This window comes from Verrucomicrobiia bacterium, assembly GCA_035765895.1.
In the GTDB taxonomy this organism is placed as follows: domain Bacteria; phylum Verrucomicrobiota; class Verrucomicrobiia; order Limisphaerales; family DSYF01; genus DSYF01.
On sequence record DASTWL010000011.1, the window covers coordinates 1 to 57,671 of the forward strand.

At 61.5% G+C, this 57,671-nt stretch carries 39 protein-coding genes, 1 tRNA gene, 1 pseudogene and 2 riboswitches (1 of these 43 running past the window's edge); of the genes and pseudogenes, 20 read left to right on the forward strand and 21 right to left on the reverse strand.

Annotated features, from left to right (window positions below):
* Positions 1–295: 295 nt before the first annotated feature.
* From VFV96_02190 to carB, 4 genes are all read right to left on the reverse strand, one after another.
* A complete protein-coding gene (locus tag VFV96_02190) occupies positions 296–1,369 on the reverse strand; it encodes an SPFH and helix-turn-helix domain-containing protein (protein HEU5069203.1) in 1,074 nt (357 codons plus the stop codon).
* 1,070 nt (positions 1,370–2,439) lie between these two features.
* Positions 2,440–3,563, reverse strand: a protein-coding gene (locus tag VFV96_02195) for an IS3 family transposase (protein ID HEU5069204.1) whose coding sequence is annotated in 2 segments (ribosomal slippage) — positions 2,440–3,314 and positions 3,314–3,563 — 1,125 coding nt in all. Because the reading frame shifts where the segments join, the coding sequence is not laid out codon by codon here.
* 66 nt (positions 3,564–3,629) lie between these two features.
* A complete protein-coding gene (locus tag VFV96_02200; protein HEU5069205.1) occupies positions 3,630–3,950 on the reverse strand; it encodes a hypothetical protein in 321 nt (106 codons plus the stop codon).
* Positions 3,951–3,959: 9 nt separating this feature from the next.
* Positions 3,960–5,465, reverse strand: a complete 1,506-nt coding sequence (carB, locus tag VFV96_02205) for a carbamoyl-phosphate synthase large subunit (GenBank protein HEU5069206.1) — start codon at positions 5,463–5,465, stop codon at positions 3,960–3,962.
* Positions 5,466–5,659: 194 nt separating this feature from the next.
* Here carB and VFV96_02210 point away from each other — a divergent pair, with 194 nt between their 5' ends.
* From VFV96_02210 to VFV96_02245, 8 genes and pseudogenes are all read left to right on the forward strand, one after another.
* The gene (locus VFV96_02210) at positions 5,660–8,308 is read left to right on the forward strand and encodes a tetratricopeptide repeat protein (protein HEU5069207.1); all 2,649 of its coding nucleotides are present in this window, start codon (positions 5,660–5,662) and stop codon (positions 8,306–8,308) included.
* A 47-nt stretch (positions 8,309–8,355) separates the two neighbouring features.
* Entirely contained in the window at positions 8,356–8,703 is a 348-nt protein-coding gene (locus VFV96_02215; GenBank protein HEU5069208.1) for an iron-sulfur cluster assembly accessory protein, read from the forward strand.
* Positions 8,704–8,803: 100 nt separating this feature from the next.
* Positions 8,804–10,189, forward strand: coding sequence for a magnesium transporter (gene mgtE, locus VFV96_02220; protein ID HEU5069209.1), 1,386 nt, complete (start codon positions 8,804–8,806; stop codon positions 10,187–10,189).
* A 63-nt stretch (positions 10,190–10,252) separates the two neighbouring features.
* Positions 10,253–10,361: riboswitch (TPP riboswitch) on the forward strand.
* A gap of 53 nt (positions 10,362–10,414) precedes the next feature.
* Positions 10,415–12,385: a phosphomethylpyrimidine synthase ThiC gene (gene thiC / locus VFV96_02225; protein ID HEU5069210.1), complete on the forward strand. Its 1,971-nt coding sequence runs from the start codon at positions 10,415–10,417 to the stop codon at positions 12,383–12,385.
* 6 nt (positions 12,386–12,391) lie between these two features.
* On the forward strand, positions 12,392–12,808 hold the full coding sequence (locus VFV96_02230) for a hypothetical protein (protein ID HEU5069211.1): 417 nt from the start codon (positions 12,392–12,394) through the stop codon (positions 12,806–12,808).
* A gap of 29 nt (positions 12,809–12,837) precedes the next feature.
* Entirely contained in the window at positions 12,838–13,470 is a 633-nt protein-coding gene (locus VFV96_02235; protein HEU5069212.1) for a hypothetical protein, read from the forward strand.
* On the forward strand, positions 13,463–13,765 hold the full coding sequence (locus VFV96_02240) for a ParA family protein (protein ID HEU5069213.1): 303 nt from the start codon (positions 13,463–13,465) through the stop codon (positions 13,763–13,765). Before VFV96_02235 ends, VFV96_02240 begins: the two co-directional genes overlap by 8 nt.
* A gap of 69 nt (positions 13,766–13,834) precedes the next feature.
* Positions 13,835–13,963, forward strand: a pseudogene (locus VFV96_02245) (DUF4256 domain-containing protein).
* Positions 13,964–14,015: 52 nt separating this feature from the next.
* Here the strand turns inward: VFV96_02245 and VFV96_02250 are convergent.
* Entirely contained in the window at positions 14,016–14,567 is a 552-nt protein-coding gene (locus tag VFV96_02250) for a TetR/AcrR family transcriptional regulator (protein ID HEU5069214.1), read from the reverse strand.
* A gap of 164 nt (positions 14,568–14,731) precedes the next feature.
* On the opposite strand from VFV96_02250, the gene VFV96_02255 reads away from it, so the two are divergent.
* Both VFV96_02255 and VFV96_02260 read left to right on the forward strand, forming a co-directional pair.
* Positions 14,732–15,487, forward strand: coding sequence for an SDR family oxidoreductase (locus VFV96_02255; GenBank protein ID HEU5069215.1), 756 nt, complete (start codon positions 14,732–14,734; stop codon positions 15,485–15,487).
* A 329-nt stretch (positions 15,488–15,816) separates the two neighbouring features.
* A complete protein-coding gene (locus tag VFV96_02260; GenBank protein HEU5069216.1) occupies positions 15,817–16,392 on the forward strand; it encodes a DUF4256 domain-containing protein in 576 nt (191 codons plus the stop codon).
* 205 nt (positions 16,393–16,597) lie between these two features.
* On the opposite strand, the gene VFV96_02265 is transcribed toward VFV96_02260, so the two are convergent.
* A complete protein-coding gene (locus tag VFV96_02265; GenBank protein HEU5069217.1) occupies positions 16,598–19,510 on the reverse strand; it encodes a ribonucleoside-diphosphate reductase subunit alpha in 2,913 nt (970 codons plus the stop codon).
* A 158-nt stretch (positions 19,511–19,668) separates the two neighbouring features.
* A complete protein-coding gene (locus VFV96_02270) occupies positions 19,669–20,835 on the reverse strand; it encodes a ribonucleotide-diphosphate reductase subunit beta (GenBank protein HEU5069218.1) in 1,167 nt (388 codons plus the stop codon).
* 164 nt (positions 20,836–20,999) lie between these two features.
* Positions 21,000–21,189, reverse strand: a riboswitch (cobalamin riboswitch).
* Between the two features lie 195 nt (positions 21,190–21,384).
* On the opposite strand from VFV96_02270, the gene VFV96_02275 reads away from it, so the two are divergent.
* The 4 genes from VFV96_02275 (at position 21,385) to VFV96_02290 (ending at position 25,496) form a co-directional block, all read left to right on the forward strand.
* Positions 21,385–22,002, forward strand: a complete 618-nt coding sequence (locus tag VFV96_02275) for a hypothetical protein (GenBank protein HEU5069219.1) — start codon at positions 21,385–21,387, stop codon at positions 22,000–22,002.
* Positions 22,002–23,099 carry a ribosome small subunit-dependent GTPase A gene (rsgA, locus tag VFV96_02280; GenBank protein HEU5069220.1) on the forward strand — a complete coding sequence of 366 codons (1,098 nt, stop codon included), beginning with the start codon at positions 22,002–22,004 and terminating at the stop codon, positions 23,097–23,099. Before VFV96_02275 ends, rsgA begins: the two co-directional genes overlap by 1 nt.
* Positions 23,100–23,237: 138 nt before the next feature.
* Positions 23,238–23,894 carry a DUF2959 domain-containing protein gene (locus VFV96_02285; GenBank protein ID HEU5069221.1) on the forward strand — a complete coding sequence of 219 codons (657 nt, stop codon included), beginning with the start codon at positions 23,238–23,240 and terminating at the stop codon, positions 23,892–23,894.
* 39 nt (positions 23,895–23,933) lie between these two features.
* Positions 23,934–25,496, forward strand: coding sequence for a helicase HerA-like domain-containing protein (locus tag VFV96_02290; GenBank protein HEU5069222.1), 1,563 nt, complete (start codon positions 23,934–23,936; stop codon positions 25,494–25,496).
* A 157-nt stretch (positions 25,497–25,653) separates the two neighbouring features.
* Here the strand turns inward: VFV96_02290 and VFV96_02295 are convergent, their stop codons facing one another.
* Both VFV96_02295 and VFV96_02300 read right to left on the reverse strand, forming a co-directional pair.
* The gene (locus tag VFV96_02295) at positions 25,654–29,391 is read right to left on the reverse strand and encodes a LamG-like jellyroll fold domain-containing protein (GenBank protein ID HEU5069223.1); all 3,738 of its coding nucleotides are present in this window, start codon (positions 29,389–29,391) and stop codon (positions 25,654–25,656) included.
* 200 nt (positions 29,392–29,591) lie between these two features.
* Positions 29,592–32,729: a DEAD/DEAH box helicase gene (locus VFV96_02300; protein ID HEU5069224.1), complete on the reverse strand. Its 3,138-nt coding sequence runs from the start codon at positions 32,727–32,729 to the stop codon at positions 29,592–29,594.
* 119 nt (positions 32,730–32,848) lie between these two features.
* Here VFV96_02300 and VFV96_02305 point away from each other — a divergent pair, with 119 nt between their 5' ends.
* Together VFV96_02305 and VFV96_02310 are read left to right on the forward strand one after the other, a co-directional pair.
* The gene (locus VFV96_02305) at positions 32,849–33,766 is read left to right on the forward strand and encodes a shikimate dehydrogenase (protein HEU5069225.1); all 918 of its coding nucleotides are present in this window, start codon (positions 32,849–32,851) and stop codon (positions 33,764–33,766) included.
* Positions 33,756–34,868, forward strand: a complete 1,113-nt coding sequence (locus VFV96_02310) for a prepilin peptidase (GenBank protein HEU5069226.1) — start codon at positions 33,756–33,758, stop codon at positions 34,866–34,868. Before VFV96_02305 ends, VFV96_02310 begins: the two co-directional genes overlap by 11 nt.
* Positions 34,869–34,887: 19 nt before the next feature.
* On the opposite strand, the gene VFV96_02315 is transcribed toward VFV96_02310, so the two are convergent.
* From VFV96_02315 to leuS, 3 genes are all read right to left on the reverse strand, one after another.
* Positions 34,888–35,832: an L-lactate dehydrogenase gene (locus VFV96_02315; GenBank protein HEU5069227.1), complete on the reverse strand. Its 945-nt coding sequence runs from the start codon at positions 35,830–35,832 to the stop codon at positions 34,888–34,890.
* A gap of 90 nt (positions 35,833–35,922) precedes the next feature.
* Positions 35,923–36,648 carry a cytidylate kinase-like family protein gene (locus tag VFV96_02320; GenBank protein ID HEU5069228.1) on the reverse strand — a complete coding sequence of 242 codons (726 nt, stop codon included), beginning with the start codon at positions 36,646–36,648 and terminating at the stop codon, positions 35,923–35,925.
* 236 nt (positions 36,649–36,884) lie between these two features.
* Positions 36,885–39,683, reverse strand: a complete 2,799-nt coding sequence (gene leuS / locus VFV96_02325) for a leucine--tRNA ligase (GenBank protein ID HEU5069229.1) — start codon at positions 39,681–39,683, stop codon at positions 36,885–36,887.
* 257 nt (positions 39,684–39,940) lie between these two features.
* On the opposite strand from leuS, the gene VFV96_02330 reads away from it, so the two are divergent.
* Positions 39,941–44,302 (forward strand): acyl-CoA dehydratase activase-related protein, encoded by a 4,362-nt coding sequence (locus tag VFV96_02330; protein ID HEU5069230.1) that lies wholly within the window; start codon positions 39,941–39,943, stop codon positions 44,300–44,302.
* 125 nt (positions 44,303–44,427) lie between these two features.
* Positions 44,428–46,521: a UvrD-helicase domain-containing protein gene (locus tag VFV96_02335; GenBank protein HEU5069231.1), complete on the forward strand. Its 2,094-nt coding sequence runs from the start codon at positions 44,428–44,430 to the stop codon at positions 46,519–46,521.
* A gap of 49 nt (positions 46,522–46,570) precedes the next feature.
* Here VFV96_02335 and VFV96_02340 read toward each other — a convergent pair whose 3' ends face one another.
* The 6 genes from VFV96_02340 to VFV96_02365 all read right to left on the reverse strand — a co-directional run bounded on the left by VFV96_02340 (position 46,571) and on the right by VFV96_02365 (position 51,855).
* Positions 46,571–48,016 (reverse strand): GAF domain-containing SpoIIE family protein phosphatase, encoded by a 1,446-nt coding sequence (locus VFV96_02340; protein HEU5069232.1) that lies wholly within the window; start codon positions 48,014–48,016, stop codon positions 46,571–46,573.
* Positions 48,013–48,513 (reverse strand): STAS domain-containing protein, encoded by a 501-nt coding sequence (locus tag VFV96_02345; protein ID HEU5069233.1) that lies wholly within the window; start codon positions 48,511–48,513, stop codon positions 48,013–48,015. The genes VFV96_02340 and VFV96_02345 overlap by 4 nt, the downstream gene beginning before the upstream one ends.
* A complete protein-coding gene (gene holA / locus VFV96_02350) occupies positions 48,510–49,682 on the reverse strand; it encodes a DNA polymerase III subunit delta (GenBank protein ID HEU5069234.1) in 1,173 nt (390 codons plus the stop codon). The genes VFV96_02345 and holA overlap by 4 nt, the downstream gene beginning before the upstream one ends.
* Before the next feature lie 2 nt (positions 49,683–49,684).
* A complete protein-coding gene (locus tag VFV96_02355; protein HEU5069235.1) occupies positions 49,685–50,095 on the reverse strand; it encodes a bifunctional nuclease family protein in 411 nt (136 codons plus the stop codon).
* 108 nt (positions 50,096–50,203) lie between these two features.
* Positions 50,204–51,076 carry an ABC-2 family transporter protein gene (locus VFV96_02360; GenBank protein HEU5069236.1) on the reverse strand — a complete coding sequence of 291 codons (873 nt, stop codon included), beginning with the start codon at positions 51,074–51,076 and terminating at the stop codon, positions 50,204–50,206.
* A gap of 2 nt (positions 51,077–51,078) precedes the next feature.
* A complete protein-coding gene (locus tag VFV96_02365; protein ID HEU5069237.1) occupies positions 51,079–51,855 on the reverse strand; it encodes an ABC-2 family transporter protein in 777 nt (258 codons plus the stop codon).
* Positions 51,856–52,045: 190 nt separating this feature from the next.
* On the opposite strand from VFV96_02365, the gene glgP reads away from it, so the two are divergent.
* Both glgP and rlmN read left to right on the forward strand, forming a co-directional pair.
* Positions 52,046–54,259, forward strand: coding sequence for an alpha-glucan family phosphorylase (gene glgP / locus VFV96_02370; GenBank protein HEU5069238.1), 2,214 nt, complete (start codon positions 52,046–52,048; stop codon positions 54,257–54,259).
* Between the two features lie 74 nt (positions 54,260–54,333).
* On the forward strand, positions 54,334–55,476 hold the full coding sequence (gene rlmN / locus VFV96_02375; GenBank protein HEU5069239.1) for a 23S rRNA (adenine(2503)-C(2))-methyltransferase RlmN: 1,143 nt from the start codon (positions 54,334–54,336) through the stop codon (positions 55,474–55,476).
* A 325-nt stretch (positions 55,477–55,801) separates the two neighbouring features.
* Here the strand turns inward: rlmN and VFV96_02380 are convergent, their stop codons facing one another.
* From VFV96_02380 to VFV96_02390, 3 genes are all read right to left on the reverse strand, one after another.
* Positions 55,802–57,136, reverse strand: a complete 1,335-nt coding sequence (locus tag VFV96_02380) for a hypothetical protein (GenBank protein ID HEU5069240.1) — start codon at positions 57,134–57,136, stop codon at positions 55,802–55,804.
* A 153-nt stretch (positions 57,137–57,289) separates the two neighbouring features.
* Positions 57,290–57,376, reverse strand: a tRNA-Leu gene (locus tag VFV96_02385).
* Positions 57,377–57,470: 94 nt separating this feature from the next.
* Positions 57,471–57,671, reverse strand: partial view of a glycoside hydrolase family 76 protein gene (locus VFV96_02390; GenBank protein ID HEU5069241.1) — the 3' end only. 2,952 nt of this gene lie beyond the right edge of the window; only the last 201 of its 3,153 coding nucleotides appear in the window; its start codon lies beyond the right edge, outside the window — the gene reads right to left on this strand; the stop codon is at positions 57,471–57,473.

The following is a 57,671-nucleotide window of genomic DNA, read 5'->3' on the forward strand; positions in this document are numbered from 1 at the left end:
GGCGTCATCGTAGCGTTTGGCTTGTGGCACCGGCGTCGCCGCAGTCGTGTGCTTGGGTTCAGCAGTCTTGAGCTTGTTCATGTGCGCTTTCTGTTAGCGCACCGCCCCCAAGGTGTCCATCAAACCGGGTGAGGCCCAGGCCTCATGACAAACGGAACATCACCAGCGTGATCTCCGAAGAAAGAGGCAATCTGAATCGAGATTCCAGTTGCGAACAAAAGCACTTTACTGCTCAGCCGGGCTTTCATCAATCATCTGTTAAAACTCATCACGCGCGGTGACATATTCTGTTACATTACGACTTCAAAAACTCATCCAGCGCTGCCTTGGTCACGCGCCAGGTCGAGCCGATTTTTTTGCCCTTGAGATCGCCTTTTTCGAGCGTCGCCAGCACGTCGGCTTCGGCAACGCCGAGAACCTGGGCGACTTCCGGAACGCCCATCAGTTCCGGAATGCCGCTGATGACGGGCGGCACGTTCGGAGCCGGGACCGCGGCGGGTGTGGTTTGGGCGGCGCCCATGGCCGCCATCATTTGCTGGCCCATCGCGAGGCCGGCGCCCAATCCCGCGGCGGTGCTGGCCATGCCCGCGCCTTCGCCGCCGCCTTTGCCCATGGCTTCGGCCATCTGGAACTTCACGTAATCGTTCAGGTTGCCAATGGCCGCCATGCTGGACCGTTTGTCGATGGCCTGCTCGACCTCCGGCGGCACGGACACGTTCTCGACGATGAAACTGCCGAGTTCGATGCCGTATTTCGCCGCGATGGCGGGGTTGATGGCCGGCAGCAGCGCCTCGCCCAATTCGGCGTAGCGCGCCGCGACGTCGAGCACGGGCACCTTCGCCGAAGCCAGTGCGTCAGTGAACACGCTGACAATGCGGGAGCGCATCGTATCGGCGAATTCATCAAGCCGGAAGTTGTCGTCCGTGCCGGCCACTTCCTTGAGGAACGTCTTCACGTCCACAACGTGGAAATCGTAGGTGCCGTAGGCGCGCGCGCGGACGATGCCGAAATCGGGATCACGCAGCATGATGGGGTTCGCGGTGCCCCACTTGTTGCCGGTGAAGAGGCGCGTGTTGACGAAATACACGTCGGCCTTGAACGGTGATTCGAGGCCGTATTTCCAGCCCTTGAGCGTGGAAAGGATCGGGATGTTGTCGGTGACCAGCGTGTGCTTGCCGGGGCCGAACGTGTCGCCGAACTGGCCAAGATAGATGAACTGCGCCGTCTGGCTTTCGCGGACGATGAGCTGCGCGCCGCGCTTGATTTCCTTGTCCTCGTCGGGGAAGCGCCACGAGATGGTGTCGCGCGAGTCGTCCTGCCACTGGATGATTTCCAGGAACTGCGTTTTGAGATAATCCATCAGGCCCATGATGATTTCCTTCGGTTGTGCGGTTGAACGTTGGCGGAATCATCCGCGAATCGGCGGCCGGCGAAAGTATAAAGTTATGGGGCAATTGTAGCCCGGCGCGCGCGCTTCGGTGCGACACCAACTGACATGTTGCTAATTGTGCTCGTTCCTTGACGCAAATCAATTTCGGGCGCGGCGGAACCGGGTATCTGTGCTGGTGCAAGACGATCTATGCGATCGCGGGCGCCGCCTGAAAAAAGCGTCTGAACCACGCCACGAACCCCGCGAATCGCGCGCCGCCCCGGATTCCGGGGCGGCTTTTTGTTTCTGCGGGCAGAACAGCACGATGATGCACGAAGTTCGCCAAGCGTCCGGGGGCGCGCCAGCCCTCTGACGCTTTGGGCGGCGGGACGATGAAACCGAAAATGACGCCAAATACGCGAACGGGATTTTGGTTTTATTTACGCATGGTTTGCGGTTCGAATGAATGGCGCGGATTTGATGCAACGTCTTCAGCGTTGATGAATGGGTGGCGACGATTTCCCAGTGTGGCCCGCCGCCCGTCAGGCTTGGGCCGCGGCCAACTTGGGGCAGAGGGATGGAATGCTGTTGGGATTTGCGGATGCGGCCGCCGTTGTGCCGGAGGCACGATCGAGATTAGCCAGACACGAAGTGTCTGGTTGAGTCGGAACAGGATTCACGTCCCGGAGGGACGATGGAAATGTTGTGCCAATGTTCCACCGTCCTTTCAGGACGAGATGATTTTTTGGGCGCGCTACCAGCCACAATGTGGCTGGCTAATTTCCGATTGTCCCTTCGGGACGAAGCGGAGCGCTGTCAGGAGCGCAATAGGGTGGGGCGAGTGTCCCCACGAGGCGGGGCGAACGCGTAAAGATGGATCAACGACGGCGCGCGAGGACGCTCGCCCCACCGAAAATGCCGCCCGCCTGGTGATGATTCCACCGCCCATCATCCAACGGATTCTTTTTCCCGTGATCCTCTTCCTGGGAACACTGCTCGGCAAATACCATGGAACGAACTGGCCGGGCTGCCCCGCCCGCTGCACCGGCGTTTGACCTTCCCCCCGACATTTAGGCCGGGCTGAGCGAGAAGATTATGGATTGAGGTTGATGGTTTCGGTGTGAGGAAGCAAATCGATTTGGTGGTATGCGGCCGAGGCTGCTATGAGGACGGATTTGGTTGTATTCTTGGCGCCAGCGTTCGATGAGGAGGCGGGCTTCATTTAAGGTGGTGAACCAGTGTCCGTTGAGGCATTCATTACGGAACTTGCCGTTGAAGCTTTCGATGAAAGCGTTCTGCGTGGGCTTGCCTGGGGTGGTGAAGTTTAATTTTACGCCGTGTTTCTGGGCCCAGTCGTGGAGGATTTTGCCGGTGAACTCTGGCCCATTGTCCACGGTGATGGCCCGTGGCAGGCCATGAGCTTTGGCCAGCTGTTCCAGCACCCTGATGACCCCGTGACCGCCGATGCTGTGATCCGTCCAAAGGGCTGGGCACTGGCGGGTGAAGTCATCCACGATGGTCAGCGTGCGGAACCGGCGGCCATTGGCGAGTTGGTCATGGATGAAGTCCATGCTCCAGCGTTCGTTGGGTCGGGTGGCGGATGGCAGGGGCACCCGGAGCACGGCGGGGAGTTTCTTGCGGTGTTTGCGACGCAAGGAAAGCTGTTCTTCCCGATAGAGCCGTTCAGTGCGCTTGTGATTGATGACCACGCCTTCAGCGCGCAGCACATCATGGAGCATCATCGGGCAGCCCCAGCGAGGATGTTCTGCCGCCAGCTCTTTGAGCCGGTTACGCTCGGTCGTGTCGTTTTTGGGCTGGGGTTGATATTGCAGGCTGGAACGGTTCCAGCCGGTGAGGCGGCAGGTGCGACGTTGGGATAGCCCAAAGCTCTGGATGGCGTCAGTCATGGCGGAGCGGCGAGCTTTGGGCGTTAGAACTTTTTTGCGAGGAGATCCTTGAGGACCATCATGTCGAGCGCCTGGTCAGCCACGAGCTTCTTGAGCTTGCGGTTTTCGTCCTCCATAAGGCGGAGGCGCTTGGCTTCGCTAACTTCAAGGCCGCCGAACTTGTGCCGCCACTTGTAGAAGGTGGCTTGGCTGACACCGTGCCGACGGCAGAGATCGGCGACGGAAGCGCCGGCTTGATGTTCTTTGAGGAGTTGAATGATCTGTTCTTCGGTATGTCGTGTTTTCATGTTGAGCTTTGTGCCGCATTCGCGGCTCATTCTCAACTCATACCCGGCCTAAAGTCAGGGGGAAGGTCACCAGGATTCAACAGACTGTCCAACTATTGCGATCAAAGGGTGAAATTCATACGAAGCGAGACCGCCAGATTTGCTCACTCCGGGATTTGAACAACAGAAGAGTGAGATAGGACTGTCATCCTTGTCGCGTCCCTGAAGAACGTCTGGGAAGTCCGTGCGCTTAACTTCTTTCAGAATTTCAGCTACCCCGTAGGATTGCGCGATTTTTACTTCGAGTCGCAGCCCCTTCTCCGGACTGTAGTGGAGGACACCAAAATGCTCTGGCTTTTCAGTTCCAAAAATCCACCAGCGTCCTTCAAAAGTTCTCGACTCTTTCACTGAAAGGTTTCAATTCTTCACCCCCGCCAACTCCTCCTCAAAATCCACAATCTCTTTGATCTGCACCAGAAACCAGCGGTCGATTTTGGTGAGGTTGAAAATCTCCTCGATGGTGAAGCCGGCGCGCAGGGCGTGGCGGATGAAGAAGATGCGTTCGGCGTTGGGCACGCTCAGTTTGCGGCTGATGACGTCGCGCGGGAGGATATCGCGGTCGCCGTAAAGTTCGGTGCCGATGCGCCAGGGTTTGCCGTCGCCGCCCAGGCCGCTGCGGCCAATCTCCAGCGAGCGCAGGCATTTTTGCAGGCTTTCCTTGAACGTGCGCCCGATGGCCATGGCTTCGCCGACGCTTTTCATCTGCGTGGTGAGCGTGGGATCGGCTTGCGGGAATTTCTCGAAGGCAAAGCGCGGGATCTTCGTGACGACGTAGTCAATGCTCGGCTCGAAGCTCGCCGGCGTTTCGCGCGTGATGTCGTTCTTGAGTTCGTCGAGCAGATAGCCGACGGCGAGTTTGGCGGCGATTTTCGCGATGGGAAAGCCGGTGGCCTTGGACGCCAGCGCCGAGCTGCGGCTGACGCGCGGGTTCATCTCGATGATGACCATGCGTCCGGTGTCGGGGCTGACGCCGAACTGGATGTTCGAGCCGCCGGTTTCGACGCCGACGGCGCGGATCACGGCGAAGCTTTGGTCGCGCATGATCTGGTATTCCTTGTCGGTGAGCGTCTGGATGGGCGCGACGGTGATGGAATCGCCGGTGTGGACGCCCATCGGGTCGAAGTTCTCGATGGAGCAGATGATGACGCAGTTGTCGGCCTTGTCGCGCATGACTTCCATCTCGTATTCCTTCCAGCCGAGGAGGGATTCTTCGATGAGAATTTCGTTCACGGGCGAAAGCTCGATGCCGCGTTTGGCGATCTCTTCGAATTCGTCGCGATTGTAGCCAATGCCGCCGCCGGTGCCGCCGAGCGTGAACGCGGGACGAATGATGAGCGGAAAGCGTCCGATCTTTTCGGCGATGGCGCGGGCTTCATCCATGTTGTGTGCGACACCGGAAATCGGCACGTCGAGTCCGATGCTCAACATGAGTTCCTTGAACGCAAAGCGATCTTCGCCTTTGTGAATGGCCTCGGGCTTGGCGCCGATCATCTCGACGTCGTGCCGGGTGAGGGCGCCGTTTTTGTGCAGGGCCATGGAGGTGTTCAACGCCGTCTGGCCGCCGAGCGTCGGGAGCAAAACGAGTTTGCCCTGGGCGCCGATGCGTTTCATCTCCTCCTTCTCGCGCAGAATGATTTTTTCCACCGCCTCGGGCGTGATGGGTTCGATGTAGGTGCGGTCGGCGAACTCCGGGTCGGTCATGATGGTGGCCGGGGTGGAGTTCACGAGAATGACGCGGTAGCCTTCTTCCTTGAGGGCTTTGCACGCCTGGGTGCCGGAGTAATCAAACTCGCACGCCTGGCCGATGATGATCGGGCCGGCGCCGATGATGAGGACGCTGTGGATGTCGGTTCTTTTTGGCATCTGGAAACTTTTTTGATTCCGGGCGCTGAATTCCGATTTCACGTGCGGCGGCTGGGGACAGCCGCGCTCCGGAACAGGAGCGCCGAAACCGGGCGGCAAATTAACGGCCGGCGGCGGCGGTGTCAGCAGTTTTCCCCGTTCACTGTTGAATTTCACTTCTTCCTTTGGCCGGGACGCTGGATTAAAGTTCCACCATGTGTTGTCGCGTGCGTTGTTTGCTGGGGTTGCTGGTCCTGTTGACCGGCGGGATGGCCCTGCGCGCAGCCCCTTCGCCGGCCGAAACCAAGGCCTTCAATGCCGCCGCACTCTCCTTCCAGGGCGGCTGGTGGGAACGGGCCAGCAACGAGCTGGACGACTTCACCCAGCATTTCCCGCAATCCGAACTGCTGCCCAAAGCGGTCCTGTTGAGGGCCCAGGCGCGCATCAACCTCAAGGATTTTGACGGCGCGATCGAATTGCTGCAGGCGCATCAGGCCGCCGCCGGGCCGCTGGCGGACGATTATCTGTTCTGGCTGGCGGAGGCGCATTTCCAGAAGGGAGAGCTGGCGGCGGCCGCCGACCTGTTCAGCCAGTTCGCGCGAACGTATGCCAAATCGCCCCGCCTGCTGGAAGCGGTGGTCACCGAGGCGGCGGCGCGCGCACGGCTGGAACAGTGGCCGCAGGTGGGCGAGCTGCTGGGCGGCGCGGACAGCGCGTTCCGCCGGCTGGCGCCCAATTCCCCCGGCGCGTTGTCAGCCATTCAAGGCTGGTTGCTGCTGGGCGAGTCCCTGTTTCGGCAGGGCCGTTATGCCGACGCCGAAAAAGCCCTGGCGCCACTGACCGAGGCGCGACTGGCCGACACGCAGGCGTGGAAGCGCGACTACTTGCTGGCGCAGATTCAGCGCGCGGCCGGTCATCTGGATGAGGCGCTGGCCACGGCGCGCAACCTGACGAAGCTGACGAACCAGCCGTCCATGATGGCCGAAGGCGTGGCATTGCAGGCCAAAATCCTCGAAGACCAGGGGCAGGTGACGAACGCCATTGCCGTCTGGCAGTTGAATGTCACGGCGAACGTGCCGGTCGAGCGCCAGCGGGAGGCGTTGCTGCGCGTGAGCGATTTGTGGCTGACGCAAAGCCGCATCGGGGATGCGTTGCAGACGCTCGGCACCTTTCTGAACACCGCCACGAACTCCCCCGCGGCCGACATTGCCTGGCTGGCCATGGGCGAATTGCGGCTGCGGCGGTATCTGCTGACGAATGCCCCGACAGGAACCAACGTCACGGCCGGTGCCGCCACGAATCTCGTGGCCGACGCGTTGCAGGCGTTTGACACCCTGCTGACGAAATTTCCCGGCACGTCGCTGGCGGGGCGGGCACAGTTCGGGCGCGGCTGGTGTTTCTGGTTTGAGCAACGGCCCGCAGACGCCGCCGCAGCGTTTGGCGCGGCTGTCAACGCGTTGCCGGCGTCCTATGAACGCAGCATGGCGCAGTTCAAGCTGGCGGACGCGTTGCTCGCGGAGAACAACTTTGCCGGCGCGCTCACCAATTACGACGCCGTCGTGGCCAGCGGCGAGGCGTTGCCGGCCGTGCGCACCAACCTCGTCGAACGGGCGTTGTATCAGGCGCTGCGGGCGGCGACGCAGGGCGGCGACAGCGCGGCGGCCAATCGTGCGATGGCCCGTTTGCTGAATGATTTTCCGAACGGCTTCCTGGCGGAGCGCAGTCTGATCGCCTACGGCAACACCGTTTCGGGCACGACCGATCCGGCGGAGGCCCGCACGGTGTTTGAAGCCTTCCTGCAAAAGCTGCCGGCCTCGGACATTGCGCCGGCGGTCCGGCTGGCCGTGGCGCGCACCTATGAGCAGGAGCGCGACTGGCCCAAGGCGGAGGCCGCCTACGCCACCTGGCTCGACGCGTATCCGGACAACCCGGCCCGGCCGCGCGCGGAATACTACCGCGCCCTCGCCACGGCGCGGTCGGGCGACGAAACGAACGCGCTGACGTTGTTCACCAACTACGTGGCGCGTTTCCCAACCAATGAGTTCGCCCCGCTCGCGCGCCTGTGGGTGGCGGACCATTACTGGCGGCAGGATGACTTTGTGAACGCGGAGCTGAATTACCAGCTGCTGTTCAAGACGCATCCGACTTCGGACCTGCGCTACGAGGCCCAGTTGATGGCGGGCCGGGCGGCGTTTGCGCGGCGGCCCGAGGAGGCGTTGAGTTACTTCACCAATCTGACGAGCGATCCCACGTGTCCGCCAGCCATTGATGCGCAGGCATTGTTCGCCACGGGTGACGTTTACATGTTGCTGCCGGCGGCCGACAACGCGCCGGTCCGGACGAATTATTTCGAGGCGGCGGCGCGCTTCAGCAAGGTGGCGCAGCGCTATCCCAATTCGCCCCTGGCCATCCTGGCCGAAGGCAAGGCGGGGGAGTGCTATCTGCAACTGGGCGGTGGCGATCCCGTGCAATACGAATACGCGAAGCGCGAGTTTCGCAAGGTGCTCGGGGCCGCGGGGGTGGATGTCGCCACGCGTTCGGATGCCGAAGTTGGCCTCGGGCTCGCCTTCGAGAGCCAGGCGCAGCAGGCGACCGGCACCAATCAAACGCAGCTCGCGCAACAGGCGCTCGACCATTATTTGAGCGTCGTTTACGGTTCGCTGCTCGGGCCGGGCGAAAAAGCCGATCCGCTCTGGGTCAAGGAAGCCGGACTCAAAGCGTTGCGCGTGGCCGAGTCGTTGCAGGCGTGGGATCAAATCGTCAAGCTGTGCGACAAGCTGTCCGAACTGCTGCCGCCGTTGCGGCCGCAGCTGGAAAAGAAGCGGGCGCGGGCCGTTGAACTATCCGGCAAAAGTGCCGATTGAGTTCATTGACACCCGCGCGCGGCGCGCTACGTTGCCTCAGGAAGTCAATGCAAACCGATTCAGCAGTTCAGCCAGTCATTCAACTCACCGCCAGCGCGGCCGCCGAGATCCGGGGCTTGCAGCAAAAGCCGGAGAACGCGGCCAAGCACCTGCGCATTTACGTGGAGCAGGGCGGCTGCTCCGGGATGCAGTATGGCATGACCTTCGATGAACGCCGCGAGGGGGACAATGCCACGGAAATGCACGGGGTGACGGTGTTGGTGGACGGTTTCAGCGCGGGTTATCTGCGCGGCACAACTGTTGATTTTAGTGACGCCTTGACGGGCGGCGGCTTCAAGCTGACGAACCCGAACGCCCGGCACAGCTGCGGGTGTGGCAAATCCTTTGAGACGTAAGCGCTGAAACGCTTGCGCCGGAAAACCAAGCCGTTCCGTGTGATGCGGAACGGCTTTTTGCTTGGCCAGCCTCCGGTCTGGAGTATTCATTGAGCGCCACATGATCGGCAACTTGCTGCAACCAGAACTGGCGGAGTTGATTCGCAAGCGCGATTTCAACCAGCTCCGCGGCATTCTGTGCGAGTTCCCCGCGCCCGACGTGGCCGAAATCCTCGCCGACCTCAGCGCCGACGACAAAGCCATCCTGCTGCGCATCCTGCCGCATGAGCTGTCCACCGAGGTCTTTGAGTATCTTTCGCTCGATGACCAGGAGCAGTTGATCCAGGCCATGGCGACGGAGCAGGTCGTCAACATCCTGAACGACCTGCCGCCGGACGACCGCACCGCGCTGCTGGAGGAGCTGCCCTCGGCGGTGACGCAGCGATTCCTGAGCCTGCTCAAGCCCGAGGAACGCAAGATCGCCACCGACCTGCTCGGGTATCCCGAAGACTCCATCGGGCGGCGCATGACGCCCGAATACGTCTCCATCAAGCAGGGCTGGACCGTGGCGGAAGTGCTGGACCATCTGCGCCGCCAGCCCGAGCGCAGCGAGGCGATGAGCCAGTTGTATGTCGTGGACGACACCGGGCGGCTGGTGGATTACGTCCGCTTGCGGAAGGTGGTGGTTTCGGATCCACTCACGCCGGTGGTGGAGTTGTTGGAACACCAAAACCTCGCGTTGCACGCGACCGATGACCAGGAAACCGCGGTGGCGGCCTTCAAGAAATATGATGTGACCATTCTGCCCGTAATCGATTCCAAGGGCGTTCTGGTTGGCGTCGTCACGGTGGACGACGTGCTCGACGTGGCGGAAAGGGAGGCCACCGAGGACATTCAGAAGCTGGGTGGCGTGGAAGCGCTGGACGCCCCATATTTGAAAATCGGCATGTTTGAAATGTTGCGGAAACGCGCGCCTTGGCTTGCCATTCTCTTCGTCAGTGAAATGTTCACCTCCACCGCCATGGGTTACTTTGAAAAGGAAATTGAGAAGGCCGCGGTGCTCGCGTTGTTCCTGCCGTTGATTCTCTCCAGCGGCGGCAATTCCGGTTCGCAGGCAACGACGTTGATCATTCGCGCCATGGCCTTGCGCGACGTGTCGCTGCACGATTGGTGGCGGGTGTTCCGGCGGGAACTTACGGCCGGTTTGCTGCTCGGCTGCATCCTCGCCGCGCTGGGCGTGGTCCGCATTCTTTCCTGGCAGTGGCTGGGATTGAAGGATTACGGCGGCAATTATCCGAAACTGGCCTTCACCGTGGGCGGCAGCCTGGTTGGCGTCGTGTTATGGGGCAGCTTGATGGGCGCCATGCTGCCGATGCTGCTGCGCGCCTTCAAGCTCGACCCGGCCACCTGTTCCGCCCCATTTGTGGCAACCTTGGTGGACGTGACTGGCATCGTGATCTATTTCACGGTGGCCTATTACATCCTGCTCGGCCATTCGCTGTTTTAGCTTCGCCAGACACGACGCCATGGCGCTCCACCCGCTTGACCGCCCGCGCACCGCGTTTTAGTGTCTGCCGTTACGGGGAGCCGTTGGAACGGCTGAGAGTCCCGATCGCTCGGGAGACCCTTTGAACCTGATCCGGGTAATGCCGGCGTAGGAAATTGAACCTTCCCCGCCTTTCCCGAACCAGTGATGGCCATTTACCATCAACGAAAAACCATCAACTCATTTATGATCGCGACCAAAGACTCCTTCGAACCGCACAGCAGCGAACAACTGCCCGCCAGCCAACGCGTTTACGTGCCTGGCGAAATTCACGCCGATGTCCGTGTCCCTATGCGCGAAATCGCCGTGAGCGACACCAAGTCTTACACTGGCGCGATCACGAAGAACGACGCCGTGCGCGTTTATGATTGCTCCGGCCCGTGGGGCGATCCCGAATTCAAAGGCACGGTGGAAAAAGGTCTGCCCGCGCTGCGCCGCGACTGGATTCTCCAGCGCAGCGACGTCGAGGAATACGAAGGCCGCCCCGTGCAGCCGATCGACGACGGCTATCTGTCCGACAAACATCGTTCGCTCTCCAACGCCAAGCGCCAGGACGAAACCGGTTATCGCCTCGAAGGCCTGACTGCTCCGCGCCGCCAGCCGCTCCGCGCGAAAGCCGGCAAGGTCGTCACGCAGCTCGCCTACGCCCGCGCGGGTATCATCACGCCCGAGATGGAATACATCGCCATCCGCGAGAACATGGGCCGGGCAAAGATTGCCGAGATGGCGAAAGACATCGTCCGCAACGACCTCAACAAACAACATTCCGGTTCGAGCCAGTTAGGTAATAGCGAATATACTCCCGGCGTCTTCCGTCGTTTTCCTCAGCGCATCCCTGCGCAAATCACTCCCGAATTCGTCCGCAGCGAAATCGCCGCCGGCCGCGCCATCATTCCGTCCAACATCAATCACCCGGAACTCGAGCCGATGATCATCGGCCGCAACTTCCTCGTGAAGATCAACGCCAACATCGGCAACAGCGCCGTCGCGTCGAGCATCGAGGAGGAAGTGGAAAAGATGCGCTGGGCCACCAAGTGGGGCGCGGACACCGTCATGGATCTTTCCACTGGCAAGAACATCCACGCCACGCGCGAATGGATTCTCCGCAACTCGCCCGTGCCCATCGGCACTGTGCCGATTTATCAGGCGCTCGAAAAAGTCGGCGGCAAAGCCGAGGACCTCACGTGGGAAATTTTCCGCGACACCCTCATCGAACAGGCCGAGCAAGGCGTGGATTACTTCACCATTCACGCCGGCGTGTTGCTGCGCTTCGTGCCGCTCACCGCCAACCGCATGACCGGCATCGTTTCGCGCGGCGGCAGCATCATGGCCAAATGGTGTCTCGCGCATCACCAGGAGAATTTCCTCTACACCCACTGGGACGACATCTGCGACATCATGGCCGCGTATGACGTTTCGTTCAGCATCGGCGACGGCCTCCGTCCTGGCTCAATTGCCGACGCCAACGACCAGGCGCAATTCGGCGAACTCCAGGTGCAGGGCGAACTCACCCGGCGCGCGTGGGCCAAAGGCGTGCAAGTCATGAACGAAGGCCCGGGTCACGTGCCCATGCACATGATCGAGGAAAACATGGCCAAGCAACTCGAGTGGTGCGGCGAAGCACCATTTTACACGCTCGGGCCGCTCACCACCGACATCGCGCCCGGCTACGACCACATCACCAGCGGCATCGGCGCGGCGATGATCGGCTGGTATGGCTGCGCGATGCTCTGCTACGTCACGCCCAAGGAACATCTTGGCCTGCCGAACAAGAAAGATGTGAAAGACGGCGTCATCGCCTACAAGATCGCCGCGCACGCCGCCGACTTGGCGAAAGGCCATCCCGGCGCGCAATACCGCGACAACGCATTGAGCAAGGCGCGCTTTGAATTCCGCTGGGAAGATCAATTCAACCTCAGCCTCGACCCCGTCACCGCGCGTGAATTCCACGACGAAACGCTGCCACAGGAAGGTGCCAAAACCGCGCACTTCTGCTCCATGTGCGGCCCGCATTTCTGCTCGATGAAGATCACCGAAGACGTCCGCAAATACGCCGCCGAACAAGGCATTGCCGAGGAAGAAGCGCTGAAGAAGGGCATGGAGGAAAAGTCGAAAGAGTTTGTGGAGAAGGGCGCGGAGGTTTACGCGAAGGCGTGACGAAGTATGGATTCGGTTCGAATCACAACGCAAAACATCGAACAGTATCGGGGAAAACTCGGATTTCGGTTAGGTGATTTGCCTTTTGAGATGTGGCAAGTATTTGACCGCAGTGCCTACGACGCTTGCGGAACAGGGATGATTGTCCCGATTGAGAAGATTGTGAGCACGAAGAATCAGTTGCTCGATCCGAAATTCATTGCGGGTCAAAAGGGCGACCCAAGACACACAGCGTTCAAGTGGATGACGGCTGCCGCAAAGGGCCAGACAAAAAGGCGTGATCCCATTACTGCAACCTCCGCGAGAGACGGAACATTCCTTGTTAATGATGGGAACGCGACGATTCAGGTTCTGATGTTTGTTGGCTGGCCCGAAGCTCCCGTTGCAATAGTTCACGTTGATGATAAACAGCGCGTCATATAGAATCGCGGCTGTAAAACCTGAGGAAAATTATGAATGATGAAGCCAATCAAATAGCGTCACCTCAAACGGATGACTTTGAATCATTGCGGCGTATCATTGAATGTCTGCGAGGGCAGGATGATGAAGGGAAAATCCGGTTGCTGAAAAGTGCCATCACCTTTCTTCGCCTTGATGGCGCTTTTGGGGTGCGACAGGCGGTTGCTACTACCGCGTCATCAGCTGTTCGGCCACCAACTGGTCTTGCAGCGCCAGATTCTGGTTCAAGTTTTTCAACGCGGACGGAGATGTCTCCCAAGCAATTCCTGATCGAAAAGCAGCCGGCGAATGACATCGAACGAGTTGCCTGCCTTGCTTATTACCTGACGCATTTCCGAAGCATGCCGGAATTCAAAACACTGGATATTTCAAAGCTCAACACTGAGGCAGCGCAGCCCAAATTCTCCAACCCTTCAGTGCCCGTTGATAGCGCAACTCGCCGAGGATACATAGTTACTACCTCCGGCTGGAATAAGCAGTTGGGTGCTCTTGGCGAGCAATTCGTTCAAGCCCTGCCAGATCGCGAAGCTGCCAAACTTGTTACGGATCGTGTGCGACTACGTAAACCGAGAAAAAAGAGAAACGGAAACGGAACAGAAACCTCCGAAACAAACGGCAATGAATAATAGAGCGCGCGCAATTCGCGTGGCTGTGTATAACCACAAGGGTGGTGTTGGAAAAACAACGCTTACGATTAACCTAGCGGATGCGCTATCCCGCCTAGGCAAGAGGGTTCTTCTGATTGATTCTGACCCTCAATGCAATTTGACCTCCTATTTGGTGGATGACGACGTCGTTGACTCGTTGCTGGATGATTCAGACACCGCCAAAGGTCAAACGCTTTGGGCTGGATTAAAGCCGGTTGAAAGTGTTGGCGCGCTTGACGTCTGGCTGCATTCGGTTGGTGGATTCAGTTTTTGAGTCGAAAAAAGAACACGAACAATTTTCGAAAAAGTGACGAGTGTTGTTCTAGCCGCGCCCGTGAACAACGTGAAGATCATTAACAAAGAATTGTCCCCCAAACAACGCGACGAGTTGCTGGCCGCGTTGAAAGCCCGGTTTGACGCGAACAAGGCCCGTCACCCAGGTTTGGTATGGGCCAAGGTGCAGGCGCGGTTTTAGGCCCAGCCGGACAAGCTTTGGTCGCTTTAGTGCGCTGGGCCTGAGCCGTTCATTTCGGCCAGGCCTGCAAAGCGATTTCAACAATGCGCAACAGCTCTTTACGAGTTGCCCCGGTGGAGGCCGAAACGGTTAACCCAAAGTTCACCGCTTGCACATAATTTGCGAGCGCATCTGCGTTAGCATCCGGAGGAAGCTCTCCCTCACGGATGGCGCGCTTGAAGCGTTCTGACAAGGCGCCATGTCCCGCAGCGCGCTGCGCGGCGAATTCCTTGCGGAAAGCATCGTCCCCGCAGGAAAGTGCGCCATGCACCCACAGGCAGGTCGTTGGCGTGCGTGGGTCGGCGAGCAGCTCAACAATCCCTTGGAAAAGATGCTCCACGACGGCACGGGCGGTCGGCTTTTGGAGTGCTTCGCCCAAATACGCGGACGGACCGTCGAAATAGCGGGCGAGTGCCTTGCGGAAAAGCGACTCCTTGTTGCCGAACGCTGCGTAAAGGCTCGGACGGTTGATGCCCATCGCATCAGTCAGGTCGGAAAGCGACGCTCCCTGATAGCCTTTGCGCCAAAAGACCAGCATCGCGCTATCCAACGCTTTCTCCATGTCGAACGCCCGCGGGCGACCCGGCGCGGCGTTGTGTCTTTCATGTTGCATACCGATCAGTAAAATATCAATTGACGCCGCTTCGTCTACCCCCTAATTTAATACCGAACGATACACAATAGCAGACAATAGCAGCCAAATCCCATATTCGAAGGACACAAATCATGAACACCCACAAACTTGCAGGAAAGATTGCCCTCGTCACGGGCGGCACGAGCGGCATCGGCCTCGCCACAGCCAAACGATTCGTCAGCGAAGGCGCGTATGTCTTTATCACCGGCCGGCGTCAACCCGAACTAGACGCTGCCGTGAAACAAATCGGAAGCAACGTTACCGGAATCCGCGGCGACGTTTCCAATCTTGCAGACCTGGATCGCGTCTATGCCGAGATTAAAAGTGCGAAAGGCCGCATTGATGTCGTGTTTGCCAACGCCGGAGGCGGCAGCCTGGCGCCGCTTGGTCAGATCACGGAGGAACATTTTGACCAGACCTTCAATACCAATGTGCGGGGACTGCTTTTCACGGTGCAAAAAGCCCTGCCGCTCATGCCGCCCGGTTCGTCAATCATCCTGAACGCATCCACCACCTCCGTGAAGGGCACCCCGGCCTTCAGCGTTTACAGCGCAACCAAGGCAGCCGTGCGGTCATTTGCTCGCAATTGGACACTGGACCTTAAAGAACGCAAAATTCGCGTGAACGCCATCAGCCCGGGGGTCGTGCCCACACCAGGCTATGATCTGTTGGGGTTGACGAAAGAACAGGTGCAGGGCTTCGTGGACTCCATGGTGCCGTTTATTCCACTGGGTCGCGCCGGCGTTCCGGACGAAATTGCCAAGGCGGTTGTGTTTCTCGCTTCCGACGACAGCAGTTTCGTCAACGGCATCGAACTCTTCGTGGATGGCGGCATGGCACAAATTTGAACGGCACTTTAGAAACGCAAAGGAACTTCTGAATGCCTGCCTAGCCCAGATTCGGGATCCTAAAGTAGCTGCCGCTCTATTGGCAGGCGACGGCGTGATCGAACTACCTTGAGTGGGCGCGCACGCCCCAGGGCCGGCCGCGATTGAAAAATTTCTTTCGCCCAACCCATAGCAAAGTCTCGATTGAACAAGGGTGAAGCCTTTTTCAAGCCGGGATGTTGTTATAGCTGCTACCGTTTTCAGCACGGTCGCGCTCCGACAAGTGGTTTACTACCTGGCTTGCGGCTTGCTCGTTGAATTGATTTACTTTTCCCATGACCGCTCAAACTATGAAAACAAACGCCAGTGACAAAAAAGATTTGTCCCCCAAACAACGCGACGAGTTGCTGGCCGCGTTGAAAGCCCGGTTTGACGCGAACAAGGTCCGCCACCCAAGTTTGGTGTGGGCCAAGGTGCAGGCGCGGTTGGCGGCCAAGCCGGACAAGCTGCTTTCGCTCGCGGAAATGGAACGCACCGGCGGCGAACCGGATGTGGTGGGGCAGGATAAAAAGTCGGGCGAAGTCATTTTCTTCGATTGCTCCGAGCAAACGCCGTCCGGCCGCGTCAGCCTGTGCTACGACGATGAGGCGCTGGCGTCGCGCAAGGAACACAAGCCGAAGGGCAGTGCGATGGGCCTGGCCGCGGCGATGGGCATCGCGCTGTTGACGGAAGAGGAATATCTCGCGCTGCAAAAGCTGGGCGAGTTCGATAAGAAGACGTCGAGCTGGATCGCCACCCCGGCGGATTTTCGCGAGCAGGGCGGCGCGCTCTGGGGCGGTCGGAGTTACGGTCGCGTCTTCATCGGTTGCAACGGCGCGCAGTCGTATTACGCAGCACGGGGATTCCGTGGCTCGCTCAAGATCTGAAGTGCGAGTCGCACGTGCCACCGCTGGGGCAACGAGGCAGGAATTAATTAGCGGCGGCACAGCCCGTTCACATTACCAGGGGCAGCAGCCTAGGCTCGCCAGCGTGGAGCCTGATCCTCCTGGCAGGATGGCTGCTGTGCGACATGGGCATGCTTCTGACTCCACATTTGCACGCTCCGTTCCACCAAACCGGGGCAAGGCCAGTTCACTGACACGCTTCGCAGGTGCCGCCGTTACGCATGGCTTCGATGGAGCAGGCCGCCTTTTCCGATTCGGTGTATTCGTGTTTTGGGGGCACGGCTGCCATGGCTTCGGATTGGCGGTCACGATGGGCGGAGTCAATGGCGCTGCGGTTCAGGGTGCGGAGATAGTAGGTGGTTTTGAGGCCGCGTTCCCACGCTTCACGATAGACGAAGCTCGCGGTGCGTGCGTCGTTGTCGGCGAGCCAGAGATTGGTGCTCTGCGCCTGATCGATCCATTTCTGCCGGACGGCGGCACATTGGAGAATCCACGTGGGCGCGATTTCGAACGCAGTTTTGTAGAGCCGCTTTAACTCATCGGGCACACGGTCAAGTTGCTGGATGCTGCCATCGTGCGCCTTGAGTTCGGCGCGCAGCGCGTCGTCCCAGAGCCCGAGCGCCAGGAGGTCACGGATGAGCGGGTCGGTCGTGCGAATGAAATCCCCGCTGAGGTTCGACTTGGTGTGGATGTGTTTATAGACCGGCTCGATGCAGGGCGTGGTGCCCAGGATGTTCGAGATCGTCGCGGTGGGGGCGATGGCGAGGCAGTTGGAGTTGCGCAGGCCATGTGTGCGGATGCGTTCGCGCAACGCAGACCAGTCGAGGCGCGCGTCGCGGTTGACCTGCACGGTCCTGCCGCGTTCGTGGTCGAGCAGCGCGAGCGTGTCGAGCGGCATGAGACCGCGGTCCCATTTGGAACCTTTGAAACTGGAGTAGGCGCCGCGCTCGCGGGCGAGTTCCGTGCTGGCTTGGTAGGCGTAATAAGCCACCGCCTCCATGATTTCGTCGTTGAAGGCGACGGCTTCCGGTGCATCAAAGGGAATGCGCTTCGCGTAAAGACAGTCCTGCAAGCCCATCACGCCGAGCCCGACCGGGCGGTGCTTGAGGTTCGCATTCCGGGCGGCTTCGACGGGGTAGAAGTTCAGGTCGATCACGTTGTCAAGCATCCGCATGGCCGTGGCGACGGTGGCGCGGAGCCGGGCGTGATCAATCGCGCCGTCCGCCGTGAGATGTTCGGCAAGGTGGATGGACGCGAGATTGCACACGGCAACTTCGTCCGTCGAAGTATTCAAGGTGATCTCGGTGCAGAGGTTGGAGTTGTGAATCACGCCCGCGTGATCCTGCGGCGAACGCACGTTGCACGGGTCCTTGAACGTCATCCATGGATGGCCGGTCTCGAACAGCGCTTCGAGCATCCGCTTCCACAAGGCGAGCACGCGAATTTTGCGGCCAAAGAATTTTCCCTGCTCCGCCAGCGCCTCGTAATGTTTGTAACGCTCTTCGAAGGCGCGCCCGTGCAACCCGGCAAGGTCGGGCGTTTCGTTGCTGCGGAACAGCGTCCACGTGGCGTCCTTGGGCAGCACGCCGTCGGCGATGGCCTTGAGGCGCTTCATGAACAGGTCGGGTATCCAGTGGGCGGTGTTCATGTTGTGCGTGCGGCGGCGTTCGTCGCCGGTCTCCTTGCGGAGGTCGAGAAAATCCTCGATGTCCGTGTGCCAGAGTTCGAGGTAGCTGCACAGCGCACCGGGACGTTTACCGCCCTGGTTCACGGCAATGGCGATGTCGTTGCTGACCTTGAGAAACGGAATCACGCCACTGGATTCGCCGTTGGTGCCATGGATGTGGGCGCCCGTGCCGCGGACGGCCGTCCAGGAGCAGCCGAGGCCGCCGGCCCATTTTGAGAGCAGCGAGAAGCGGCGCCACGTCTCGGTGATGTCCTCGATGCTGTCGCCGCAGTAAAGCAGGTAGCAGCTCGACAACTGGCTGTGCCGCGTGCCGCTGTTAAAGAGTGTCGGCGTGGAACTGCACGCGCGACGGGACTTGTAAACCTGGTAGAACTCAATGGCCCAGTCTTCGCGGGAGCGTGCCGGAGCGTCGGGCGTTGCCCGGCTTGATTGAATGTTCTGCTTTTCATGCCGGGCAATGCCCGGCGTTCCACCCTCATTGATCGCCAGACCCATGGCCACGCGCATCCAGAAAATCTGCGGCGCTTCGAGGCGTTGCTTGCGATTGGAGACGGAATCGGTGCGAAGGTGAATCAGGTAACGGTCGTAGAGCGTTTGCAGGCCGAGAAAGTCAAACGCGAGATCAGCGTAGGGATCGAGCGCGTCCGCGAGCTTGTTCAAGTCGAACGTCGCAAGTCGTTCGTCGAGGCGTCCGGCTTCGACGCCGCGCGGGATGGTGGCGATGAAAGAGCGGCGGTGCGCCTCCTTGAGCCGGGCCATGCCGTCCGTGACGCGCCAGGAAAGCGTTTCCTCGTAGATGAACGTCAGCAGAATCCGGCCGGCGAAGAAACGGCTGTCGGCGTCGAGATCGAGCAGCGACTTGGCGTTGAGAACGATGGTGTCGCGGCGTTCCTCGGGCGACAGCGCGAGGGAGACGCTGCGGAGCAGGCGTTCGATGAGCTGTGCCTCGTTCAGGACGAGTTGGAGGCCGAGCCGGGCGAAGCTCACGCGGGCGCGCACGTCGGCAAGCAGTTCGCCGGGAACCAGCTCAGGCTGCTCGGGCGCGGGATGCTGCCGCAACGCCTCGGCTTCGCGCAGCGTGACGCGCCGGGCGCGTTCGCGGGCGTGGGCGAGTGCGATCTTCGGATGGCCAAGTTCAATGAGCAAATCCTCGACGAGCGCGCAGAGGTCTTCGTGGTGCAGCAACGACGGGCGGTCTCGACGCAGGCGGAACTCGATTTCGGCGCGGGCTTGTTGCGGCAGCGATCCGACCGGGGTGACGGCAATCAGGCAGGCGCGCTCGACGGCATCCTCGATCTTGTCGCCGCGCCACGGGACGATCTCTTCGGGCGCTCCGGGCAGGGCGGGTTCGATGATGCGGGGCAAAGCGCCGGTGGATTCGGCGACGGCGGGGAAGAGTTCGGTGGTGGGCATGGCTATTCGGGAGTTGAAGCGAAGCGAGTGGTGCGTGGCCGTATGCGGAGCATCGACCGCAGTGGGTGGGATTTGAGAAAACGCGTCATTTTATTCCTGTGCGTTCGGTGCCGGCGAAATGCTGCTGCTGGCCTGTCAGACACAGCCGGGCGCCATGCTCAAACCAAATCATCCTCCGCGGTGTTCTTCACGCTGCCGCTGGTTTGGTATTCGGTGACGCGGGTTTCGAAGAAATTTTTTTCCTTCTTCAGGAAGATGACCTCATCGAGCCACGGGAACGGGTTCGTGGTCACCTTCGAGAGCGGCGCGAGGCCGAGGCTGGTGAGGCGGCGGTCGGCGTTGTAATCCACGTAGTCGAGAAACTCCTTCTGCGTCATGCCGACGGCGTCCTCGGGCAGGCAGTCGCGGACGAATTCCTTTTCCAGCGCCACGCCGTCGCGCATGAAGGTGCGGAGCTCCTCGCGGAACTCAGGCGTCCAGAGTGCGGGGTTCTCGCGGATTAATTCCGTGAGCAGGTAGCGCCCGAGCGCGATGTGGTTTGATTCGTCGCGCAACGTGTATTGGAACATCTGGCCGATGCCGGTCATCTTGTTCTGGCGGTGCAGCGAGAGAATCATTGCGAACAGGCCGTAGAATTGCGTGCCTTCCATGACCTGCGTGATGCCGAAGAGCGCCTTGGCAAACTTGCGCTGGTTCTCGACCTGGGTGAGGTCGAGGCCGCGCTTGAGTTCGGGCATGTGCGCGGTGATGAAATCGTTTTTGCGGCGGATGCTCGGGATGTCGTTGAACTTGGCGGTGACTTCGTCCTGGTCAATGTCGAGGCTGCCGATGATGTGCAGGAGCGAATCCATGTGGATGGATTCCTCGGCGATCCAGCGGAGCACGGCATGCTTCAGTTCGGCGGCGGTGAGGTTGTCCTCGATCGCGTGCAGGACGCTGTCACCCACGATGCCTTCCGCCGCGGAGAAGTAGCCTACGCCCATTTCGATGATCCAGCGTTCCTTGGGCTTGAGCGCGCCGGAGTTCCACAGCGTGCAGTCCTTCGTCATGTCAATGACGTCGGGCTCCCAGTGGTTCGCCTTCATCTGTTTGTAGATGCGGTAGGCGTCGGGATATTTGAGCGGAAGGACGTTCAACTCGGGCGTGCGCGGACCGTTGATGACGCGCTTGGCGTCCTTGCGTGCGCGGGCGCGTTCGCGGTCGAGGCGGAAGGTTTTGCCGCGGAATTCGTAAATGACGAAACGGCCTTCCTCGCGTTCGGTGAAGTCGTGAGGCGGAAGGGCTGGCGGAGTGGTCGGGCGAACCGGTTCGACGATGGCGTTCATGTTTTGGCTTCAACCGCGCGCCAACGCGGTCCATGCACGGAACGACGAAATAAAAACGCCGTTTCCGCACGGGCAAACGACGAGACGCCCGCGACTGGAAACGGCCAGCCGGATCGCCTCATCCGGTCCTTGGCGGGACCGCGAATGCCGGCAGCAGGCCGGCGATCTGATGAGTTCAAGCAAGCCGGTCTTCTGGCTTCGAGGTCGTCCTACTCCGCCGCCTTACCGCCCGCATGGGCAGTGGCTGGGTGGCGTTTCGTCGCTCGTTACAGCGGCGCAACCGCGCGGGATTCGCACCCGCTTCCCGATTCTCCTCCGGCCATAACCGGAGGCACTTGCTTGTCACAGCCACAGCTAATGGTGGCTTCTGTTAAAGAACACCGCTATTCCTAGTGCGGTGTTGAATTGGGGTCAAGCGCACAGTTCGTCTCGGTCGGGTTTTGTGTGCCCAAGCCATTCAATCGGGACAGGGAGCGTTGGAAGCAGTTGGTTTGGCCCGGGACCGCTTGCCAAGTGCCGGGCTGGCTGATTTCATCCGGGCAAAAGCTTATGAAGCCACTCTTTCACGCTGTGACCGCGTTGGTGCTCCTCGCCATGGCGGTGAAGGTTCTTGCTGTAACCGAACCGCCCAAGCGCATGGTGGACGGGGTGACCGTGGACCTCAGTCCGTTGCTGGCATGGCGGAAGAGTCACCAGGGCGACCGACCCTTGACGCGGTGGGTGGAACTCAAGGGCAGCATTGTGGGCACAAACGGGCTGGGCTGGGTTTTGTTTGCCCATGCTGGAGGCAAAACAAGCAAGGAGACGAAGGTGATTTTGAAAAATCCGCCCCAGGCCGAAGGCGCGCGGTATGCGCTACTGGCGGCGCAGCTCGAGGCATTGAAGCAGGAGCGGGCACGATTCCAGGCCGAAGCGAACCAGCCATTGCACGACCGCAAGGTCCGGACGCGTCGCGGCACCCGCGTCCTTCGCGATCCGAATCACGCGGAAGTGAAAGATGCCAAGGCGCAGTTGGCCGACGTGAACCAGCGCGTCAAAGTCGTGGAAAAGGAGCTCGCGCAACTGCCGTCGCAGAATGGCCGCTACGTGGTGGATTGTCTGGCGCTGCAAACCGGCACAGTGGCGGGCGGGCTGCCGGTGTTTGACCGGGGAGCAATTGTTCCGTGATGATCGAGGGGGACCTGTCATTGCACCGGCTGGGCTGGGATGAATCGTGGGGGGCGGCCTTTGCACCGCACCGGGAGCGCGGCTTGCGCGCCGGCCGCGTGGCGGTGCAGGACAAGCATCACTACGTGCTTTTTGCCGAGGAGGGCGAGTTGCTCGCGCAAATTGCCGGCAAACTGCTGCATGGGCTCACGTCCGAGGCGGAACTTCCCAAGGTGGGCGACTGGGTGGCCTTCAAACCCACGATGCTGGGCGAGGCGAAAGCCGTCATTCAGGCCGTGCTGCCGCGGCGCACGAAACTGGGGCGCAAAATTCCCGGCCGGGAAACCGAGGAGCAGGTGCTCGTGGCCAACATTGACACCGCGTTCATCGTGCTGGCGTTGGACGAAACCTTCAACCCGCGCCTGCTCGAACGTTTTCTGCTCATGGTGGTCGAGGGAGGGGCGCAGCCGATGGTGGTGCTGAACAAGGCCGATCTCTGCGATACTCTTGCAGCGCACGTGGCCGAGGCCCGACGGTGTGCCGGTGAGGCGCCGGTGGTGGCGGTCAGCGCAAAAACCCGGCGGGCCCTGAAAAATGTGCTGGAATTGATCCAGCCTGGCGCCACGGTCGTGTTTATTGGCACGTCGGGCGTGGGCAAATCCACGTTGATCAACCGGCTCTACGGCGAGGCGATCCAGCCCACCGCCGAGGTGCGCGAGGGCGACCGCAAAGGCCGCCATACGACAACCTGGCGCGAACTCATCGTGCTACCCAATGGCGGGCTGGTGATCGACACGCCGGGCATGCGCGAGTTTCAACTTTGGCTGGCGGGTGAGGGGATGCACGAGGCGTTTCCCGACATCGAGCTTCTGGCGCTTAAATGCCGTTTTCGCGAATGCCGTCACGGGGCGGAAAGGGACTGTGCTGTGCAGGCCGCACTGGCCGCGGGCACGCTGGCGCGCGAACGGTTCGAAAATTTTCTCAAGCTCCGCCGTGAACTGGACTTTCTCGAAAAGGCCCGCACGTATCATCAACCGTATGGCCGCGGACGCAGTGAAGCGGAAAAACGCAAACGTGCTGCCCGCGAAAAGTGGCGCTACACCGGCGAAGAAGAGTGACGGATTGGGAAGTCAGAGAGGATGTCCCTTCCGTTGAACCAGCGAACTGCCAATTCGCCAAGAGTTCGTGTTCGCCACCGCTCGCGTTTGGCTGATTTCCAAATTGCGTAATCGCGCCGCGGGCCTACTTTCTCCGGCATGAAACTGACCCTGAGTTCAGCCATCCTCGCCGGGTTGCTGGCCGGCGCCTGTCTGCCGGTGACCGGATGCAAATCCGTTTACTACGCCACCTACGAGAAGTTTGGGGTTTACAAGCGCGATCTGCTCAAGAAAAACGTCCAGGCCGCGCGCGATGACCAGCAAAAGGCGAGCGAGCAGTTCAAGGACGCGCTGACGAAACTCAAGGAGGTATATGCGTTCGACGGCGGCGAACTGGAAAAGGCCTATCGCGATTTGAACTCGGAATACGAAGATTCCGTGGATCGCGCGGCGGCAGTGCGCAAGCGGATTGCCGACGTGGAAACAGTGGGCAGCGATTTGTTCAAGGAATGGGAGGGCGAGATTCAGCAAATTTCCACGCCGTCGCTGGCCGAGAGCAGCCGCAAACAATTGCGGGAGACGCGCGCCAAATATGATCTGATGGTGGACGCGCTCAAACACGCGGAACAGAGCATGGAACCGGTGCTGACCAAGCTGCACGACCAGGTGCTTTACCTGAAGCACAACCTGAACGCTGCGGCCATCGCGTCCTTGCGCGGCGAGGCCACAAACATTCAGGCCGAAATCGCGAAACTCATTGCCGACATGAACGCGTCCATTGCCAAGGCCGACGAGTTCATCAAGACGATGGATTAAGCAGGGCTCGGTTCGAAACGCGAAACATACGCCACTGCCATGAACCCCGAACCCATCCTCGTCGGCCGCAGTCGGCAAACGGACCTTTTTCTCCTCCCGCCGATGGCGAATCGCCACGGACTTATTGCGGGCGCGACGGGGACGGGCAAAACCGTCACGCTGCAGGTGCTCGCCGAAAGCTTCAGCGCGCAGGGTGTGCCGGTATTCATGGCCGATGTGAAGGGGGATCTCGCCGGCATCAGCCAGCCCGGCGGGCAATCGCCCAAGGTGCAGGAGCGCATCGCGCAGTTGCAGCTCGCTGGCTATACGCCGGCAGGCTGCCCCGTTACTTTTTGGGATGTGTTCGGCCAGAACGGGCATCCGGTGCGCGCGACCGTTTCCGAGATGGGCCCGCTGCTCCTCTCGCGTTTGTTCAATCTCAACGAAACGCAGGCCGGCGTGCTGAACATTGTGTTCCGCGTCGCGGATGAACACGGCCTGCTGCTGCTCGACTTGAAGGACCTGCGGGCGACGCTGAATTACATCGGGCAGAACGCGGCCGCGTTCACGACGCAATACGGCAACATCTCCGCCGCGAGCGTGGGTGCCATCCAGCGGGCGCTGCTCGCCGTCGAGTCGGAGGGCGGCGACCAGTTCTTCGGCGAACCGGCGTTGAATCTGGACGACCTGCTGCAAACCGATCCGAACGGGCGCGGCGTGGTGAACATCCTGGCTGCCGACCGGCTCATGCAATCGCCCAAGGTCTATGCCACGCTGCTATTGTGGATGCTTTCCGAGTTGTTCGAGAACCTGCCCGAAGTCGGCGACCCGCCCAAGCCGAAGCTCGTCTTCTTCTTCGACGAGGCGCATCTGCTCTTCAACGACCTGCCGCCGGTGTTGCTGGAGAAAATCGAGCAGGTGGTGCGGCTCATACGATCGAAAGGTGTTGGCGTTTACTTTGTGACACAGAACCCGCGCGACGTGCCGGATACCGTGCTCGGCCAGCTCGGCAACCGTGTGCAACATGCTTTGCGTGCCTTTACGCCTGCGGATCAAAAGCCCGTGAAGGCCGCCGCGCAAACCTTCCGCGCAAATCCCGCGCTCAATACGGAGTCCGTCCTGACGGAACTTGGCGTGGGCGAGGCGCTGGTGTCGTTGCTCGACGAACGCGGGCAGCCGTGCGTGGTGGAACGGGCGATTATCGTGCCGCCGCGCAGCCAGATTGGTCCCATCCGGCCGGACCAGCGGCAGCAGCTCATGGCGAACTCCATCGTGGCGGGTGTGTATGAACAGGCGGTTGATCGCGATTCAGCCTACGAGAAACTGACAGGCGCAGTGGCGGCCAGCCCGTCCCAACAACAGGCGCCGCCCGTCCTCGAAGCGAAGCGAAGCCTCTACGACCGCATCTTTGGTGTGGACGACCCGAAGTCGAACGCGTCCCCTGCGTCTCCGCCCGGGTTGCCGACGGCGGCTCCCCGACGCCCGGCGGGCCGCCCGCCGCAAGGGATGGGGGAGATGCTCATGAAAGGCGCGGCCCGCACAGCGACGACAATTGTCGTGGGGCAGATTGTGCGCGGGTTGCTGGGCGGAATCCTGGGGGGCGGAAGACGGCGTCGGTGGTAGCGGAGCACGGTTACCGCTGGCGCTTCAGCGAAAGCCATACCGCACGAGCGACGCAGTTGGTTTCCAAGCCGCCGTCTCTTTTGGGCCCAGCGCTTGTCTCAGCGATCAGCCGTGTCGCCCCTTCGCTGCACCCAAACTATTCTCCGGCGGGTGGCTTTCAAGGGCCGACGAGGCGAAAAAACTGCGCCGCGGCGCTGGGCAGCAGCGTCACGCTGAGGAATCCGTTGGAGGTGACGGGAGGATTCGTTACGAGCGACCAGATTACGGGCGGCGCCAGGTTGGTGGCCGAATAGAGGCCCCAGTCGTTCGCCCAATCGGGCCAGGTGAACGTGAGCGAACCGCCAGCCGTGCCGACGGTCAGGGCGGGCAGCGGCAAAAGCACCGCGACGACCGCTGAATTGCTGCCGGTGCCGCAGGGGCTGTAGGCGGCGACCTTATAGTAATTGGTGGCGCCGACGACGGCGTTGGTGTCGGTGAAGCTGGTGGTGGTGAGGTTGCCGATGACTTGCGTGTAGGGACCGGCGGGGCTGGCGGACCAGTTCAGTTTGTAGCCGCTGGCGCCGGCGGCAGGCAGCCAGTCGAGGGAAACCTGGCGATTGCCGGGCGTGCCGCGCAAATCCTGCGGCGCGGCGGGTGGCGCACCCGATCCGATGCCGTATTTGCAGAGCAGGGCGTTTTCTTCGGCCGTGCGGTCCGCGGGCGTCAGGGCGGCGGCGAAAATTTTCACTTCGGCAAGATCACCGGTCAGAAAGTTGACCAGGGTTTGCTGCGCGCCGAGCACGAGTTGCGTCGGCGCGGTCAGGGATTGCGTGCCGCCGGTGGCCGTGCCTTGCACGGTGCCATCGACATAGAGTTCGAGCACGCCGCCGCTGCGCTGGCGCCGGAAGGTCACCAAGTGGGGCAGGCCGTTGTTGAAGCCGGAACTGCTGGAGGCGATGGTCGTGTCGGGCGCGCCGGTGCCGGCCAGCACGTAACCGTTCGTGTTGAGGCTCAGCCCAAAATCGCCCGCGACCCCGGAGACCTCGCCATTAACCAGTCCCGCGCCTTGATAGAACTGGGTGCCGGTGCCGATGCCCTGACTGCTGCGGTAAACACAGAGAATGGTGAAATCGTCTTCCACCGGTCGCGAGAGCGCGAGGTAGTTGCTGCTGGTGCCGTTGAAATGCACTGCGGGCAGGCCGTTGAGGGCCGCGGCGAGATAGGTTGGTTTCTGACTGGAAGTGGTTTGCAGGGCATCAAAGCCACGGCCGCTGACGTCCGGCCACGTGGAAACCGGCGCGCCGTTGGCGAGGCCGGTCAAGGCGTCGGCCTTCAGCCATGCCACCGGACTGGGCGGAACCGCGTAGGGCGCGGTGATGCTGACTTCGTCGGAATCGGCGCTTTCGCCAGATGCATTCATGGCGGAGACGACGTAATAGTAGGTCGTGCCGCCCACCGTGGTGGTGTCGGTGGCGCTGTTGACCGGAGGCGTGGCCACGACATCGGTGTAAGGCCCGCCGCTGACGGTCGCACGTTTGAGGCGGTAGCGGATGGCGTCCATGGCCGAGTTCCAGCCGAGCGAAACGCCGAGCGAACCCAACGCGGCCCGCAGGCCGGTCGGTTTCGGCGGCGCGGGCCGGGCGGGATTGTTGACGGTGCTTTGTCGCACGGTGAGGCCCACGTCGATGTATTGGCCGCCGCCGGTTTGATGGCAGTGAACGGCGAGCACGTTGTTCGCGTTCGGCACGAGTGCGGCCCGGCCGGCGGCGTTCACGGGGAGCAGGGTGTAACTGGTCGTGTAACCCGAGGCGCTGCCGGCAAGAACGCCGTTCACATAAATCTCCACGTCCTCGTCGTGATAGACGGTGAAGAAAAGGTTGCTGATTTGTTGCGCGGTCAGGCTGCCCGGATTGAAGTTCCGGCGCAGCCAGATGTCGGCGGTGTTCCACGTCGTGCGAATCAATCCCGTGGTGTTGGGCGGATTGTTCGCCCCGAAACCGGCCTGGCCTGATGACCACGCTGCGTCGTTGTAGTTGCTCGCATACCAGTTCGCGCCGGGTGTGCCGGTCGTGTATTTCCACGTTTGGCCGGCGGTTTGCGACGTTGGGAGCACCGTGGTCTGGGTGACGGCAGCACTGGCCGAGAAGACTGCGGCGCGGATGCGATCCGCGTCGGGCTTGCGCACCTTGCGGTCGTAAGTCAACAGGCCGTTCAACTCCGTTTCGACGTCGGTCGTCTGCGTGTAAACGGCGGCGCTCAGGCCATGATTCTGCACGAAGTCGGAAAGTTGAAAGCAGAAGTCCTCGAATTTGGCCGCCAGGTCATTGCCGTCTGTCGCGCCCACATAACCCCAGCCTGACGCCCAGGTGTGATTGGTGATGCCCAGGCCGACGCCGCCAAATTCGCCGCAAACGACCGCCTGGTTGGAACTGGTCGGGCACGCGGGATTTGGATAGCTGTGCCAGTCCAGAATGTCGCCGACGCCGTAGTAACTGCCGCCGCTGGCCTGGTTGACCAGGCGCGACGGATCAAGACTTTTGATTTCGCTGACGAGCGATTCCGTGTCGTGCTGGCCCTGCGATTCGTTGAAAATTACCCACATGATGATGGCCGGGTGATTCCAGTGATTGGTGACCATGCGCAGCAATTCACTCTCGAATTCCGGCACGTCGAGCGGCTGCGGATTGCCGGTGTAGGAATTCGCGCTGGGCATGTCCTGCCACACGAGCATGCCGAGTTTGTCCGCCCAATAATACCAGCGCGCCGGTTCCACCTTGATGTGTTTCCGGATCATGTTAAAGCCGAGCGTTTTTTCCTGTTCGATGTCGCTTTTGAGCGCGTCATCGGTGGGCGCGCGGTAGATGCCGTCCGGCCAGAAACCCTGGTCGAGGGGTCCGAATTGAAAGACGAACGAATTGTTCAGCAGCATCTTTACGAAGCCGTTGACGGTGCCGAGGCTGATTTTGCGCATGCCGAAGTAGCTCGTCACCGCATCCACCTGTGTCGGGCCGTTCGCGAGCGTGAGATCGAGGTCGTAAAGAAACGGATTGGTCGGACTCCACAGATTCGGGTTCGGCACGGGCAGGATGAGGCTGGCACCGGGTGCGCCGGACACGGTGCTCACGAGGTTGGTGCCGATGCGGGCCACGGCCTGCACCGAAATCCCGTTCGTCGGACCGGCCACATTGACGGTCACCGTCAACCGCTGATTGTCGATGTCGGGCACCGCGTGAAAGCTGGCGATGCGGGTGGCGGGCACAGGCTCGAGCCAGACGGACTGCCAGATGCCGCTCGTCGGCGTATACATGATGCCGCCGGGATACAAGGTTTGCTTGCCGCGCGGTTCACCGGCGCCATCCGTGGGATCGTAGACGCGGACAATCAACTCCTGCGGTCCAGTGCCATTCAGATACGGCGTGATGTCATACGTGAAGGCATCGTAGCCGCCGTGATGCAGTCCAACGCTCTGGCCGTTGACGAACACTTCCGCCTCCCAATCCACGGCGTCGAGATGCAGCAGGAGGTGTTGCCCCTGCCAGTCCGGTGGAACCGTGAACGTGCGGCGATACCAGGCACGGTCGTAATGCTGCATGACGCCCGACAAGGCGGACTCCATCGGGTAGGGCACGAGAATGTCGCCCGCGAGCGTCTGATGGGTCGGCACCGAATCGTTCGCCGCGCCCGCCTGGAATTGCCAGAGCCCGTTCAGGTTCAGCCACTGGGCGCGGACCATCTGGGGCCGGGGATACTCGGGCAACGGCGCGTTGGTATCGACCAGTTGCGCCCAATCCGTCAGCAGCGGCGCGGTTTTCAATTGCCAGGCGGCGGCGGGACGGGGCAGCCAGGCGAGCAGGGCGCCCGCCATCAATCCGGTCCAAAGGTGCGGGCGTTGCCGCAACAATGCAGAGATCATCATGAGTTTCAGTGCGCGGACAGCATTGGCCATGTCGCCACCGAATGTGAACAACTTAATTCAAAGGCGTTTTGCGGCACCCAATGCTGATGCCCAACACGGTGGGTCATCGTGGCGCCGGAAGCACGTCGCATGAACGGGTGACAGTGTTGCAACACGTGCGCCGTCGGCGGGCACAATGAGGGCTCCGGGCCGCCGCCGGGTCACGCGAGCAGCTCCTGGATTTCCTTCCAGCTCAACGCCGCGGCAAATTCCGCTTCGCCGCCGAGCGTCGCTTGAATCACCTCGCGTTTGCGGTTTTGCAGCGCCACAATTTTTTCCTCCACGGTGTCCCGCGCGATGAGTTTGTAACTCGTGACCACGCGCGTCTGGCCGATGCGGTGCGCCCGGTCTGTTGCCTGATCCTCCACGGCCGGATTCCACCAGGGATCGAGATGAATCACCGTGTCGGCACCGGTTAAATTCAAGCCCACGCCGCCGGCCTTCAGGCTGATGAGAAACACCGGAATCGTTGCGTCCCGCTGAAATTGCTCCACCACGCGGGCGCGGTCCGCGGTCGAGCCATCGAGGTAGCAAAAGGCGATGTCCTCGCGGGCGAGCCGTTCCTTGACCAGGCTCAGGAGGCTTACGAACTGGCTGAACACCAGCACGCGATGGCCGCCGTCGATGACTTCCTCCAGCAGTTCATCGAACAGGTCCAGCTTGCCGGAAGCGTTCGCGGCGTTGACGTTGTCGAGCTGCAGGAGCCGCAGGTCGCAGCAAATCTGCCGCAGGCGCAACAAGGCATTGAGGGCAACCATGCGGCTTTTGGCTTCGCTCGACGCGCCCTCGGCGGCCAGAACCTCCTGGCGCGTGGCTTCGATGACCTGCTGATACACGGTGCGCTGGTCGCTGGTCAGTTCACAAAAGGAAACCTGCTCGATCTTCGCCGGCAAATCGGCGGCGACTTCGCGTTTGAGCCGGCGCAGCAAAAACGGCCGCAACCGGCGCGCCAGCCGCGCCTGCGCCTCGGTGTTCTTCTCGCGCGTGATGGGCAGCTCGTAGCGTTCACGGAAATCCTTCGAGGTGCCCAGATAGCCGGGCATTAAAAAGTCGAAGATGGACCACAGATCGAGCACCGAGTTTTCGAGTGGTGTGCCGGTGAGCACGAGCCGGTGGCGCGACCGCACCGCCTTGACGGCCTGCGCGTTCTGGGTTTGGCGGTTTTTGATGTGCTGGGCTTCGTCCAGGACCACGGTGTCGAACTCCAGTTCCCGATACCGCTCCGTGTCGCGGCGGATCAGCGCGTAGCTGGTGACAACCACGTCGCTGGTCGCTGCGCCCGCAAAGCGCGTGTGGCGGTCGGTGCCATGCAGGGCGAGCACCTTGAGTTCCGGCGTGAACCTGCGCGCTTCAGCCACCCAGTTCGCAACGAGACTCGTCGGACAAACAATCAAGTGCGGCAACGGGCCGGCAGCACCCTTGGCGGGTGCCGCGCATTGCCGTGCGGCGCGGAGGTGCGCGAGGGTCTGCAACGTTTTGCCGAGGCCCATCTCATCGGCGAGAATGCCGCCAAAGCCGTTCGCCCGCAAAAACTGGAGCCACGCCACGCCGTGTTTTTGATACGGGCGCAACACGGATTCCAAATCGCCCAGCGGCGGACAGACGAGTTTGGCTTCGCCGCGTTGCTGGGCCGCCCGCTCGCGCCACGCGGCCGGCGCTGCGAACTTCCAGGCGCCGTGCTCACGCAGGGAGGCGTCTAGAAAGCCCGCCTGCGCCTGGCTGAGGCGGTAGCCGTTCGCGTGTTGCTGCGGTGCGCAATCGAGCAGCACCTCCTGCAATTCCTCCACCGCGCCGGTGTCGATGAGCGCCAGCTTGCCGTTCTTCAGGCGTGTGTGGCTCTGGCCGGACAGCAGCAGCCGCTGGATGTCGGCGGCGTTGAACGTCTCGCCGCCCGAACTGGCGAACACGACGCCCAAATCAAACCACTGCACGCCGGACGACGTGATTTCAAAGCGCGGCTCGATGCGTTCCAAATTCTGCCGCTTGCTGCGCTCGAGGCGTTCTTCGAGGTTCACGACCCATTCGCGCTCCAACTGCGGGAATTCGCGGGCGAAGAAATTCAACACGGCGCCCTGGCCGTTCAATTGCCAGTGGCCCTGTGCGTCGGGTCCGGAAAAACCGCTGCGGTGGAGTCGGGCGAGGGCGGCGCGCTCGGCAGCCGGATCGCGCGTGGCATAGCGCGTGGGCACTTCCGGATCGGGCAGCCACACGCTTTCGTCCGTGGCGGTGACGCCGGCGGTCATGATGCGCGGTCCGTAGGCGCATTGGAGCAGGGCGGTGAGCTGGGCGAGTCCGCCTTTGAGTTCGAGGAGAAAACGCGGCGCCTGCGGGGCGAGGGTGAAATCCTCCAGCCTGAAGTTGGCCTCGACCTGGCCGTCGGCCTGCCACTGCGGCCACTGCTGGCTGAGAAACTGAGGGACGTGCAGGCGCGGGATGCGCACCGGCCCACGCAAGACATCGCGCGCCACCGGCGGCAGGCCGAGTGGCTGCAAGGTTCCGGCCTGCCAGGCCCAGTCACCGACGAGCGTAGCCGGCGGCCTGGACTTCAGGGCAAGGGTGATTTCGCCATTCGGCTCCAGGGTCGCGCGCAAGGGCAATGACAGCGGCGAGCACGAAACCGTCAGTGAACTGGCCTTGCCCAGGGTGAGGCGCTCGTGGCCCGCCAGCCGCGGCAGCAGAGCGGCAAATTGCGCCGCGTCGAGTTGCAACACCGCCGCCGTTTCGCCGCGGGTCAAGGTTTCGACATGATCCAAAATCGCGTTGTCCGCCGGCGCAAAGGCAAATGCGCGTCCTTTGGGCAAGGCATTGAGCGGGCAGCGGCCTCCTCCCCATTGGGCTTCAAAGACGACCATGATCCGGCCCCGCGTGAGCGCCTGGTCGAAGTTGGGCGGGAGAATGAGCCACAACTCGGCCGGCTCGCCATTCGCTTCGCGGCGCAGGCCGGCGACGGGTTTGGCCGGGGCCGGCGGCGGCACGCTGGCAACGGAACGCCGCGGCGCGGGCGCGGCGCCGGGCTGGCGGGACTTCAACCAATGCAGGCCCACCGCCACGCTGTGGGCGCAGATTTTTCCCCACTGCCGCGCATCGCGGCACGTGCACAGATTTTCGATGTCGATGCGGTCCTTGATGACCAGCGAGGCGCGGAACGAGAGGTCACCGGCCTGCACGACGCCACGCAACAAGGGCGGTTCCCAAAACGAACTGAGCACCTGGCCCTGTGCGAGGTAGGCGCGGGCCATCTTCATCGCCTCCCATCCGGCGGCGTTGCTGAGCAGCGATTCGGTCAGTTCAACCGGCATCAGGCGAGTATGCCCGGGTGGCGGGGGGCGGCTCAAGGATGCAACGGGCGGGACAGAGCGTGGCTGGCGCCGCGAGTTTTCGCCTTTAATCCGCGGCCGCCGCTGACTATAAAAACCGGGTGTCAGACATCTCGGTCATCAACGCCAGCACGCGCCTCTGCGCGGTGTTCGGCCATCCCATCCGCCATTCCGCGTCGCCCGCAATGCAGAACGCCGCGTTTGCCCAGCTGGGATTGAACTGGTGTTACGTGGCGTGTGACGTCCGGCCGGAGGAATTGCGGGCGGCGTTGCTGGGCGCCAAATCGATGCAGTTCTCCGGACTGAATCTCACCGTGCCGCACAAGCTTCTCGCGCTGGACATGGTGGATGTGCTCGACGAATCCGCGCGCAACTGGGGAGCCGTGAACACCATTCGCTTCGAAGGCCGGGACAAGAGCGGCACGTGGATGCCGCTGGATCAATTCGCCGAGACGCCGCCGGAGAAGGTGCGTTCGCTCGGCTTCAACACCGACGCCGATGCGATTACCCGGGCGGTGCGTGAGTCGTTGGGCATGGAACTTGAAGGAAAGCGCGTGTTGGTGATTGGCGCGGGCGGCGCCGGTCGCGTGGCGGCGTTGAAGCTGGCGGCGGAGAATGTTGGCGAGCTGTATCTCGTCAATCGCACCGAGTCCAAGGCCGCCACGGTCGCGGCGGAAATCCGCCGGCGCCACCTGCGGATGAAGGTGCAGCTGGGTTATCCGCGCGGCGACATCGATCTGGCCATCAATGCCACGTCGCTGGGATTGCTGCCCGGCGACGCCTTGCCGTGGGACGGCAGGCAGTTTTCCCTCCGCCAGGCCCACGCGGTGTATGACATGATTTATCGTCCGGCGGAAACGCCGTTCCTCGCCGCCGCCAAGGCCGGAGGCAGCAAAACCGCCAACGGGCTGGAAATGCTGCTCTACCAGGGCGCCGCGGCCTTTGAATTATGGACCGGCCATCGGGCGCCGTTGAACGTCATGCGGGCGGCATTGGAGGCAAACATTTATGGGACTTAGCGCTGTTTTTGACCGCAGCAACTGGGTGGGGATTCCCTTTCATTTCTGGTCCGCCGTCATTTTCTGGCTGGGCTGCATGGTGGGCAGTTTTTTGAACGTCTGCATCCACCGGATGCCGCTCGGACTCAGCGTCGTTCATCCGCCGTCGCATTGTCCGCACTGCAAATACTCCATTCCGTGGTATCTGAACGTGCCGTTGCTGACGTGGTTGATGCTGCGGGGCAAATGCAAAAACTGCGGCGCGCCCATTTCGATCCGCTACTTTCTCGTCGAGCTGCTGACCGGACTGCTGTTTCTAGCCTCCTGGTTGCAGTTTGGCGGGCAGTCACCGGTCCGGGCGCTGGCCTGCTGTGTTTTGCTGGCGGGTTTGATCGCGGCCACGTTCATTGACTTCGAGCATTTCATCATTCCGGATGAAATCACCATCGGCGGCATCGTGGTGGGATTTGTGCTTTCGTTCTTCCTGCCCGAGTTGCACGGGCAAACCACGCTGACGGGCGGCATCACGCACAGCCTCGCCGGCATCGGGGTGGGTGGCGGGGTTATTTACGCTATTTTGCGGCTCGGCAAATTGCTGTTCGGGCGGCAACGCGTCGCGCTGCCCGCCGACACCAAAATCATTTTCGGCGAAACTGCCGTGGTGCTGCCGGACAAGGAAATCCCCTACGAGGAGCTGTTTTATCGCAAGAGCGATGTCATCGTGCTCCAGGCGCGCACGGTGGAACTGGTGGATCGCGGCTACCGCAACGTTGAAGTGCGGCTCAGTCCGGAGCGTTTGCGCATTGGCGGGGAGGATTTCGATCCCGAGACGGTGAAACATCTCGAAGCCGTGAGTGCGGAGATCACACTGCCGCGGGAGGCCATGGGGTTCGGCGACGTGAAATTCATGGCCGCCATCGGAGCCTTCCTCGGCTGGCAGGCCACCATTTTCTCGCTTATGGTCAGTTCCATGATCGGCGCCGCAGTAGGCGTGGGGTTGATCGTGCTGCGCAAACAACAATGGTCCTCGCGCCTGCCCTACGGACCCTACATCGCGCTGGCCGCAGTCGTCTGGTTGTTCGGCGGGCGCGCCCTTTGGACGGAATTATTCCTGCCGCGCTGAGCGGCGGGGGCACCATTCCTCAGTTGCGGGTCACGGAAGCGACGGCTTCACGCAGAATTGCGGCGCTGTGTTGCAGGCCGTTTTTTTCGGCGTCGTTCAAGGGCAGGGGAATCGCGGCCAATGCTCCCGCGCCGCCCACCAAATGAGGCAACGCCAGAGTGACGTTGTCGAGTCCGGCCACAGCAGTAATGCGCGTGGTGATGGTAAGAATGGCCCGTTGATCGTGCAGGAGCACCTCCACCAGCCGTGCGACGGCGCTGCCAATGCCATAGTAAGTCGCGCCCTTGCCGGCGATGATGTGATACGCCGCACGCCGCACCTGTTCATCGATGTTTTGACGGTCGTCCCCGGTCAGCGGTTTTTCCTGCACGCGGCTGAACTCAGCCAGGCTCATGCCGGCAATCGACGCCTGGGACCAGGTCAACACCTCGGAATCACCGTGCTCGCCAATCACGTAGGCATGCACGTGATGCGGATCCACGCCGAAGTGGCGTCCCAACAAGGCCCGGAACCGGGCGGTGTCGAGCATGGTTCCCGAACCAATGACGCGGGTGGCGGGCACGCCGCGTTGGGCCGCGAAATGCGCCGCCAGATGAGTGAGAATGTCCACCGGATTGCTGACCACCAGCAGCACGGCCTGTGGCGCGTGGGAGAGGATGCCGGGCACCACCTCGCTCAAAACGGCGGCGTTGCGTTGCAGCAGTTGCAGCCGCGTTTCGCCCGGCTTCTGCGCCACTCCGGCCGCAATAACCACCACCGATGCGCCTGCAAGGTCGGCATAATCTCCGGCCCGGACGGTCAGCGCGTGCGCGAACGGCACGGCGTGATAAATGTCATTTGCCTCGGCCTGGGCCCGGGCGCGATTGAGATCGACCAGCACGATTTCCCGGCCCACGCCGCGCATTACCAGCGCAAACGCCGAGGCCGAGCCCACCATGCCGCAACCCACGATGCCAATTTTCATAGTGACGATTACTGTAGTTCCCGGCCCGATTGCCGCCAGCCGAAAGGCGGGCGGTCAGACAAGCGTATTGAGGCACTGGGCGGGGCCGGCTCAGCTGTGCCCGGCCGTCCCTGCGTCAAAGCCTTTGAGCACGAACTGGGCAAGCATCTCCGCCACCGCTTCGGTGGGAATGAGGTCGGTATTGATGACCAGGTGGTAAAGCTGGGGGTTGGCGACGTCTTCACCGAAATACTTCTTCACGAACCGGCGCCGCCCCAGATCATGTTGCTGGATGAAATCGAGCGCCGATTTACGGGTCATGCCGCGATTCTCCGCCAGGCGTCGCACGCGCGCTTCCAGCGAGCCGACCAGGCGCACGTGCAGCACGTCCGGCAGCTTGCGCGTGACGATGCTGCTGCCGCGGCCGATGAGGATGACGTTGCCCAGCGCCGCCAGTTGCAACATGGTTTCAGTCGTTTGCTGCACGAGCGTCCACGACGCCGGGCGCAGGCCGAACACTTCGTCCATGATGTCCTGAAGTTCGGTGAGGCGGTCTTCCGGGAAGAACTTGTGCAGGCGCGCGGGCAGTTGATGATCTTCCAGCACCTTCTCGATGAGATTGCGGTCAAAAATCGTCCACGGGCGCGGCGCCTTGCGATCCGCCTCGTCCAGCAATTCGACCAGGTGACGCGCCACGACATTCGCACCGCTGCCGGCTTCCCGGGACAAGGTCACCGCGCGGAAACGTTTTTGCGGCGTGGCGGAAGGGCGGATGCCGGTTTTGATCTGCGTGCTGAGGTAGGACTGGCACCGTTCGAGGCGAAGGTTTTCATTCATGATTCCTCCACAACGTGGCGGGTTGTTGTTGCGGTCGGCAGAGCGGAAAATCCAGCCCGTCCCTTTGGCGGGCGGTGCCGCGCGACCGGGCTCTCGAATCGCACCGGCCGGCTGCGGCCTTCCCCGGTGGCACCAACTGGAACACACGGTTTCACCTGTTCCAAATTAGCTCACCCTTAGGAGCTTGCAAACGCGTTCTTGCGCATTCCTGCGCGGCGCGATGCCGGCCAGCTCGTTCAAGCCACCACCAGATTCACCATCCTCTTGGGCACCACGACGACTTTTTTCACGGTCTTGCCTTCGATTGCCGCTTTGATTTTTTCGGAGGCGAGTGCGGCGGACTCCATCTCGGCTTGCGAGGCGGTCGCGGAAATCTTGATGACGTCGCGCAGTTTGCCGTTCACCTGCACGGGAATCTCGATTTCCGATTCGACGAGCAGGCTTGCATCAAACTTGGGCCACGGAGCGTAGGCCAGGGAGGTTGAGGGTTGAGGGTTGAGGGTTGATAACCTCGACCAAAGTTCCTCCGCCAGATGCGGAGCGAAGGGCGCAAGCAACTGGAGGAAGGTTTTCAGAGTCGCAACCGGCCTGGCCTCCCAAGTCATCGCGTCATTGATGAACACCATCATCGCCGAGATGGCCGTGTTGAAGCGCATCGCGTCGAGGTCTTCGGTGACTTTCTTGATGCACGTGTGCAGCGTCTTGAGTTGCGCCGGCGTGGCGGCCACGTCCCGGATGCGCGCATCGAGCTTGATCAAGTTCAGCAGTTCTGCGCGTCCCTGCGTCTCCGCGGTGGTTTCTGCCTGCTCAAACTCCGTCTCGGACTTTTCATCCACGAACAACCGCCACACGCGGCCGAGGAAACGATACACGCCCTCGACGCCCTTGGTGTTCCACGGCTTGGTGTCCTGGAGCGGGCCCATGAACATTTCGTAAAGGCGGAATGCATCCGCGCCGAACTCTTTGAGGATGTCGTCGGGATTCACGACGTTGCCGCGCGACTTGGACATCTTCTGGCCGTCTTCGCCGAGGATGAGCCCTTGGTTGACGAGCTTGAAGAACGGCTCAGGTGTCGAAACGTGACCGAGGTCGAACAAAACCTTGTGCCAGAATCGCGCGTAGAGCAGATGCAACACGGCGTGTTCCGTGCCGCCGACGTATAAATCCACGCCGGGCGTGGATTTGGTTGAGGGTTGAGAGTTGACGGTTGATGAACCGGAAACGCCCATCCAATACGCTTCGGCCTCCTTGCCGACGAACGTGCCGCCGTTCTTCGCATCGAGGTAGCGCAGGTAATACCAGCAACTGCCAGCCCATTGGGGCATGGTGTTCGTCTCGCGTGTGGCACCGTCGGGGAGATTGACCCAATCCGTCGCCCGCGCGAGCGGGGGCTGGCCGTCAGGGGTGGGTTTGTAATCTTCGAGCGTCGGCGGGAGCACGGGCAGCGCGCTTACGGGCAGCGCCTCGTGATGGCCGTTCTTCCAAACGATGGGGAAGGGCTCGCCCCAATAGCGCTGCCGGCTGAACAGCCAGTCGCGCAGCTTGTAGTTGATGGTCTTCTTGCCGAGACCCTTTTCCTCCAGCCAGGCGGTGATTTTCCGCTTCGCCTCGGGCGTGGGCAGCCCGGTGATGAAACCGGAGTTCACGCTGACGCCGTCATCGGTGAAACCCTGCCAATCTGTTTTTGCATCGTTCGGCTGGACGACTTGCACGATGGGCAGGTTAAATTTCTGGGCGAACTCGAAGTCGCGGGTGTCGTGCGCCGGCACGGCCATGATGGCGCCGGTGCCGTAGCTGGCGAGCACGTAGTCGGCAATCCAGATGGGAATCTGCTCGCCGTTGACGGGATTGAGGGCGTAAGCGCCGATGAACACGCCGGTCTTTTCCTTGGCGAGTTCGGTGCGTTCGAGATCGGATTTGCCGGCGGCGTAGGCCTTGTAATCTTCGACAGCTTTCTTCTGTTCAGCCGTCGTGAGTTGCGGAACGAGTTTGTGTTCCGGCGAAAGCACTATGTAGGTCGCGCCGAACAACGTGTCGGGGCGGGTGGTGAACACGCGGATCTTTTCGCCTGAGCCAGCGACTTGGAAATCCACTTCCGCGCCTTCGCTGCGACCGATCCAGTTCCGCTGCATTTCCTTGAGCGAGTCGCTCCAGTCAATCGTGTCGAGGTCGGCCAGCAGCTTTTCCGCGTAGGCGGTGATGCGGAGCATCCATTGGCGCATCGGCCTGCGGATGACGGGAAAGCCGCCGACTTCGCTCTTGCCGTCGATGACTTCTTCGTTCGCCAAGACGGTGCCGAGTTCGGGGCACCAGTTCACCGGCGCTTCACTGACGTAAGCGAGGCGTTTGGAGTCACGGTAGGCGCGGCGCGCGGCTTCGAGTGGAGCGCTGCTGTCCTCAGCCGCAGCGCTTTCGCCAACCGGACCCGCTGCGGCTGAGGGCAGCCGCGGTCCAGCCAGCTCGGGCGGATATTTTAACGTTTCAATCGGCTCCGCTTTGTTTGTCTCGGGATTGAACCACGAGTTGTAAATCTGGAGAAAAATCCACTGCGTCCAGCGGAAGTATTCCGGATCGGTGGTGGCTACTTCGCGCGACCAGTCGTAGCTGAAGCCGAGCGATTTGATCTGCCGCGTGAAGTTCGCGATGTTCTGCTCCGTGGTCTTGCGCGGATGCTGGCCGGTTTTGACGGCGTATTGCTCGGCGGGCAGGCCGAAGGAATCCCAGCCCATCGGATGCAGCACATTGAAGCCGCCCGCGCGGCGGTAGCGGGCGAGAATGTCCGTGGCCGTGTAACCCTCCGGATGGCCGACATGCAATCCCGCGCCGGACGGGTAGGGGAACATGTCGAGGATGTAGAACTTGGGCGGCAGGTCGTTTGCCGTCGCTTTTTTGCCCGCCAGTCCGTGGCGCAGTCCGAAAGGATGATTCGCCGGGATGGTTTCGCCCGGGTTGAAGGCGCGAAACGCCTGCTGCTCGTCCCAGGCTTGCTGCCATTTGGCTTCGATCAGATGAAACGGATACTGTCGCCGCGACATAGGCCGGCAAGGATGTGGAAACCACGCGAGCCGGGCAATCGCTGATTTCGCGCTGCGGCGTGCTCCTAACCTCCGGGCGCGCCGGGTCGTGCGGGACGATTGGCCGAAGACGCGCCGGCATGGCCAGAAGCGCGGCTGGGCTTTTTTTGGCTTTTGGCAAAGCAACCGGCGAGTAGCCCGGATTGATTTTTCGGCGTTCACTGGAAACGGTTATCAATGCCACCAAGGCGGTCCGTCGGTGCGAACATGGGTGCGTTATGAATGCGCGTATTACAGCCGTTCCCGAAGCGGCGGCCGGCGATCACCAGGGGGCGACGCCAGTGACCGTCCGCCGTTTCCTCGGCATTGATCTGGGCGCGGAAACACTGAAGATCGTGGAAGTCTGTGAAGCGGGCGGCCGGATCACACCCATCCGGCGTCGGCTGGTGGAACATCACAAGAAGCCCGGGCCGTGCCTGCTTGAGCTGCTCCGGGAATTCGACTGGGACAACGTCCATGGTGCTGCCATCAGCGGCCGGCTTGCCCGGCTGGTTACGTTGCCGCGGATTCCCACCAAGCAGGCCCAGGCGAGCGGCTTCCGCTTTCTGTTTGGGCAGCGCGCCGCCACGGTGGTGGCCATTGGCAGCCACGGTTTTTCCGTGCTGGAACTGCGCCCCAACGGACTGGAAGTGCTGCGCGAAAACAGCCGTTGCTCGCAGGGCACGGGGAATTTTCTGCGGCAACTGTGCGAGCGCTTCAATCTCACGCCCGCCGCCGCGAGCGAGGTGTGTGCGGATGTGCAGCAATCCGCCCCGCTTTCCGGACGCTGCCCGGTCATCCTCAAGACCGACATGACGCACCTCGCGAACAAAGGCGAAAGCCGGGAGGCCATTCTCGCCGGGCTGTTCGATGCCGTGTGCGAAAACGTCCTCGTGCTCGTCAAACCCGGGGTCAGTCCGCCGGACGTGGCGCTCATCGGCGGGGTGAGCCGGTCACGGCGCATCCGCAACACCTTTGCCGCCAAACTGGCCGCGCAAGGCATGAACCTTCTCGAAGTGGAAGCCGCGGACGTGGAATTTTTTGACGCCATCGGCTGTGCGCTCCAGGCCGCCGCCAAACCGGCGCCGGTGCCGCCGCTGGAAGAATTGTTGATCACCAATTCCGAAGCCCGGCTCGACACGGTCGAAGCGTTAAGCGGCGCCTTGCGCCTCGTGCGGCGCCTGCCCCCACCGGTTCCGCCCGCCCGCAACGGCCACGTGCGCCAACTGATCTTCGGCTTCGACATCGGCTCGACCGGTTCCAAAGCTGTGGCGCTGGATGCGGCGACGGACGAGACGATTTGGGAAGGCTACCGGCGCACGTCCGGGGATCCCGTCGGGGCCGCCCAGGAGCTGCTGGCGCGCTTCGTGACGGAATGCGGATCTGAAGGCGTCATCCGGGCCTTTGGCGTCACGGGCAGCGGCCGCGAAATCGCCGGCTCGCTGCTCACCACGTGCTACGGCGGCGACGCGGTGTTCATCCTGAATGAAATCGCCGCCCATGCCGAAGGGGCGCGGCACTTTGATCCGCGGGTGGACACCATTTTTGAAATCGGCGGGCAGGATGCCAAATACATCCGGCTCGCGGATGGCCGCGTGGTGGATTGCGCGATGAACGAAGCGTGCAGCGCGGGCACCGGTTCGTTCATTGAGGAGCAGGGCGGCAAGTTTGCGGGTATTGCCGGCGTGGTGCAGCTCGGTGAAGAGGCGTTGCGCGCCGGGCGGTGCGTTTCGCTCGGGCAACATTGTTCCGTTTTCATGGCGGAAGTGATTGGTGAAGCGGTGGCCGCGGGGCGCGAACAGCGCGAGATCATCGCCGGGCTTTACGATTCAATCATCCAAAACTACCTGCATCGTGTGAAAGGCAACCGCTCGGTGGGCGCGGTGATTTTCTGTCAGGGCATGCCGTTCGCGTCCGATGCGCTGGCGGCGGCGGTGGCCCGGCAGACCGGGAGTGAAATCATCATCCCGCCGAACCCCGGCACCGTCGGGGCGCTTGGCATCGCGCTGCTGGCCCGTCACGAAACGAACTGGCTGGCGAACGCCATGCTCGATCCACAACGCTTCCTGGAAGCGCGCATCGAGGCGAAGGAAACCTTCAACTGTCGCTCGACCGTGGGGTGCGGCGGCGTAGGAAACCGTTGCCGCATTGATTCCATCCGCACCGTCGTGGCCGGCCGGCAACAGCGCTTCAACTGGGGCGGCGCCTGTGCGCTCTACGACAAGGGCACGCGCAAACGCAAGCTGCCGGACCGCTCGCCCGACCCGTTCCGCGAGCGCGAAGACCTGATTCAGGCATTGCTCGCCACCAACGACGCCCGGCCGGGCGCCAAGGTCATCGCGCTGACCGACGAGTTCGGGCTGAAGGGGACCTTTCCGTTCTTCGTCACGTTCTTCCGCGCGCTCGGCTTTCAACTGCGCGTCAGCACGGGCGCGGACCACGCGGTGCTCAAACGCGGCGTGAAGGAGGCGAACATTCCGTATTGTGCGCCGATGCAGCTCTACCACGGTCTGACCAGCCAGATGGCTGACGCGCCGTGTGATTATATTTTCCTGCCGATGGTGTGCAGCCTGAACCGCGTGGGCGGCGAAGAACATGCAAAAGTCTGCCCCATCGTGCAGGCGAGCCCATGGATTCTTCAACGCGACTTCGACAGCAGATTGAACGGCAATGTGCTGTCGCCGGTGATCGAGGTCGGCGCGGGGAACTACGACTCTGCCGAGTTCAAAGCCAGCTGTGCCCGGCTGGCAGCCCAGTTGGGCTTTGCCGCCGAAGTCCAGTGGCAACCCGCGTTTCGAGCCGCCGTCGCGGCGCAACAACAATTCGACGCAGATTGCCGGTCCATCGGCGAACGCGCGCTGACCTTTTGCGCCGGGCACAAATTGCCGGCCGTGGTGGTGCTGGGGCGGCCCTACACGATTTACAACAAGGTGCTCAACTCGAATGTGCCGGCGATTCTCCGCGAGCAGGGGGCGATGGGGATTCCCGTCGATTGTTATCCGTTGGGCGGCGACGTGCCGGTGTTTGGCGACATGTATTGGGCGCACGGTCAGCGGATTCTCCGCGCCGCGCATCAGATTCGCCGCGCACCGGGCATTTACGCGGTTTATTGCAGCAACTATTCCTGCGGCCCGGACAGCTTCAACCTCCACTTCTTTGCCTACATCATGGACGGCAAACCGTTCGCGATCATCGAGACGGACGGTCACGCGGGAGACGCGGGCACCAAAACGCGCATCGAGGCGTTCCTGCACTGTGTGGCGGGAGAACTCAAAGCCGCGGCGGCGACGGCAAAAACGCCGAATCGTTTTGCCGCCTTGCAGCCTGCGCGGCTTGCGGTGGCGGACTTTCAACGGGACCAGCGCATCTTGATTCCGCCGCTGGGACCGAACTCTGACGTGCTCGCGGCGGGTTTGCGCGGGCTGGGTTACCGCGCGGAAACGTTGCCGCCCGTGGACGCCGCCGCGTTGCGGCTCGGGCGGCGGTTTACGTCCGGCAAGGAGTGTGTGCCGATGTGCATGACACTGGGCGGCCTGCTGCAACGCATGAGCGAACTGCCAGCCGATGAGCACGTCATTTACGCGCTGCCGGGGGGGAGCGGCCCGTGCCGGTTTGGTGTTTACAACCTGCTGAACCAGCTCACGCTCGAACGGGCCGGCCTGCGTGAGCGCGTGCACATCTGGGCGCAGCACGAGGAGGGCTACTTCGACCGGTTGCCGCCGGGCTTTGCGTTGCTGGTGTTCGCGGGCTTCACGGCGGCGGATGCCTTGCAGGAAATGCTGCTGGAGGTGCGTCCCGGCGAGAAAAATCCCGGCGCCGCCCAGGCGATTTACGAGCGCGCCACCCGCAAATTGCATCGCCGGCTCGAAGACCGCGCCATGGGGGACTTGGGTCTGACCCGCGCGCTCTGGCAGGTGGCCGGAGGAAATCTCTTTGGACTGCGGCGTCTGCTCACGCAGGCGGCGCGCGAGTTCGCGGCGGCACGGGGCGAAACGGAGCGTCCACGCGTGCTGGTGGTGGGCGAGATTTACGTGCGCTCTAACGCGTTCGCGAACGACCACGTCGTCGCGCGCTTGGAGGAACGGGGGTTGCGGGTTGCGCTGGCGCCGTGTGGAGAGTTCATCGAATACGTGGACCATCTCAACCATGTGGTGCATCGTCGCGGCGGGTGGAGCAGCCATATCAGCATGGCCGTTCAGGATCGCGTGCGCGCGCTGGTGGCCCGCGTCGGGCAACGCGAACTTGGCATGCATCCACCGGTGCCGGTGGCGGAGACGCTGGCTGCCGCTGGGGATTACCTGCCCGTCAGTCACGAAGGCGAGGCGGTGCTCACCCTGGGCGCGGCCCTGCACCATTGGCGCGCTGGCCAGATTGACGCCGTGGTGAACGTGGGGCCGCTGGAATGCATGCCCACCAAGGTGGCCGAGGCGCAATTCTTCCACATCGCGCAAAAGGAAGGTCTGCCGACGCTGACCCTCGCGCTGAACGGCGACCCGCTGAACCCGGAGGCACTGGACAATTTCGTCTTTGAAGTGCAGGAGCGTTTTCGGAGGAAGGTCGAATCGAGCTGTGCTTCCGTCAATTTTGCCGGGAAGTGTTGAGGCGGGTTTCGGACGTTCCAAGGCGCACAACGACGATTCGTGGTGGCGCTCTGGAACCACGACGAATCGTGTTCCCCCGCAATTTTTCCTTTTTCCGTCGCAGCCTTGCACGTTGAATGAACCGGATGTCGCGCGACTATGTCTTGCAGCCGTTCCGGGCGCCGGTGGAGCTTGCCATCCATTATGCCCAGGAGCTGAACGAGCAGCAACTGGCGGCCGTCACGGCGCCGCCGGGGCCGGCCCTCGTGATCGCCGGCGCGGGCTCGGGCAAGACGCGGACGCTGACCTATCGCGTGGCCTACCTGCTGGAGCAGGGCATCCCGCCGGACCGCATGTTGCTCCTCACCTTCACCAACAAGGCGGCCAAGGAGATGATGCGGCGCGTGGCGGATTTGCTCGGACAGGATTTGCCCGCGCTGTGGGGCGGCACCTTTCATTCCGTCGGCAACCGCATCCTGCGCCAGCACGCCCCCAAGCTCGGTTTCGGCCGGGACTTCACCATCCTCGATCGCGATGACGCCAAGGCGCTCATCAAGTCGTGCATCGCCGAGGCGCAGATTGACGTGAAGGCGACGCGCTTTCCCAAGCCGGAAGTGCTGGCGGAGGTCTTTTCGCTCGCGGTGAACACCCACAAGTCCGTCGCGGAAATCATCGGCGAACAATACGATCATTTTGCGCATCTCACGCCGGCCATTGCCGGGCTGGCCCAGCGTTACGCGGACAAGAAGCGCGCCACAAATGCCATGGACTTCGATGATTTGCTGGTGCTCTGGCTGCGGCTGTTGCAGGAGCACAACGACATTTGCGAGCAATTTCAGCGGCGGTTCCAGTTCATTCTCGTGGACGAGTATCAGGACACGAACAAGCTCCAGAGCGATTTGATCGATCTGCTCGCGGCGCGCAGCCGGAACGTGATGGTGGTGGGCGATGACGCGCAGAGCATTTATGCGTGGCGCGGGGCGAATTTTCAAAACATCCTGAAGTTCCCCGAGCGTTATCCGGGCGCGAAGGTGTTCAAGATCGAAACCAACTACCGCAGCACGCCGGAGATCTTGAATGTGGCGAACGCGGCCATCACCGCGAACGTAAACCAGTTTGCCAAGGAGCTGACGCCGGCGCGGAAACCGGGGATGAAACCGGCGCTGGTCACGTGCGAGGATGCCGGACAGCAGGCGGCGTTTGTGGCGCAGCGAATGTTGGAGTTGCGGGAGGAGGGCGCGGCGCTGGACGACATTGCGGTGCTGTATCGCTCGCATTTTCACGCACTCGAACTGCAACTGGAGCTCACGCGGCGGAACATTCCGTTTACGATCACCAGCGGCATCCGGTTCTTCGAGCAGGCGCACATCAAGGACGTCACGGCTTACATCAAGTTCGTGACGAATCCGCGGGATGAACTGTCGTTCAAGCGCGTGGTGGAATTGTTGCCGGGCGTGGGCGGCAAGGCGGCGGACAAGTTGTGGGCCGGGTTTTGTGCGGAGTGCGGAGTGCGGAGTGCGGAATTGGGGATGGGAACATCCAATAACCAACAACCAACAACCACCGTTCAATCGGAGGACGCGAACGCAACACGCGCTACGCAACCGGTTGCCCTCCTAGCCACGGCGCTCCAGAAATGTTCCAAAGCCGTGCCGAAGAAAGCCGCCACTGCGTGGGCGCAGTTCGTGGCAACGCTGGCGCAACTGGAGGCGCCGGACGTGCGCCATAGTGCAGCGAAGATGATCAAGCTCGTCATCGACGCAGGTTACGACGATTACCTGATTGAGAATTACGACAATCACGCGAACCGGCTGGATGACCTGGAGCAACTGGCGATATTCGCGCGGCAATTGCCCGACGTGGAGGATTTTCTGACGCAACTGGCGTTGCTGACGAACGTGGAGGCCGAGGACGATAAACCCAAGCCGCAGGATGAAGAATCGGTGAAGCTTTCGACGATCCACCAAGCCAAGGGGCTGGAGTTCGACATCGTGTTTGTGATCATGCTGTGCGACGGGCTGTTTCCCTCGGCGCGCTCGCTCGACACGTCCGAGGGATTGGAGGAGGAGCGGCGGTTGTTCTACGTGGCGGTGACGCGGGCGCGGAACGAGCTTTACCTGAGTTACCCGCTGGTGCGGAAAGGGTTTGCCGGTGACGCGTTTGATTTGCAGCAGCCGTCGCGCTTCCTGAGAGAAATTCCCGCAGACCTGCTGGGGGAGTGGAATCTGCGCGCTTACTGAGGCGAAAAACCCGCGCCAGACTACCGGCGCCGCGCTGCGGGCCGCCGATTCAAACGGCCTTGATGACGACCAGCGTCTGGTCGTCGGCCAAAGGTGCGTCCTGGGTGAACTGCTTCACGCCGCCAAAAACAGCGGCTGAAATTTCCAACGCGGTCGCGCCGCGTTTCGCCTGCAACAACGCAATGAGCCGGTCACGGCCAAACTCCTCTCCGGCTGGGCCGACGGCCTCGGTCAGACCGTCCGTGTAAAGCACCAGCAGGTCGCCGGTTGCCACGGCGATCTCCTGCTCGGCCCGGGCATTGTCCAGCTTGCCTTCGCGGTCCAGGCCGATGGCCACGCCTTTGGGGGCGAGCACGTCCACCGCGCCTGTGTCGGCATGGACCCAGAGCAGCGGATCATGCCCGGCGCGGGCAAAGCGGAACGTCCGCTTCGGGCCATCAAGGATGCCATACAACACGGTGACGAAGGTGTCTTCGCGCAAATCGGGGGATACCTGATGGTTGAACTCGGTCAGCGCCTGCGCCGGGGCGGTGTGTTGCAGCATTTGGGAGCGCATGACGGAGCGGCACATGGCCATGACCAAGGCGCCCGCAGCGCCTTTGCCGGAAGCATCGGCAATGGCCACTCCGACTCGTTGTGCGTCCAGCGCCAGGTAATCAAAGTAGTCACCGCCGACGCGCAAGGCGGGCTGGTTGGCGCCGGCGATTTCAAACCCGCTGATGGTGGGTGTGACCTTGGGCAGGAGCAGGGCCTGGGCTTCGCTGGCCAGGCGCAGGTCCGCGTCGAGCCGTTGCTGTGCCGCCTGAACTTCAAATGCCTCGGCAAGGTAAAGTGACATCGCGATTTGGGCCGCCAGCGCATCGAGCAGAAAATAGTCGAACTCGGTGAAGAACGGTGGCGCGAGTTCGTGGTCCGGCTGCTTGTTGATGACGGCGATGACGCCCAGCAGGCGGTTGCGGAACTTCAGGGGCACGGTCAGCAAACTGCGAATCGGTTCGCCTGCGGCCGGCTTCGGAAAACGTTCGTCATTGATGGCATCGCGAACCAGCATGCAGCGGCCCAAGGCGGCCGTCTGCCCGATGAAACCCTCGCCGGCCGCGAAGGTTTCCGGCTCGCGGGGTGGCGCGGAGAGGGCGGGAAAGGAACCAATCGTGAGGCGGCGCGTCAGGCGGCCCTCGGCGCCTTCGGGCAGGAACAGCGCGCCCGCCGAGGCCACCGTGGTCCGGATGGCGAAGCGCACGATGGCGTGCATCATCGCCTCCATTTTTGTGCCCGAGTGAAAGGCGTCGCCCAGCGGTTGCAGGTTTTCGAAGGCCAGCCGGCGGCGTTCCTCGTAGAGCGCGAGCCGCGCCTGCAAATCCTGAATCCGTTCCGTGTTTCGACGGAAAATCGCGAGCAGTGCGATGACCAGCGTGGAAAGAAAGATGACGACAAAAGCCCAGCCCGAATTGGTGATGGCAAACAGAATTGGAAGCGATCCGTGGTCGGGCGTCACGCGCCACTTTTAAGGCGTTTGAGGTCTTCTGCCAAGAATTGTGTGAGCTCCTTGAACTTGGGGACGTTGTCCGAGCAAATGCTCATCAGCGTTTGATGCGCTTCGAGCGAGGCTTCCTTGAGCTCGATCTTCGAGGGATTGAGCGGCGTCGGCGCGGAACTGGTCGGCGGGCTGGGCAGCTTGAGCGGGCCGTGCGTCACCTGGAACAGGTGCAGAACCCCGAGGTTGTCGAGCAGTTCGGTGATGCGCGGGTTGGGGTTGAGCAGTTCAACGCCAGGCTGGCGGAGGCCGAAGCCCGACAATACGCCGAGAAACGTGCTGTCCATGAGCGTGCAATCAGTCAGGTCGATGAGATACCGATCAAAGTGCTCCTCGCGCAATCCGTTGCACAGGGATTTGAAATCCAGGGCGGAGGCAAAATTGGCGCGGCCATGGATCTGCACACAGGCAAAATGCCCGCAGGCCAGCACCATCAAAGTGGCGGACGATGTGCTCATCTTCGGTTCGATGCGACGGCGGGCGGACGGCGGGAGGGCTCGCCCACAATCCGCGCCAGCGTTTGCTGCAATATCATCGCGTCGTCAAGGCCGCTGGAAACCAGTTTCCGGTTGGCCTGCAACAAAAGGTCCATCGCGCGCACCAGTTCGGCAGATGAATAATTTCGCGCCTGCCGCAGCGAGTTGAACAGCACGAACGGATGCATCGCCAGGGGATTGTATTTCCGGTCTTCGGGCAGCCGGTCGGCCGGCACCTGGGCGAGCTGGGCCTTGAACTGGTCATAGCGCGCCGCCGACTTGAGCCAGCCTTCCCGGAGCATCTCCTGCAACAGAATCAACACGCGCACTTTAGAAATGAGCCCGTAGAGCAGTCCGATCGTGGACTTGTCCTTGTCGACTTTGAGGCGGATTTCCCAGAGTTCCTCGTCGAGGCACTTGAGCAGCCTGGGCAGATCCCGGTCGCCCAAGGCATCGCCGAGGGCAAAGGCGCGGGCCTGTTTGTTGCGGACGCAAACGGCCTCGACATCGGCCAGCGTCACGGCAGCCCGGTCGCCGGCATACAATGAAACTTTTTCGACTTCGGAAGCGAGGGCGCGGGCGTTGGGACCGACGCGGGTGATCATTTCCGCGAGCGCCTCGGCGGCGATGGTTTTGCCGCGTTCCTGCAAGGCCTGTTCGGCCCAGCGTTCTGCCTCGTCCTCCCAGCCTTTCTGGTCAACGGACCAGCCGGCAAAGGTTTCGATGGCGCCAACCTTCTCAAGCGTTTTGTAGAAGCCCCGGCGTTTGTCCACCCTTGCGGCGCTGATGACCAGGCGGACGCCCTGCCAGTTGAAGTCCTTGAGCTCCGTGGCGAGGTCGCCGAGGGCACTGGTGACGGCCGCGGAAGTGGCGGTGCGCTCATCGCCGAGGAAATTGCAGTCGCGGAACCAGATGGCCTTGCCGCCACCAAAGAAGGGAAGGGTCTGGAGCGCTTCGCGCAGGCGGGCCAGGGCTTTGAGCGCCTCGTCGGCGTTGCCGGCGGTGGCGTCGATGGTTTCGTGGTCCATGCCGCCCAGTTCGTCGCACCATTGCTGGTAAAGTTGACGGGCCCGCTGTTTGACGGCGTAATCGTCTTCGCCGCAAATGAGCGCCAGGGGGGATTGAGGGCCACTGGACTTGGACGGGGGCATGACTACTCCGCCTCGCCCGATTCATTCATGCGCTCGAGCGCCTCGCTCATGTCCTCAACCTGTTCCCAGAGCGCGGTGGAGACAAAAATGGGCTTCCGTTGGGCGGTGGCGAGGGCCAAGCAATCGCTTGGGCGGGCGTCCAGTTCGACCAGTTTGCGGCCGAGTTCGTTCTGCTGCTGCAAGATGATGCGGGCAAAATACGTTGCGTTGCGCAGTTCGGTGATGACCACGCGTTCGATGCCGATGCCGAAGCCTTTGAAGATGTTCTGGACCAGTTCATGGGTCAGCGGGCGCTCGGTGCGCTGGTTGTGGAGATACATGGCGATGATCTGCCCCATGTTGGGATCCACGCTGATGACGAAAACCTTCTCCTCATTGCCCACAAACACCGCACTGCCGGTGTTGGCGGGCAATATCCCCCGAATTTGAACTTGCACCACGTCCTGTTTCATCCTGTTTGACTCTAGTTTTCAACCGGCCAAAACACAAGTCTGCCGCCTGCAAAAACGGGCGGCTTCGGCTCAGGAACTCGCGCTGGTGTAACGCCGCAGGGAGGCGCGCCACCCCAGTTCCGAGACGGCCGCGCACAGTGCGGCCATGCCCAGCATCAGCAACAGCGGTCCTGGCTGGTCCAGTTTGTCGGCCAGAACCCGCGTCGGGACGTTGGAAACCAGAAGCATCGGGATGGCCAGCGTGAAGAACGCCTTGAACAGCCCGCGAAAGGCTTCATCCGGCAGGCGGGCGATGTTGAACAGATTGTAGTAACCCCACACGATGCCCTGCGCCTTCACCGTCCAGAAGCAAACGGCCGCCAGCAGGAGCATCAGCGAGTAATGAATGGAAATGCCCAGGACGCACAGGCCGAGAAAGCCCGCAAGTTGGAGGACGGTGGGATGGAGGTGCAACTGGTGGGCCGCGTAAGCCATGACCAGCGCCGCCGAACCCGCGTTGACGAAACCGCCCAAATCCACCTGTCGCAGCGAAACGATGAACCGCGTGTTCGCCGGCAGTAACAGGAGAAAGTCCAGTTTGCCGCTCCGCACCAATTCGGAAAGATTGGTCAGGTTGACGAGAAAAAAGGACTGGAAGATTTGCTGGATGAAGTTGCTGGCGGCCACCAGCAGGACCACCTGCCATTTGGTCCAGGAGCCGATGGCATCCGTGTGAAGGTAGAGCACGCTGATGAAACAGATTTGCAATGCAAACCAGAGCAGCTCGACGATGATCCACAGGAGAAAATTGCTCTTGAAGCTCATCTCCCGCGCGAGCGAGTTTTTGGCCAGGGCGAGATAAATCGAAAAATAGCGCGCCCAACGGGATTGCCCCCGGGGCGTAGCCGCCGGGCGGGGGGGCGGGGTCGGCTTTGCCAAATCCGTTGCGGAAGTCGGGTTCATGCTCATCCCCCCACCGCCGAGTATTTGCGAATGCCGCGCGCCCAGGCAAAGCGCGCGGCGCCATAGGCGAGCATGACCCAGAGGAACTGCATGCCCAGGCCTTGATACAGCGCGGGCCCGGTTGTCTTGCCCATGTAAACGCTGACCGGAAAGTAGAGTTGATAGGGAAATGGCGTGTAATACATCGCGTGTTGCAATCCCGGCGGCAGAATATCCAGCGGAAACAAGTGCCCGCTCGCGAGGTATTCAAAGGCGTAGAGAATGAAGATGAACGTTGAAACCTCCAGCACCCAGAACGCGAGCATGGCCATGGCGTAGGAGGTCAGAAACTGGAGCAGGGCGGTCAACCCGACTGAAAGACCAAACCAGCCGAACTGGCTCCACGTGGGCGGCAGCACAAAATATTGCCGGAACCAGAAGATGAACAGCGCCAGCGGAATGGCCGCGACGCCGAGGTATGTCAGCCGGCCCGCCAGGAACAGGCTGAGCCGATACCACAGATAGTCCAGCGGCTTGAGCAGGAACTGGCTGATGTTGCCGTCCTTGATGTCCGCCGCAATGGCCCAGTCGTCCTCGTTCACGGCGGTCAGCGCATCAACGAGTTGCACGATGAGATAATACGACAGCATCTCGGCGAGCGTGTAACCGGAGATCGTCGCCCCGGCACCGCCCTTGCCGGTGTAAATCGTCCGCCAGAGATAAAGCATCGCGGTCAGCGGAATGAGTCCGAACAGGGAGCGCGCCAGAAAGTTCACCCGGTAGGCCAGGTTGTTCTGCATTCCGACGCTAATGACGTGCCAATACTTCTTCATGCCGCGTTGCGCATGTCCATTTTAAGCCAGCCTGTGAGGAAAGCGCCAGCGCACACCCGCAGATGGATGAATTTGTTTGCGGCCATTATCCGGGGATTCTAGGGTCAGCGGCTTCCGGAGCACGGGGAGGCAGAAAAATTGCTAAATGATGAAATTTATGGCTAAGGCACCGCTCGCAAAAGAGGAACTCGACCGGTTGGTCGCCGGGCTCAACAAGCTGGCGCGCAATCTGTGGTGGACCTGGGATCAGCAGGCACAGGAGGTGTTCCAGGAACTTTCTCCACGCGGCTGGCAGAACATGTTCCACAACGCGGTCGCCATTCTGCGCGAAGTTTCGGAGAGCGAATTGCGCGCCCGCCTTCAGGATCAGGACTTCGCCGAGCGCGTGGGCGCCGCCATTGCCAAGTATGAAACCTACGTTGCGGAAAAGAACACGTGGGGCAATGAAAACGGCCCGGCGCTCGCCAGGAATCCCGTGGCCTATTTTTCGGCGGAGTTTGGCCTGCATGAAACGCTGCCCATTGCGGCTGGCGGCCTTGGGGTGCTGGCGGGCGATCACATGAAATCCGCCAGTGATCTGGGCCTGGGTTTTGTCGGCGTCAGCCTGTTCTATCGCGAAGGCTATTTCCAGCAGGCCATTGATCACAACAACTGGCAGACCGAATACTACACGCTTTTGAACCCGCCCAACCTGCCGATGGAACCCGTGCTCGACGCGCAGGGCAACCCGGTTGTCTGCACGGTGGACATCAACATGGCGCAGGTCGCCTTCCAGGCCTGGCGTGTGAACGTCGGACGCGTCCCGATTTATCTCATCGACGCCAACCGGCCGGAGAACGAACAACGCTTTCGCGACCTTACCATGCGCGTTTATGGCGGCGACAGCAGCACGCGCATCATGCAGGAAATTCTTCTCGGCATCGGTGGTGTAAAACTCTTGCGTCAGCTGGGCGTGACGCCCTCGGTCTTTCACATGAACGAAGGGCACGCCGCCTTCCTGACCCTTGAGCTGATTCGGGAAAAGATGGCCGCCGGCAAAACCTTTGAGCAGGCCGCGGCGGACACCAAGCAGCAATGTCTGTTCACCACGCACACGCCGGTTGAGGCGGGGCATGATCGTTTCACCGTGGAGATGATGGACTATGCGCTCCACCGCTACCGGAATCAGCTGGCGGTTCCGTTTGACCAGTTGATCGGTTTGGGCCGGGTCAAACCCGAAGATGCACGCGAACCGTTCTGCATGACCGTGCTCGCGCTGAAGCTTTCGCGCGCGGCCAACGGCGTGAGCGAGCTGCATGGCCGCGTCAGCCGCCACATGTGGCACGCGCTTTTCCCCGGCAAGGCGGTCGAAGAGGTGCCCATTGGCCACGTCACCAATGGCGTTCACACGCTGGGCTGGATGAAGGGACCGGTGCGCAAATTCTGGCGGCGGCGGCTGGCGGGCAACTGGGAGGGCTTTTCCCCGGCGGAGAAGAAGGCCAAAGGCGGCAAGGGCACGTCCGTCTGGAGCAAGCTGACCAAGGCCCATTGGGACGACACGCTCGACGATCCGGAGTTCTGGCAGCGGATTGCTGACCCAGGTTACGTTTCCGACGAGGAACTCTGGGCATTGCGGTATCAACTGCGCCGTGAGCTGATTGAATTCACCCGGCGCCGGCTGTTGTTGCAGGGACAATCCTTCCGGCAGGGCGACTTCATCATTTTCGATCACCTCCTGAATCCAGATGCGTTGACGATCGGCTTTGCCCGCCGCTTTGCCACCTACAAGCGGGCGCCGCTGATCTTCCAGCAGTTCGACAACATCGTCCGGCTTTGCCGCGACAAGTCACGCCCGGTGCAGTTCGTATTTGCCGGCAAGGCGCATCCGCGCGACGACGACGGCAAGCGTTTCATCCAGCACATCATTCACCTCAGCAAATACAGCGATCTCAAGGGCAGCCTGGTGTTCATCGAGAATTACGACATGCACGTCGCACGGCAGATGGTGTCCGGGTGCGACGTGTGGTTGAACAATCCGCGCCGTCCGCTCGAAGCCTCCGGCACGAGCGGCATGAAGGCCATCGCCCACGGCTGTCTCAACATGAGCATCCTCGACGGCTGGTGGCGCGAGGGGTATGACGGCCAGAACGGTTTTGCCATCGGGGACGATTCGCATCCGGCCTCCGTCGAGGAGCAGGATCGCATCGATTCCGCCAACCTGTTCAACACCTTGAACAACGAGGTCATCCCGCTCTTCTACGAGCGGGATGCGACCGGGCTGCCGCGCAACTGGATCAAACGCATCCGCCACGCGATGGTCACCCTCATGCCGGTCTTCAACACGCACCGCATGGTCAAGGAATACGCTGAAAAGTATTACGTGGCGAAGTGACGGAATCCTCTTAATCTGGGAGTGTGAATCCGGCAGGGGAGCGCTTTGGCTCCGGGGCCGGATCGAGATTGAGAGTGAGTGAGAAACCCGACATCAAATCGCTGACCGACGCGGCGCTGGCGGATTGCCTTAAAGAATGGGGTCAGCCGGCGTATCGGCTGGCGCAAATTCTGGCCTGGATTTACGTCCAGCGCGCGACCGATTGGGAGGCGATGACCAACCTGCCCAAGGCGTTGCGCGCCTTGTTGCGCGAGCACTTCACCCATCAAGTGCTGCAACTCGTCCGCAAGCAGGGTGCGACGGACACGACCCAGAAATTCCTCTGGCGGTTGGCGGATCAGGCGCTGATCGAGAGCGTGTTGATTCCCGCCAATCCCGCGCTCTACGGGGAGGCCAGCGACCGGCATACACTCTGCATTTCCACCCAGGTCGGCTGCGCCTACGGCTGCAAGTTCTGCGCGAGCGGCCTGGATGGCTGGAAGCGTAATCTGCGCGTTGAGGAAATTGTGGACCAGGTGCTGGCCGTGGAACGCTGGCATGATCAGGCAGAACCAGAGCCGCCCGTCGCCGCAGCCGAGGCAGCCGGTCCCGCTGGCGCGCCTGCCCGAATCGTCAACAACATCGTGGTGATGGGGATGGGGGAACCGCTGGCGAACTACGACAACCTGCTCGCCGCCCTGCGCATTCTGAACGCGCCGTGGGGCGGGGGCATCGGTGCACGGAAGATTACCGTTTCCACCAGCGGCCTGGTGCCCCAAATCCGGCGGCTCGCCGACGAGCCCTTTCAATTCCGCCTTGCCATTTCGTTGCACGGTGCCACCGACGCCGTGCGCGAGAAAATCATGCCCGTCAACCGGAGGTATCCGCTGAAGGAACTGGCCGCGGCCTGCGATTACTACCAGCAACAAAAGGGGCGCATGCTGACGTTCGAATACATTCTCATCGCCGGCGTGAACGATGGGCTCGATCAGGTGGGGCCGCTGGCCCGGCTGGCCCACCAGCTGCACGCGAAGGTCAATTTGATTCCCTACAACACGGTGGAAGGACTGCCGTGGGAACGCCCCGCGCCGTCGGTTCAGGAGACGTTCCTGGCGGCTCTGGAAGCCCAAGGAGTCACTGCCACCTTGCGACGCGAAAAAGGCGGGGACATTGACGCGGCTTGTGGTCAGCTCCGGCTCAAAACCGAACGCGAACTGGCAATTGGGGTTGTGGATTAACGGGTTGCGTGGCTCCTTCGCTTCGCGTTCTGGCACCGGGCGTGCTCTTGCAAGGATGCGGCGGGTCGCCCGCCCACTTTACCCATAATGAAACGCACGCCCTCACCCCGCACCACCGCTGCCCGAGTTCTTGGAATCCCGTTCGCCGGCTTGCTGATACTCGCCCTGGCCGCAGGCCTCCTGGCGGCGTTCTTCATCCCGGTGACGGTTCACTGAGCCAGTTCACCCGTCTAATCCGCGCCGATTGGGAGATCTTGTGCCCCGGCCAACGATGGCAGCAAAGGAAAGGTCAACGGCTCAATTCCGTTGCGGATGCTTGAAGTTCTCACTCAGTCTTACCTGAGGATTTCTGAATCAAAACCCTTTCAACATGCCTCCATACGATGCGTTGGCCCGGCTCATCCACTGCGGTAAAAACCAGGTCGTGTGGGCGAGTATTGCTGTTCATTTGCTCAATCATGATGTCCCCATCGATTTGATAAGCTCGAGAGCCCAATCTTCGGGTTGAATTCCACGTCCCCTTCGGAGTGACAGTAGGAACAGGGCTGGAAACCCGCACAAGACGAAGCCCGAGCGGTTCCAACTGGTAAACCCGATTGTCCACTTTGAACAGGGCGCCGCCGTCGTCCCAGCCTTCAAAGCTGACCCAATAATCGTTGCGCGGGGTGGCAAAGCGTATTTCCGTTGCCTTCTTAAGGTTGCCTTTGAAGTCGTAATTCTCAAACCAAGGTTGACCTTTTGAATGGTGCTCATCGAGCCAGATCCTTTCGCATTGTGCATAACGGATCATATTCGAGCCATGCAGCACCCAGCTCGATTGTTCATTTGTATGCGTCATGGGCTCCGGAAACTGGGAGACCCGACCAGTGCGGTCGTCAAAAATGGCCATCGCAGTGCCTTGCTCTCCCGAAACTTGAAAGAGGCACCGATCTCCAAACGAATACTGACCGGACTCAAGACTCGTGGACATTGGAGAGACTGATGCGGATTGCAGTCGTGACCCGGATACGGTCCTCATGCGGCCATTTTTGAATACGAATAATCCGTCGTCATTCACCAGCAGTTTGGTTTCCCCGGCTGTGCCAACGTATTCCCCGGGGCCGCCCTTTTGAAAGTGCCCGGATTGTTCGTCAAATAGGAGCCAGTCGTTGAAGCATTTGGAAACAATACACCCCGATCTTTCCATGGCCTCGCGCATTACCAACAATTTGCCCGCGCTGAGGGCGAGCTTGTAGGTGTAATAGGATGGCTTCGGTCTTAGGGTGAATAGAACAGTCGCTGGCGCACGTTGCTTGACGCCAATCCATTCCAGAAGTTTCCGCGAAACCACCTGATAACGCGAGGGCGGTAGCGGCTTTTGTTGAGGGATTTTTACCAGGCTTTGCAGCCAGACGATATTGCCCGAGGCGAGTTGCCGCTTTTGCAGGACATCTCCTGCGATCAGATACAAGAAACCATCGTCGGTCGCCAAGCCGTCTCCCATCACTCTTTCCGTCTTCTTCTGCCACAACAGGCGACCGTCTTTGGCATCCAAGGCAAGTAAATCCGCAGCCTCGCATCCGCTGACACTCTTTGAAAAAACAACCACCTTTTGTGAAGCCGCTACAAAACAGGCTTCGGCGTATCCGTCGATATGCACCATTTGTGCAAGTGCGGGCAAGGCGGACAGACAAACTATCAGAGCCAGCCGGAGGAGGTGATAATGCCGGCGAACAGCGAGATTTGCCCGCTCAATGGATTGCTGCGGCGCTCGTAAACCGTGCATCGCTTTTAGATGCTTGAAGTTTTTTCCCGAACTGTCCGGAAGTGCTTTTGGTGCCGATGGAGGGGCTCGAACCCCCACGTCCGCGAGGACACCAGATTTTGAGTCTAGCGCGTCTGCCAATTCCGCCACATCGGCCACCAAGGGCGGACATTAAGGATTTTGCCCCGCCGCGAATCAAGTTTTGTTTTCCACCAATGTGCTCGTTCCCTGCGGTGGGGACAGCCGTCAGTCACCAGGGCTCTTGCGGTGCCGCCAAGCGGAAGAAGCGCGTCTGGGAATCCACCGGCAGGCTCACACTGAACCGGCCGTTGTTGCTGGTGACGGTGCTGGTCACCGGATTCCACTGAACGGGCGGGGTCAAATTGGTCGTGGAATACAATTCCCAGTCACTGGCCCAATCCGGCCAGGTGAGATTCAGTGCGCCGGCGCT

Coding starts and splice junctions, on each gene's coding strand:
- VFV96_02290 (HEU5069222.1), top strand. CDS start 23,934: ATGAACCCCGAACCCATCCTCGTCGGCCGCAGTCGGCAAACGGACCTT.
- VFV96_02320 (HEU5069228.1), bottom strand. CDS start 36,648: ATGAATGAAAACCTTCGCCTCGAACGGTGCCAGTCCTACCTCAGCACG.
- thiC (HEU5069210.1), top strand. CDS start 10,415: ATGATCGCGACCAAAGACTCCTTCGAACCGCACAGCAGCGAACAACTG.
- VFV96_02210 (HEU5069207.1), top strand. CDS start 5,660: ATGTGTTGTCGCGTGCGTTGTTTGCTGGGGTTGCTGGTCCTGTTGACC.
- VFV96_02315 (HEU5069227.1), bottom strand. CDS start 35,832: ATGAAAATTGGCATCGTGGGTTGCGGCATGGTGGGCTCGGCCTCGGCG.
- VFV96_02255 (HEU5069215.1), top strand. CDS start 14,732: ATGAACACCCACAAACTTGCAGGAAAGATTGCCCTCGTCACGGGCGGC.
- VFV96_02270 (HEU5069218.1), bottom strand. CDS start 20,835: ATGAACGCCATCGTCGAACCGGTTCGCCCGACCACTCCGCCAGCCCTT.
- VFV96_02260 (HEU5069216.1), top strand. CDS start 15,817: ATGAAAACAAACGCCAGTGACAAAAAAGATTTGTCCCCCAAACAACGC.
- holA (HEU5069234.1), bottom strand. CDS start 49,682: ATGCCCCCGTCCAAGTCCAGTGGCCCTCAATCCCCCCTGGCGCTCATT.
- VFV96_02365 (HEU5069237.1), bottom strand. CDS start 51,855: ATGCAGAACAACCTGGCCTACCGGGTGAACTTTCTGGCGCGCTCCCTG.
- VFV96_02250 (HEU5069214.1), bottom strand. CDS start 14,567: ATGGAGAAAGCGTTGGATAGCGCGATGCTGGTCTTTTGGCGCAAAGGC.
- rsgA (HEU5069220.1), top strand. CDS start 22,002: ATGATCGAGGGGGACCTGTCATTGCACCGGCTGGGCTGGGATGAATCG.
- VFV96_02310 (HEU5069226.1), top strand. CDS start 33,756: ATGGGACTTAGCGCTGTTTTTGACCGCAGCAACTGGGTGGGGATTCCC.
- mgtE (HEU5069209.1), top strand. CDS start 8,804: ATGATCGGCAACTTGCTGCAACCAGAACTGGCGGAGTTGATTCGCAAG.
- VFV96_02345 (HEU5069233.1), bottom strand. CDS start 48,513: ATGAGCACATCGTCCGCCACTTTGATGGTGCTGGCCTGCGGGCATTTT.
- glgP (HEU5069238.1), top strand. CDS start 52,046: ATGGCTAAGGCACCGCTCGCAAAAGAGGAACTCGACCGGTTGGTCGCC.
- VFV96_02230 (HEU5069211.1), top strand. CDS start 12,392: ATGGATTCGGTTCGAATCACAACGCAAAACATCGAACAGTATCGGGGA.
- VFV96_02215 (HEU5069208.1), top strand. CDS start 8,356: ATGCAAACCGATTCAGCAGTTCAGCCAGTCATTCAACTCACCGCCAGC.
- VFV96_02330 (HEU5069230.1), top strand. CDS start 39,941: ATGAATGCGCGTATTACAGCCGTTCCCGAAGCGGCGGCCGGCGATCAC.
- leuS (HEU5069229.1), bottom strand. CDS start 39,683: ATGTCGCGGCGACAGTATCCGTTTCATCTGATCGAAGCCAAATGGCAG.
- VFV96_02295 (HEU5069223.1), bottom strand. CDS start 29,391: ATGATGATCTCTGCATTGTTGCGGCAACGCCCGCACCTTTGGACCGGA.
- VFV96_02190 (HEU5069203.1), bottom strand. CDS start 1,369: ATGGGCCTGATGGATTATCTCAAAACGCAGTTCCTGGAAATCATCCAG.
- VFV96_02240 (HEU5069213.1), top strand. CDS start 13,463: ATGAATAATAGAGCGCGCGCAATTCGCGTGGCTGTGTATAACCACAAG.
- VFV96_02360 (HEU5069236.1), bottom strand. CDS start 51,076: ATGAACCCGACTTCCGCAACGGATTTGGCAAAGCCGACCCCGCCCCCC.
- VFV96_02285 (HEU5069221.1), top strand. CDS start 23,238: ATGAAACTGACCCTGAGTTCAGCCATCCTCGCCGGGTTGCTGGCCGGC.
- carB (HEU5069206.1), bottom strand. CDS start 5,465: ATGCCAAAAAGAACCGACATCCACAGCGTCCTCATCATCGGCGCCGGC.
- VFV96_02275 (HEU5069219.1), top strand. CDS start 21,385: ATGAAGCCACTCTTTCACGCTGTGACCGCGTTGGTGCTCCTCGCCATG.
- VFV96_02235 (HEU5069212.1), top strand. CDS start 12,838: ATGAATGATGAAGCCAATCAAATAGCGTCACCTCAAACGGATGACTTT.
- VFV96_02300 (HEU5069224.1), bottom strand. CDS start 32,729: ATGCCGGTTGAACTGACCGAATCGCTGCTCAGCAACGCCGCCGGATGG.
- VFV96_02335 (HEU5069231.1), top strand. CDS start 44,428: ATGTCGCGCGACTATGTCTTGCAGCCGTTCCGGGCGCCGGTGGAGCTT.
- VFV96_02265 (HEU5069217.1), bottom strand. CDS start 19,510: ATGCCCACCACCGAACTCTTCCCCGCCGTCGCCGAATCCACCGGCGCT.